At 40.7% G+C, this 57,671-nt stretch carries 56 protein-coding genes (1 of these 56 running past the window's edge); 33 read left to right on the top strand and 23 right to left on the bottom strand.

What is annotated here, in order from left to right; translation table 11 throughout:
- The 4 genes from trpS to HC725_RS07235 all read left to right on the top strand — a co-directional run.
- Positions 1-797: the 3' portion of a tryptophan--tRNA ligase gene (gene trpS, locus HC725_RS07250; protein WP_190331158.1), read on the top strand. 229 nt of this gene lie to the left of the window's left edge; 797 of the gene's 1,026 nt are visible here — the last part of the coding sequence; its start codon lies beyond the left edge, outside the window; the stop codon is at positions 795-797.
- A gap of 123 nt (positions 798-920) precedes the next feature.
- The gene (locus HC725_RS07245; RefSeq protein WP_190331157.1) at positions 921-1,499 is read left to right on the top strand and encodes an aminodeoxychorismate/anthranilate synthase component II; all 579 of its coding nucleotides are present in this window, start codon (positions 921-923) and stop codon (positions 1,497-1,499) included.
- Positions 1,500-1,704: 205 nt separating this feature from the next.
- On the top strand, positions 1,705-2,919 hold the full coding sequence (locus HC725_RS07240; protein WP_190331156.1) for an aspartate aminotransferase family protein: 1,215 nt from the start codon (positions 1,705-1,707) through the stop codon (positions 2,917-2,919).
- 264 nt (positions 2,920-3,183) lie between these two features.
- A complete protein-coding gene (locus HC725_RS07235; RefSeq protein WP_190331155.1) occupies positions 3,184-4,020 on the top strand; it encodes a DUF1338 domain-containing protein in 837 nt (278 codons plus the stop codon).
- Positions 4,021-4,136: 116 nt separating this feature from the next.
- On the opposite strand, the gene spoT is transcribed toward HC725_RS07235, so the two are convergent.
- The 4 genes from spoT to HC725_RS07215 all read right to left on the bottom strand — a co-directional run bounded on the left by spoT (position 4,137) and on the right by HC725_RS07215 (position 9,894).
- Positions 4,137-6,269: a bifunctional GTP diphosphokinase/guanosine-3',5'-bis pyrophosphate 3'-pyrophosphohydrolase gene (gene spoT / locus HC725_RS07230; RefSeq protein WP_190331154.1), complete on the bottom strand. Its 2,133-nt coding sequence runs from the start codon at positions 6,267-6,269 to the stop codon at positions 4,137-4,139.
- Positions 6,270-6,295: 26 nt separating this feature from the next.
- Entirely contained in the window at positions 6,296-6,568 is a 273-nt protein-coding gene (rpoZ, locus tag HC725_RS07225) for a DNA-directed RNA polymerase subunit omega (RefSeq protein ID WP_190331153.1), read from the bottom strand.
- A gap of 121 nt (positions 6,569-6,689) precedes the next feature.
- Positions 6,690-7,313: a guanylate kinase gene (gmk, locus tag HC725_RS07220; protein WP_190331254.1), complete on the bottom strand. Its 624-nt coding sequence runs from the start codon at positions 7,311-7,313 to the stop codon at positions 6,690-6,692.
- A 208-nt stretch (positions 7,314-7,521) separates the two neighbouring features.
- Positions 7,522-9,894 (bottom strand): glucose/quinate/shikimate family membrane-bound PQQ-dependent dehydrogenase, encoded by a 2,373-nt coding sequence (locus tag HC725_RS07215; RefSeq protein WP_190331152.1) that lies wholly within the window; start codon positions 9,892-9,894, stop codon positions 7,522-7,524.
- A gap of 320 nt (positions 9,895-10,214) precedes the next feature.
- Between HC725_RS07215 and slyA the strand changes: the two genes are divergently transcribed.
- The 4 genes from slyA to fdhD all read left to right on the top strand — a co-directional run bounded on the left by slyA (position 10,215) and on the right by fdhD (position 13,822).
- Positions 10,215-10,670 carry a transcriptional regulator SlyA gene (slyA, locus tag HC725_RS07210; protein WP_190331151.1) on the top strand — a complete coding sequence of 152 codons (456 nt, stop codon included), beginning with the start codon at positions 10,215-10,217 and terminating at the stop codon, positions 10,668-10,670.
- Positions 10,671-10,742: 72 nt separating this feature from the next.
- Entirely contained in the window at positions 10,743-11,801 is a 1,059-nt protein-coding gene (locus tag HC725_RS07205; RefSeq protein WP_190331150.1) for an HlyD family secretion protein, read from the top strand.
- Positions 11,802-11,818: 17 nt separating this feature from the next.
- The gene (locus HC725_RS07200) at positions 11,819-12,847 is read left to right on the top strand and encodes a DUF2955 domain-containing protein (protein ID WP_190331253.1); all 1,029 of its coding nucleotides are present in this window, start codon (positions 11,819-11,821) and stop codon (positions 12,845-12,847) included.
- A gap of 135 nt (positions 12,848-12,982) precedes the next feature.
- A complete protein-coding gene (gene fdhD, locus HC725_RS07195; protein WP_238928456.1) occupies positions 12,983-13,822 on the top strand; it encodes a formate dehydrogenase accessory sulfurtransferase FdhD in 840 nt (279 codons plus the stop codon).
- Positions 13,823-13,967: 145 nt separating this feature from the next.
- On the opposite strand, the gene HC725_RS07190 is transcribed toward fdhD, so the two are convergent.
- Positions 13,968-16,298, bottom strand: a complete 2,331-nt coding sequence (locus tag HC725_RS07190; RefSeq protein ID WP_190331149.1) for an FdhF/YdeP family oxidoreductase — start codon at positions 16,296-16,298, stop codon at positions 13,968-13,970.
- Positions 16,299-16,521: 223 nt separating this feature from the next.
- Between HC725_RS07190 and HC725_RS07185 the strand changes: the two genes are divergently transcribed.
- Together HC725_RS07185 and HC725_RS07180 are read left to right on the top strand one after the other, a co-directional pair.
- The gene (locus tag HC725_RS07185; protein ID WP_238928455.1) at positions 16,522-17,898 is read left to right on the top strand and encodes a DNA-3-methyladenine glycosylase 2 family protein; all 1,377 of its coding nucleotides are present in this window, start codon (positions 16,522-16,524) and stop codon (positions 17,896-17,898) included.
- Positions 17,899-17,940: 42 nt separating this feature from the next.
- Complete coding sequence (locus HC725_RS07180; RefSeq protein WP_342365932.1) at positions 17,941-18,459, top strand: methylated-DNA--[protein]-cysteine S-methyltransferase; 519 nt, start codon at positions 17,941-17,943, stop codon at positions 18,457-18,459.
- A gap of 101 nt (positions 18,460-18,560) precedes the next feature.
- Here the strand turns inward: HC725_RS07180 and HC725_RS07175 are convergent, their stop codons facing one another.
- The 3 genes from HC725_RS07175 to HC725_RS07165 form a co-directional block, all read right to left on the bottom strand.
- Positions 18,561-19,940: a Na+/H+ antiporter NhaC family protein gene (locus HC725_RS07175; protein ID WP_190331148.1), complete on the bottom strand. Its 1,380-nt coding sequence runs from the start codon at positions 19,938-19,940 to the stop codon at positions 18,561-18,563.
- Positions 19,941-20,198: 258 nt separating this feature from the next.
- Positions 20,199-20,639, bottom strand: a complete 441-nt coding sequence (locus HC725_RS07170) for a DoxX family protein (protein ID WP_190331147.1) — start codon at positions 20,637-20,639, stop codon at positions 20,199-20,201.
- A gap of 86 nt (positions 20,640-20,725) precedes the next feature.
- On the bottom strand, positions 20,726-21,541 hold the full coding sequence (locus tag HC725_RS07165) for a DODA-type extradiol aromatic ring-opening family dioxygenase (protein WP_190331146.1): 816 nt from the start codon (positions 21,539-21,541) through the stop codon (positions 20,726-20,728).
- A 249-nt stretch (positions 21,542-21,790) separates the two neighbouring features.
- Between HC725_RS07165 and HC725_RS07160 the strand changes: the two genes are divergently transcribed.
- Positions 21,791-22,696: a LysR substrate-binding domain-containing protein gene (locus HC725_RS07160; RefSeq protein WP_190331145.1), complete on the top strand. Its 906-nt coding sequence runs from the start codon at positions 21,791-21,793 to the stop codon at positions 22,694-22,696.
- Positions 22,697-22,756: 60 nt separating this feature from the next.
- Here HC725_RS07160 and HC725_RS07155 read toward each other — a convergent pair whose 3' ends face one another.
- The 4 genes from HC725_RS07155 to HC725_RS07140 form a co-directional block, all read right to left on the bottom strand.
- The gene (locus HC725_RS07155; protein WP_190331144.1) at positions 22,757-23,494 is read right to left on the bottom strand and encodes a DsbA family protein; all 738 of its coding nucleotides are present in this window, start codon (positions 23,492-23,494) and stop codon (positions 22,757-22,759) included.
- A 39-nt stretch (positions 23,495-23,533) separates the two neighbouring features.
- A complete protein-coding gene (locus tag HC725_RS07150) occupies positions 23,534-24,034 on the bottom strand; it encodes a protein disulfide oxidoreductase (RefSeq protein ID WP_190331143.1) in 501 nt (166 codons plus the stop codon).
- The gene (locus HC725_RS07145; RefSeq protein WP_190331142.1) at positions 24,031-26,151 is read right to left on the bottom strand and encodes a protein-disulfide reductase DsbD family protein; all 2,121 of its coding nucleotides are present in this window, start codon (positions 26,149-26,151) and stop codon (positions 24,031-24,033) included. The genes HC725_RS07150 and HC725_RS07145 overlap by 4 nt, the downstream gene beginning before the upstream one ends.
- A gap of 83 nt (positions 26,152-26,234) precedes the next feature.
- Positions 26,235-26,657: a hypothetical protein gene (locus HC725_RS07140; RefSeq protein WP_190331141.1), complete on the bottom strand. Its 423-nt coding sequence runs from the start codon at positions 26,655-26,657 to the stop codon at positions 26,235-26,237.
- 291 nt (positions 26,658-26,948) lie between these two features.
- Between HC725_RS07140 and abiEi the strand changes: the two genes are divergently transcribed.
- Positions 26,949-27,473: a type IV toxin-antitoxin system AbiEi family antitoxin gene (abiEi, locus tag HC725_RS07135; RefSeq protein ID WP_190331140.1), complete on the top strand. Its 525-nt coding sequence runs from the start codon at positions 26,949-26,951 to the stop codon at positions 27,471-27,473.
- Between the two features lie 29 nt (positions 27,474-27,502).
- A complete protein-coding gene (locus HC725_RS07130) occupies positions 27,503-28,390 on the top strand; it encodes a nucleotidyl transferase AbiEii/AbiGii toxin family protein (RefSeq protein ID WP_190331139.1) in 888 nt (295 codons plus the stop codon).
- A 110-nt stretch (positions 28,391-28,500) separates the two neighbouring features.
- Here the strand turns inward: HC725_RS07130 and HC725_RS07125 are convergent, their stop codons facing one another.
- The 3 genes from HC725_RS07125 to HC725_RS07115 all read right to left on the bottom strand — a co-directional run bounded on the left by HC725_RS07125 (position 28,501) and on the right by HC725_RS07115 (position 29,928).
- A complete protein-coding gene (locus HC725_RS07125; protein WP_190331138.1) occupies positions 28,501-28,671 on the bottom strand; it encodes a hypothetical protein in 171 nt (56 codons plus the stop codon).
- An 83-nt stretch (positions 28,672-28,754) separates the two neighbouring features.
- The gene (locus HC725_RS07120; RefSeq protein WP_190331137.1) at positions 28,755-29,243 is read right to left on the bottom strand and encodes a hypothetical protein; all 489 of its coding nucleotides are present in this window, start codon (positions 29,241-29,243) and stop codon (positions 28,755-28,757) included.
- Between the two features lie 139 nt (positions 29,244-29,382).
- Positions 29,383-29,928: a hemerythrin domain-containing protein gene (locus HC725_RS07115; RefSeq protein ID WP_190331136.1), complete on the bottom strand. Its 546-nt coding sequence runs from the start codon at positions 29,926-29,928 to the stop codon at positions 29,383-29,385.
- 459 nt (positions 29,929-30,387) lie between these two features.
- On the opposite strand from HC725_RS07115, the gene HC725_RS07110 reads away from it, so the two are divergent.
- The 4 genes from HC725_RS07110 (at position 30,388) to HC725_RS07095 (ending at position 37,007) form a co-directional block, all read left to right on the top strand.
- Complete coding sequence (locus HC725_RS07110) at positions 30,388-30,933, top strand: HNH endonuclease (protein WP_190331135.1); 546 nt, start codon at positions 30,388-30,390, stop codon at positions 30,931-30,933.
- 90 nt (positions 30,934-31,023) lie between these two features.
- Positions 31,024-32,199, top strand: a complete 1,176-nt coding sequence (locus HC725_RS07105; RefSeq protein WP_190331134.1) for a DNA cytosine methyltransferase — start codon at positions 31,024-31,026, stop codon at positions 32,197-32,199.
- 67 nt (positions 32,200-32,266) lie between these two features.
- Positions 32,267-35,239 (top strand): sensor histidine kinase, encoded by a 2,973-nt coding sequence (locus HC725_RS07100; protein ID WP_190331133.1) that lies wholly within the window; start codon positions 32,267-32,269, stop codon positions 35,237-35,239.
- Positions 35,232-37,007 carry a response regulator receiver domain gene (locus tag HC725_RS07095; RefSeq protein ID WP_190331132.1) on the top strand — a complete coding sequence of 592 codons (1,776 nt, stop codon included), beginning with the start codon at positions 35,232-35,234 and terminating at the stop codon, positions 37,005-37,007. Before HC725_RS07100 ends, HC725_RS07095 begins: the two co-directional genes overlap by 8 nt.
- 97 nt (positions 37,008-37,104) lie before the next feature.
- On the opposite strand, the gene HC725_RS07090 is transcribed toward HC725_RS07095, so the two are convergent.
- Entirely contained in the window at positions 37,105-37,971 is an 867-nt protein-coding gene (locus HC725_RS07090) for a YicC/YloC family endoribonuclease (RefSeq protein WP_190331131.1), read from the bottom strand.
- Between the two features lie 156 nt (positions 37,972-38,127).
- Between HC725_RS07090 and rph the strand changes: the two genes are divergently transcribed.
- The 3 genes from rph to HC725_RS07075 all read left to right on the top strand — a co-directional run bounded on the left by rph (position 38,128) and on the right by HC725_RS07075 (position 41,126).
- Entirely contained in the window at positions 38,128-38,856 is a 729-nt protein-coding gene (gene rph / locus HC725_RS07085; RefSeq protein ID WP_190331130.1) for a ribonuclease PH, read from the top strand.
- Positions 38,857-39,048: 192 nt separating this feature from the next.
- The gene (gene pyrE, locus HC725_RS07080; RefSeq protein WP_190331129.1) at positions 39,049-39,690 is read left to right on the top strand and encodes an orotate phosphoribosyltransferase; all 642 of its coding nucleotides are present in this window, start codon (positions 39,049-39,051) and stop codon (positions 39,688-39,690) included.
- Positions 39,691-39,920: 230 nt separating this feature from the next.
- Complete coding sequence (locus HC725_RS07075; RefSeq protein WP_190331128.1) at positions 39,921-41,126, top strand: aromatic amino acid transport family protein; 1,206 nt, start codon at positions 39,921-39,923, stop codon at positions 41,124-41,126.
- Between the two features lie 217 nt (positions 41,127-41,343).
- Here HC725_RS07075 and crp read toward each other — a convergent pair whose 3' ends face one another.
- The 6 genes from crp to HC725_RS07045 form a co-directional block, all read right to left on the bottom strand.
- On the bottom strand, positions 41,344-41,976 hold the full coding sequence (gene crp, locus HC725_RS07070; RefSeq protein ID WP_153447942.1) for a cAMP-activated global transcriptional regulator CRP: 633 nt from the start codon (positions 41,974-41,976) through the stop codon (positions 41,344-41,346).
- Positions 41,977-42,218: 242 nt separating this feature from the next.
- Entirely contained in the window at positions 42,219-43,088 is an 870-nt protein-coding gene (locus HC725_RS07065) for a phosphoribulokinase (protein ID WP_190331127.1), read from the bottom strand.
- Between the two features lie 142 nt (positions 43,089-43,230).
- Positions 43,231-43,446, bottom strand: a complete 216-nt coding sequence (locus tag HC725_RS07060; RefSeq protein ID WP_190331126.1) for a YheU family protein — start codon at positions 43,444-43,446, stop codon at positions 43,231-43,233.
- 47 nt (positions 43,447-43,493) lie between these two features.
- Complete coding sequence (locus HC725_RS07055; protein ID WP_190331125.1) at positions 43,494-44,483, bottom strand: DUF3187 family protein; 990 nt, start codon at positions 44,481-44,483, stop codon at positions 43,494-43,496.
- 12 nt (positions 44,484-44,495) lie between these two features.
- On the bottom strand, positions 44,496-44,957 hold the full coding sequence (locus tag HC725_RS07050) for a TIGR02444 family protein (RefSeq protein ID WP_190331124.1): 462 nt from the start codon (positions 44,955-44,957) through the stop codon (positions 44,496-44,498).
- The gene (locus tag HC725_RS07045) at positions 44,958-46,865 is read right to left on the bottom strand and encodes an ABC transporter ATP-binding protein (protein ID WP_190331123.1); all 1,908 of its coding nucleotides are present in this window, start codon (positions 46,863-46,865) and stop codon (positions 44,958-44,960) included.
- A gap of 279 nt (positions 46,866-47,144) precedes the next feature.
- Here HC725_RS07045 and kefG point away from each other — a divergent pair, with 279 nt between their 5' ends.
- From kefG to slyD, 4 genes are all read left to right on the top strand, one after another.
- A complete protein-coding gene (kefG, locus tag HC725_RS07040; RefSeq protein ID WP_190331122.1) occupies positions 47,145-47,753 on the top strand; it encodes a glutathione-regulated potassium-efflux system ancillary protein KefG in 609 nt (202 codons plus the stop codon).
- Between the two features lie 27 nt (positions 47,754-47,780).
- Positions 47,781-49,574, top strand: coding sequence for a glutathione-regulated potassium-efflux system protein KefB (kefB, locus tag HC725_RS07035; RefSeq protein ID WP_190331121.1), 1,794 nt, complete (start codon positions 47,781-47,783; stop codon positions 49,572-49,574).
- A 19-nt stretch (positions 49,575-49,593) separates the two neighbouring features.
- A complete protein-coding gene (locus HC725_RS07030) occupies positions 49,594-49,794 on the top strand; it encodes a YheV family putative zinc ribbon protein (RefSeq protein ID WP_190331120.1) in 201 nt (66 codons plus the stop codon).
- An 89-nt stretch (positions 49,795-49,883) separates the two neighbouring features.
- Positions 49,884-50,453, top strand: coding sequence for a peptidylprolyl isomerase (slyD, locus tag HC725_RS07025; protein ID WP_190331119.1), 570 nt, complete (start codon positions 49,884-49,886; stop codon positions 50,451-50,453).
- 56 nt (positions 50,454-50,509) lie between these two features.
- Here slyD and HC725_RS07020 read toward each other — a convergent pair whose 3' ends face one another.
- Positions 50,510-50,740, bottom strand: a complete 231-nt coding sequence (locus tag HC725_RS07020) for a SlyX family protein (protein ID WP_190331118.1) — start codon at positions 50,738-50,740, stop codon at positions 50,510-50,512.
- Positions 50,741-51,112: 372 nt separating this feature from the next.
- Here HC725_RS07020 and fkpA point away from each other — a divergent pair, with 372 nt between their 5' ends.
- From fkpA to HC725_RS16665, 9 genes are all read left to right on the top strand, one after another.
- Positions 51,113-51,919, top strand: a complete 807-nt coding sequence (fkpA, locus tag HC725_RS07015) for an FKBP-type peptidyl-prolyl cis-trans isomerase (RefSeq protein ID WP_190331117.1) — start codon at positions 51,113-51,115, stop codon at positions 51,917-51,919.
- Positions 51,920-52,138: 219 nt separating this feature from the next.
- Positions 52,139-52,861: a PAS domain-containing protein gene (locus HC725_RS07010; RefSeq protein ID WP_190331116.1), complete on the top strand. Its 723-nt coding sequence runs from the start codon at positions 52,139-52,141 to the stop codon at positions 52,859-52,861.
- Positions 52,858-53,259 carry a sulfurtransferase complex subunit TusD gene (gene tusD, locus HC725_RS07005; protein WP_190331115.1) on the top strand — a complete coding sequence of 134 codons (402 nt, stop codon included), beginning with the start codon at positions 52,858-52,860 and terminating at the stop codon, positions 53,257-53,259. Before HC725_RS07010 ends, tusD begins: the two co-directional genes overlap by 4 nt.
- Positions 53,259-53,612, top strand: coding sequence for a sulfurtransferase complex subunit TusC (gene tusC, locus HC725_RS07000; RefSeq protein ID WP_190331114.1), 354 nt, complete (start codon positions 53,259-53,261; stop codon positions 53,610-53,612). Before tusD ends, tusC begins: the two co-directional genes overlap by 1 nt.
- Positions 53,613-53,656: 44 nt before the next feature.
- Positions 53,657-53,926, top strand: a complete 270-nt coding sequence (gene tusB / locus HC725_RS06995) for a sulfurtransferase complex subunit TusB (protein WP_190331113.1) — start codon at positions 53,657-53,659, stop codon at positions 53,924-53,926.
- A gap of 186 nt (positions 53,927-54,112) precedes the next feature.
- Entirely contained in the window at positions 54,113-54,487 is a 375-nt protein-coding gene (gene rpsL / locus HC725_RS06990) for a 30S ribosomal protein S12 (protein ID WP_190331112.1), read from the top strand.
- 113 nt (positions 54,488-54,600) lie between these two features.
- Positions 54,601-55,071 (top strand): 30S ribosomal protein S7, encoded by a 471-nt coding sequence (gene rpsG / locus HC725_RS06985; RefSeq protein ID WP_190331111.1) that lies wholly within the window; start codon positions 54,601-54,603, stop codon positions 55,069-55,071.
- Positions 55,072-55,288: 217 nt separating this feature from the next.
- On the top strand, positions 55,289-57,385 hold the full coding sequence (gene fusA / locus HC725_RS06980) for an elongation factor G (protein WP_190331110.1): 2,097 nt from the start codon (positions 55,289-55,291) through the stop codon (positions 57,383-57,385).
- A gap of 182 nt (positions 57,386-57,567) precedes the next feature.
- On the top strand, positions 57,568-57,671 hold a 104-nt coding region (locus tag HC725_RS16665; RefSeq protein ID WP_238928544.1), incomplete at its 3' end, for a GTP-binding protein.

Below are 57,671 nucleotides of genomic sequence, written 5' to 3'. Positions count from 1 at the left end.
GCACGTTATTTGTTCAGTCACACGTACCGGAACATGCTCAACTAGGTTGGCTTTTAAACTGCTATACCCAGATGGGCGAACTGAATCGTATGACTCAGTTTAAGGATAAATCACAACGGTATGCCAATGATGTTAATGCTGGGTTATTTGCTTATCCAGTTTTGATGGCTGCAGATATTTTACTTTATGGTGCGAATCAAGTGCCAGTGGGTAACGACCAAAAACAGCATCTTGAATTGGCGCGTGATATAGCTAATCGCTTTAATAACGTTTATAGCCCTGAATCGCCAATCTTCCAAATCCCAGAACCGTACATTCCAACCGTGAATGCGCGAGTGATGAGCTTGCAAGATGCGACTAAAAAAATGTCGAAGTCGGATGATAATCGTAAAAATGTTATTACCTTGCTTGAAGATCCAAAATCGATTCTGAAAAAAATTAATAAAGCGCAAACGGATGCAGAAATGCCACCACGTATTGCTCACGATGTTGAGAATAAAGCCGGTATTTCCAATTTAATGGGTTTGTATTCAGCCGCGACAGGTAAAACTTACTCTGAAATTGAAGCACAATACGCAGGCGTGGAAATGTACGGTCCATTCAAGAAAGATGTCGGTGAAGCTCTGGTGACAATGCTTGAGCCTATTCAAGCTGAATATCATCGTATTCGTGCTGATCGCGCTTATATGGATGAAGTGATGAAAGTCGGTGCTGAAAAAGCCTCTGAACGAGCTTCAATCATGCTTAAACAAGCGTATAAAGCCGTTGGTTTTGTCCCTCGTGCTTCTTGGTTATAAAAGTTTCATACTGTAAATTACGGCTTTAAGTTCGCTTTTAATTGACTATCTATTTAAACCGCCAGACGTTAAAATCTGGCGGTTTTTCTTTTCTGTCTTAATCTATAACTGCTAGAGAGCGTTATGCTGCTGATCATCGACAATTACGATTCATTTACTTATAACCTTTACCAATACTTCTGCGAGTTAGGTTGCGAGGTAAAAGTGGTGCGTAATGACGAAATTGATATTGCAGGTATTGAAGAGTTAAATCCCACCCATTTGGTTATTTCTCCCGGTCCCTGTACGCCCAATGAAGCTGGGATCTCTTTAGAGGCCATCGCTCACTTCGCAGGTCAACTACCAATTTTAGGCGTTTGTCTTGGTCACCAAGCGATTGCACAAGCTTTTGGTGGGGAAGTCGTGCGAGCAAGGAAAATCATGCATGGAAAAACATCACCGATTATTCATACTGGAAAAAGTGTATTTAAAGGGTTAAATAATCCATTAACAGTGACGCGTTACCATTCTTTAGTGGTGAAAACCGATAGCTTGCCAGAGTGTTTCGAGCTAACTGCTTGGACAACATTAGCTAATGGCGAGCTAGATGAAATCATGGGCTATCAACATAAAACCCTAGCGATTGATGCAGTACAATTTCATCCAGAATCGATTAAAACCGAACAAGGCCATCATATCCTCGCCAATTTCCTTGCCCGATAACTGCTTTTATTTTTATCAATTCAGTACCAATATTTAAATCTATATTCCAATCTAATATTTAAGTACTCAATAGAATAATTAATCATATTTTTAACATAAATAATCATTGATTGTCGGTGGTGATTTGGTTAACTTATATCCTAAGTAATAATTTTAGCGCTTGGCAGAAATAAGCGAGTATGGCTACGTGATTAAGGAGATAGATATGTCGAGCAGTGAACAAGCACAACGCAATTGGTTTGAAGAGGTTATGGTACCTTGTTATAGCCCTATGGATATGATCCCTGTACGTGGTGAGGGCTCAAAACTTTGGGATCAAAATGATCAAGAGTATATCGACTTTGCGGGTGGTATTGCGGTGAGCTGTCTTGGGCATTGTCACCCTATTATGGTAGAGGCATTAACCGAACAAGCCAATAAACTTTGGCATTTAAGTAATGTGATGACCAATGAACCAGCACTACGCCTAGCGAAAAAATTGACCGAAGTAAGCTTTGCTGAAAAAGTCTTCTTTGCTAACTCTGGCGCTGAAGCGAATGAAGCGGCATTAAAATTGGCACGTCGTTGGGCTGTTGATGTTCATGGCGAAGATAAAAGTGAGATTATTGCCTTTAATCAAGGCTTTCATGGTCGTACCTTTTTTACGGTAACCGTTGGTGGGCAAGCGTCGTATTCCGATGGTTTTGGACCTAAGCCAGGAAATATTAAACATATCTCATATGATGATATTGAAGCGTTAAAAGCGGCGATTTCCGATAAAACGTGCGCGATCATGATCGAACCACTTCAAGGTGAAGGTGGAGTGATCTCTCCGGATCCTGATTTCCTTCAAGCGGTGCGCGATCTTTGCGATCAGCACCAAGCATTATTGATCTTTGATGAGGTGCAGACGGGTAATGGTCGTACTGGGGATTTTTATGCGTACCAAGGATTGGGTGTTACACCGGATATTTTAACCACCGCAAAATCGCTAGGTGGCGGTTTTCCGATTGGCGCTATGCTCACAACAGCAACCTTGGCTCAACATATGAAAGTCGGGGTTCATGGCTCAACTTATGGCGGCAACCCATTAGCGTGTGCGGTAGCAGAGGCGGTGGTGAGCTTTATACAACAAGATGAAGTGCTAACGGGTGTTAAACAAAGAGAGCAATGGCTTAAACAAGGTTTGTCTGCACTCAATGATAAGCATAATATTTTTAGTGATATTCGTGGTAAAGGTTTGCTGATTGGCGCTGAGTTGAATGAAAAGTGGCAAGGAAGATCGCGTGATATTCTGCTTGCTGCAGGTGAGCATGGTTTATTGTTATTGGTTGCGGGTGCAAATGTGGTGCGTTTTACACCATCACTTGTGATCTCTCAGCAAGAGATAGAACAAGGATTAGAAAAGCTCGATCAAGCGATTTATTCACTGATTAAATAAATGGAAGCTATCAAATGATTGACCGATTGATGCATCCTTTGTAAGGATACTATTTGGCCACTAGCAATAAATCCTCTTTATTAACATTAGGATAATAACTTTTTATCCTAATGTTTTTTCAATTTCTAGACTCAATACTCAAAGCATTTTTCTACTCTGAACTACACTTAAGATTATTAACGGATACTTCCAATATTTGAGATGATAAGTCTCAGATATTCACGGTATAAATTTAATGTTCTTACAGGAATAGTAGGAGTTTACATGTCTGCTGTAGAATCTTTATTTGAGCACTTTTGGCAAGATTACACCGAACGTTTGTGTCCTTCCGCTTTAAAGGTGAAAAGCCTATTGAGTGCAAAGAAAGTATTGAGTAAAGAGGCACCATTAATCAATGACCATATTGCATTACGTACTTTTTCTGGGGATAAACTAGGTTTAGATAAACTGGCTCAGCACTTTATTGCTTTGGGTTATGAACAGAAAGGAGAGTATCACTTTACCGATAAGAAGCTCTACGCGCACCATTATCAGCACTCCGATCCTAAGCTACCGAAAGTGTTTATTAGTGAGCTATTGCTTGATCAATGTTCGGATACGCTTAATCAGATAGTGTCAAATCTTATCCATGATTTACCAATGCAATATACTGACAAGGCTGAATTTTTATATCAAGGTAGACCTTGGCGGATCACGACTGAGCAATATCAAGAACTTGCTAAAGAAAGTGAGTATGCCGCTTGGGTGGCAGCTCATGGTTTTGGAGCCAATCATTTCACCGTGAGTGTTAATGATTTAGCGGGGTTTTCTGGCTTGGAGCCAATGAGTGACTTTTTAGTGTGGCATAGCTTTGTGATGAATGCTGCTGGCGGAGTGATTAAAGGTTCTCCAGAGGTAGGGTTAGAGCAATCTTCAACCATGGCTGATTTGGTTGAGGTTGAATTCATTGATGGTCGATTGACTATTCCGGCGGGTTTTTATGAATTCTCTCAACGCTATCCAGCTGATGGAATGAAGGAGGGTGAATTATATCAAGGGTTTGTCACCGCTTCTGCAGATAAGATCTTTGAGAGCACGAATACTGTGGCGCATGAATCGTGATTGGGTATAAATTCTAAATAGAAAGGTTTGGAATCAAAGTATCTAAGTACTCACTTTCTAATCAAGAATAGTGAGTACTTTATATTGAGATGAGAATATCTTAAACATATGTCGAACTAGTTACGAGAACGACGCACTTTCAGAGTATGCGGCATAACGCGGATACGTTTCATTATACTGGCTAAGTGCACACGATCTTTAGTGGTGAGCAACAAAGTCACGGTATAGAGACGACCATCTTTTTCTTCTGTTGTGATGCCATGGATATTTGATCCTGTCGATGACACTACGTTGGTCAGACTTGCTAAAGCCCCTTGGCTATTTTGCATATCAACACTGATTTCAGAGATAAATTCTTGATCAAAATCTTTTGACCATTCCACGCTCATATAACGATCGGGTTCTTTTTGATAACCACGAACGTTTGGACAGGTTTCACGGTGAACGACTAAACCCCGACCTGGTGAAACATGGGCAATAATATCGTCGCCGGGAATTGGGTGGCAGCATTTCGCGTAAGTGAGCAAAATACCTTCCGCGCCACGAATAGCCAATTTATTGTTGATGGTCGGATTACCGTTTTTGTCGAACGTTTTTACTTCGGTCAATTCGTCAGCATCGCCTAATAAACGACGGGCAATTACGACACTCATTAACTCGCCTAAACCAATGTCTGCCAATAAGTCAGTCACCGATTCTAATCGGAGATCCGATAACACATGAGTAATATTCTCTGGTGTTATATCAGCAATCGAGAACTCGCCTAAAGCGTGATTTAATAAACGACGACCTAGCGCAATTGACTCTTCACGACGCATGGTTTTTAGCACTTGGCGGATTTTAGTACGAGCACGTGAGGTGACGACATAATTGAGCCATGCAGCATTCGGACGAGCGCCGGGAGCACTAATGATTTCGATAGTCTGACCATTCTTGAGATCTTTACTTAATGGGTAAGGATTACGGTCAACACGAGCGCCAACACAAGTATTCCCAACATCAGTATGAACGGCGTAAGCAAAATCGACTGCGGTTGCACCAGCAGGTAATTCGACAATACGACCTTTTGGTGTAAAGACGAAAATTTCATCTGGGAACAAGTCAGATTTTACGTTTTCAATAAATTCGAATGAATTACCCGCACTTTGCTGTAATTCAAGTAGGCTTTGCATCCAACGTTGCGCTTTGATTTGCGCGGTGGTGCCAGAGCTTTCACCATTGGCTTTATAAGACCAGTGCGCTGCCACACCTTTGTCTGCCATTTGGTCCATATCTTCGGTACGAATTTGTACTTCAACCGGTACGCCATGTGGCCCAACCATTGAGGTATGTAAGGATTGATATCCATTCGCTTTCGGTACCGCGATATAATCTTTCATCTTACTCGGGCGAGGTTTGTACAGGTTGTGTACTTGACCTAAAACTCGATAGCAAGTGTCGGGTGTATCCACAATCACACGAAAAGCGTAGATGTCCATAATGGTATGGAATCGCTGTTCTTTAGTGCGCATTTTATTGTAGATAGAATAGAGGTTTTTTTCGCGACCCAATACTCGAAACTGTAAGCCAAAATCTTCAAGGCGGCCTTCAATTTCACTGTGGATTCGTTGGATCATTTCTTTACGGTTACCACGAGCCGCTTTCACAACTTCGCGCAGTACACGATAACGATTAGGGTATAAGGCTTCAAAACCGAGCTCTTCCAGTTCGATTTTAATGTTATGAATACCTAAACGGTGGGCAAGTGGAGAGAATATTTCTAACGTTTCACGAGCAATACGGCGACGCTTATCAGGACGAAGGGCCCCTAATGTGCGCATATTGTGAGTACGGTCGGCAAGCTTAATTAAGATCACGCGAATGTCTTGCACCATGGCTAAGATCATTTTACGAAAGTTTTCAGCTTGTGCTTCTTTTCGGTCGCGGAATTTTAGTTTATCGAGCTTGGAAACCCCATCAACTAATTCCGCTACCGTTTCACCAAACTGGGCGGCGAGATCTTCTTTTGAAATCTCAGTATCTTCAATTACATCATGCAGCAAGGCTGCCATTAGTGTTTCGTCATCAAGGTGCATTTCTGCCAAGATGCGAGCCACCGCAACAGGGTGAATTATATAAGGTTCACCACTGGAACGGAATTGGCCTTCGTGAGCATTTTTTGCCACGATATAAGCATCATACAAAGTCTCTAATTGAGGCTCTGTTAAATACTCTTGGGCTACGACTTTTAAACTTTCAAATAGATGCAATGTGATACGCCCAGACTGTCGAAATATTAACGGTTGTGAACGATGCTGCTTACTGCTGCAAGTTCAGCGGCATCTTGCTCTTGCTGCTCTTGACGTTCACGAGCGTCTAATACTTCTTTAGTGATTAAACCTTCTTCGATTTCGCGTAATGCGATCACGGTTGTTTTATCATTTTCTTCAGGAACCAATGCATCTTTGTTGCCAGTTTGCATTTGACGAGCGCGGCGAGCCGCAATAAGGACTAGGTCGAAACGGTTACCGACTTTTTCAACAGCGTCTTGGACAGTTACGCGTGCCATGATGACTCCAATTAGTGAATTTTATTTAGAATGACGGGAAATTATACAGTCTTACCGCGAGAGATTCTAGCAATAAGACTCGTCGTTATTGATTTGAATAAAACGAAGGCCTAAACCTTTATTATTCAGATAGTAAAGCGTTTAACATGCCATTAAATTTAGTGGCTTGTTTATCTTGTTTTAGACGCTCTGCGCGAATAATGGCTTTAAAGTCCATTAATGCAGCATCAAAGTCATCATTAATAATCAGATAGTCGTATTCGTTGTAGTGTGAAATTTCTGATTTTGCCTTGCTCATGCGTCCTGCAATTACTTCGTCACTATCTTGACCACGCGTATTTAAACGACGTTCTAGTTCGCCATTAGATGGAGGTAAAATGAAGATACCTTTTGCGTGCGGCATTTGTTTGCGAATTTGACGAGCGCCTTGCCAATCAATATCGAGAAACACATCAATGCCTTTTTTTAGATTATCTTCAATCCACACGCGAGACGTTCCATAGTAATTACCAAAAACTTCTGCGTGTTCAAGAAAAACCCCATTGTCCATTAATTCAACAAAGTGTTCTTTTTCAACAAAATGATAGTGGACGCCATCCACTTCACCAGGACGCTGATCGCGTGTGGTATGTGAAATAGACACTTTCATCGCGTAGTTAGGGTTTTTCTCTAACATGGTTGAAATTAAGCTCGATTTACCAGCACCACTTGGAGCGGAAACGATATAAAGCGTACCTTTGCCGATCATGAACGATTCACTTTTGTTGAGTTAAGTCTTATCAGTTTAGTCAAATAAGAAAAATACAAATTGATTAAAAAGTATAAGGATAAAAAGGGTGGCGAAGAATACCACATCTGATTTTTTATTTGAATCCTGTATTAATGCAAAAAGATGGCAGGAACGTATCCTTACCATCTTTAACTTCATCGTTTTACTTATTTATGATGAGCGCTTATTTTTCTAGTTTATAAGCCATCACAAAATCACCAGTTTTGGTGCCAATAGAACCATGTCCACCAGCAACGAGCACGACCATTTGTTCACCTTTACTGTTTAGGTAGGTCATTGGTGTTGCTTGGCCACCCGCAGGAAGGCGTGATTTCCATAACACATCACCGCTAGTTACATCATAAGCACGGATATAGTTATCAACAGATGCCGCTAGGAAGGCAACACCGCCACCCGTCATTATTGGACCACCGATCCCCGGAACACCCATTTTGAAAGGAAGTGGTAATGGTGTCATATCTTCCACCGTACCATTTTTATGTTGCCATGCGATTTTACCCGTTGCTAGGTTAGCACCTGCAACATAACCCCAAGGTGGTTGCTGACATGGAACACCGATTGGCGATAGGAACGGTTTAAGCTCCACCGCGTAAGGTGCGCCATTGTTGGCATTGACACCATGTTCGCCTTTATTGTATTCAGCATTTGGTTTGTCATTTGGTGATTTTGGCATCACAGTTGACACAAACGCTAAATTCAATGGCATACCAAACATGATTTGGCGTTTAGGATCCACCGCTACGCCACCCCAGTTAAAGACACCAAAGTTACCTGGGTAAACAATTGTTCCTTGTTCTGATGGTGGAGTGTAACGACCGTCATAACGCAGTTTTTTGAATTGGATACGACAGATCATTTGATCAATAAGCGTACCGCCCCACATATCCGTTTCTTTCAATTTTGGTGGGTTGAAGCTTAAAGCAGAAACTGGTTGAGTCTCAGCTGAGAAATCACCTTTCATTGCACCTTTGGGTGCTGGTTCTTCCGTAATAGGTAAAAGAGGTTCGCCAGTTGCACGATTTAATACGTAAACATCACCTTGTTTTGTTGGAACGACAAGGCCAGGTTGAACGCCATCTTTAGTCGTGATATCAACTAAACTTGGTTGCGCTGGAGTATCCATATCCCATAAGTCATGGTGCACAAATTGTTGTACCCATTTCGCTTGACCAGTTTTGACGTCAAGCGCGACCACTGAACTTGAATATTTTTCTTCGTTTTTATTACGGTACATACCCAATTGATCGGGAGTACGGTTACCCATAGGGAAGTAAATTAAACCTAACTTCGCATCCGCACTGGCCACAGACCAACTGTTTGGTGAGCTAACCGTATAGGTTTTGCCATCAGCAATTGGAGATGTGTCATCAGGATTAGCAGAGTCCCAGTTCCATTTTAATTCACCAGTTTTGGCATCATAAGCACGGATCACACCTGAAGGGGAGTTGATATCGTAGTTATCGTTAACTGCACCAGATACGACCACAACACCATTAGTCACAATTGGAGGTGAAGTTGAGTAGTAATAGCCCGCTTGTTTGTACGGCATATTTTGCATTAAATCTAATACGCCATCTTTAGCAAAGTTGCTGCATCGTGCACCGGTTTTAGGATCGAGTGCGATTAAGCGAGCATCCGAAGTTGGTAAAAACAACTGTGCATCACAAGTGGTGCTCGGCAAAGATTCTGTATGCGCATTTGCTTTTGCTGTGATTACTTCAGCCGCATCTTGCTTAGTTTGCTCAGCAGCAGTTTCACTTTGAGCTGGAAGGAAGGATACGCCACGACAAGTTTGGTGTTGGCGTTGGCTTTCTGGTGGCACTTTCGCATCAAATACCCAGCGTTTTTCACCCGTATCGGCATTAAGCGCGACTAACCAGTTATGTGGTGTACATAAATATAACGTGTTGCCAAGTTTGATTGGCGTGGCTTGATAGGTGGTTTCACCAATATCATTCGGGCCTTTTTGATCGCCTGTTTCAATCTGCCAAGCTTGTGTTAATTGTCCGACATTTTTTGGCGTGATTTGATCAAGAGGAGAGTAGCGCTGACCATAATTACTACGACCGTAACTCGTCCAAGCGTCATCTTTAATTCCACCCATATCTGGCGTAGCACTCACAACTTCTGTCGGTAAATTACCGGCAATATCGTGAGTTAAATTGAAGATTGACCCTAAAGTAGCGATGGCGCTGAGCCCCCAAACTACCAGAAGAGAAACGGTTGATACACGACTCGCTTGTTTATAAGTGACTAATAGTGGAATGGCGAGTAATAGCGGTAGGCCCATACGAGTTGATAGAGGCCACCAATCAAAACCTGTTTCTGAGAATGCCCAAGCCGTCGTTACCAGTAGAAAAACGGTATAAATATAATGGGATACTGTACGTTTGGTTTGCCAGATACAAAGGCCAGTTGCGAAAAAACCAATACCAGCAAATAGATAGTACCAGTTGCCACCGAGCGTCATTAGCCATGCACCGCCAGCGGCAAGCACTAGACCAAGCAGCATGAATATAACGGAGAAAAATTTCATGTGAACTCCCTTTGAGTAGATTTAATCCAATAAAAACAATAATAACCTTTATATACGTTGGGTTACTTTGTGATTTATGTCAATGAAATGATGTCTAATTGTGCATAAAAGTTAGTAAATGTTTCTTTTGGGTATTTATTTGTGAGTTAAAAGTGTAGGGCTATTTACTTAGCCTGCTAATTACTTATAATGGACGCTTGTTATGCTTAGCCTGCTAACTATTTGGTTGGTGATTGTTTAGTAAGTATGTACTGATGATTAATAAATGCTTATTCACCTTTATAATACATACAGGTGAGTGAAAATAGAGAGATAAATCAATGGAATGCCACACCACTAAGTTACAGCATTTACCGTTGGCAGAACGTTTAGGCCGCTTGACTCGTTTATGGAGAATGGTAGCAGATGCTGAATTGGCGCCTTTAGGTTTAACGCATCCTCGCTGGACCGCATTGTGGAAGTTAAGAAATCTTGGCGATAATGTGAGCCAAAAAGTCTTGGCGGATGGCCTTGAGATTGAATTGCCATCGTTAATGCGAACATTGAATCAATTGGAGCAACAGCAATTAGTGGTTCGTATTTCATGCCCTCATGATAAACGAGCTCGAATTGTCAGCCTGACTGATAATGGTAAGGATGTTTTATCCCAGATGGAAACCCGCATTTTTAACGTTAGAGACAAAGTGCTGTTAGGTATTAGCGAGCAACAGTTGCAAGAATTTGAACGCATGATCGATCTCATTTCTCACAATGCGTTTGAGCAGTTACACCCTTAAATCCTCAACTTTCCCTTTACGTATCGCACTCAATCACGACTGACGATACGCTTATTTTATTTAGAGAATATTATGACCCCAGATGAACAATTTTCTCGCCTAATCCGAATTGCGATGGCGGGATTTGCTTTAATGTTTTTATACTTTTTATTTGCTGATTTAAACTTACCGTTAACCACTGAATCAATGGCAACTCGTGCGATCACTAAGGTTGCGCCGCGTATTAGTGGCAAGGTTGAAAAAGTGAATGTTGATAACAATCAGATCGTAGCTAAAGGTGATGTTTTGTTTGAAATTGATCCCGCTCCTTTTCAATTGGCTGTCGATGAAGCTCAACTGGCTTTAGAGCAAGCACGTCAGAATAATGATGAACTTGATGCTTCCATTAAAGCCGCTCAAGCAGAAGTGAGAGCAAGCCAAAGCGTTTCTACCCAGAAGAATCGTGAAGCAAAACGAATGGATAACCTGTTTGCTAATCACGGTGTGTCTCGTCAAGAAAAAGACCAAGCCGATAGTAGTGCTATTTCAGCACGAGCGAATCTTCTTTCTGTACAGGCTCAATTGGAAAAATTGAAAGTGACCAGAGGATTAAGTGGAGAGTCCAATCTGCAAGTTCGACAAGCTCAAAACCACCTTCAACAAGCGCAGCTGAATCTTGTATACACTAAGGTGAGAGCCGAAAAAGATGGGTTAATTACAAACTTACACTTGGAAAAAGGCATCTTCAAATCCGCAGGTAGTCCAGCATTAGCGTTAGTTTCACAAGATGTGGACATCATCGCCGACTTTCGTGAGAAAAATATCATGGATACAGTTTCTGGAGATAAAGCTTACATCACTTTTGATGGTAAACCTGGGCAAGTATTTAAAGCCACTGTACAAAGTTTGGATGCAGGTGTTAGCGCTGGACAGTTTGATGCCAATGGTGAATTGGCCACGCCGCAGTCTTCAACTCGTTGGGTGCGAGACGCTCAAAGAATGCGTGTCCATTTCACTCTCGATAAAGCAGTTGATTTTGCACTACCAGCAGGCGCGAGAGCCAGTGCTCAATTGGTGCCAGATAACAGCATTTTAGCTGGATTGGCGTATCTACAAATCAAATTTATTAGTGCCTTGCATTACATTTATTAAGTGGGAGATGAATGATGATGTTATTACGTCACCACCCATTGAATCGTAATGATGTACGCCAGTGTTTGCGTATTGCAACGGGAGCTGCGCTAGGATTTACCATTTGTAAATTCTTCGACTGGCAAAATGGGGTGTTTTATACCGTAATGCCAGTACTGTTGTTGGGTATGATCCCAAAAATGAGTAAGGGTGTCGCTTTGCAAGTTATGGCTTCGGCTGTGATGTGCGGATTAGAAGTCGGATTGTTGTCAGGAACAATCGGTGACAAACCATTTTTGATGTTGCCTGTGGTGTACTTATTATTTTTATACCGCTTTGTGGCGATGACAAAAGGGCATTTGTTTTTATTTGGCTCATCGGGCGTATTAAACCTAAGTATCATGCTGCATTTCGCCAGTTTTCCAAGTACCGATTTGAGCATGCTGATTGGTGATAATTTCTATTCATCGGCATTGGCTATTTTGATCGCGTATTTGATGCACCTTATTTGGCCTGATGTGGATCCGCGTCAGCCACCTCCGAAAGTTGATAAAAATATCAATCGAATGAGGCATGAAGCGATATTAGGATCCACCATGGCGACCATTTCATATTTGGCATTTCAAGTGTTGGATTTACAAGATTCAATGTCAGCCCAAGCAACCAGTTTATTATTACTGTTTCCGATGCACTGGAATGGCATGTTGACCTATGCCCGCAAACGAGCGATTGGAACGATCTTGGGGGTCAGTTATGGAATTATTGTGCAATTCATTTTATACAATTGGTCGAATATGTTGATTTTGGTCGTGCCTTTGTTATGGATTGGTTTACTGCTGTTTAGCCAAGTGCATGTTAAAGAAGCGAGTGGTTCAGGGGCAGGATTTGGCTCGATGACAACCTTAGGCATTTTATTTGGTCAATACTTGAGTCCAAACAGTGACTTGCTCTTTAGTGCGTTATATAGAATGAGCAGCATTGCCGTTGCTATCGTTATTACTTTGTTTATCTGCCTGATTATTCATAAATTACTTAATCGATTTGAAGCGACTCGCTTTGGCCATTAATGTTTTGTTGTAGTGGGAACACTTGCTATATGGTGCACCGTGCGGTAGATGAATATTTACCTGAGTGAGCTATTTCAGCATCAATATGCGAGTTTCGTTATACTCATGAAGTGTATTACTAGGTTAGATGCTCGAATGTCCCAACAATCTAATAAATCTGTTTTCCCATCACCGCTAAAAAAGATCATTGTCACCGCTCCTGTTATGCGTTTTCGACACAATGCGGACGCTAACTTGGAGGATGAAAACTTTGCCACTGAAACCGCGGTAGTGCTCGTGTATAACGGTATTTCTCATACCGTATTAATGTGTACAGCTAGCCATTTGGAAGATTTAGCGGTGGGTTTTTCCTTATCTGAGGGCATCATTGACCATGGTCGAGATATTCATGACATTGTGCAGGTGGCCTCTGATAACGGTATTGAACTTCATATTGAGATTGCGAATCGTTGTATGGAGCGACTAAGAAAAGTACGCAGAAGTATGGCTGGTCGAACGGGCTGTGGTATTTGTGGATCTGAAAGTTTAGATCATGTAGTTCGTCCTTTGGCTTCTTTGTCTCAAACAACCTTTTTACCTTGGCAAAAAATTGATGGCATTTTGCAGCAGCTTGATACCCAACAAAATCTGAACCAAGTGACAGGAGCAACTCATGCTGCGGCCTATATATCAGCCGACGGTAATATGATTGCAATACGTGAAGACATTGGTCGCCATATCGCTTTGGATAAGTTGGTTGGATATATTATTCGAAATAAATTGAGCGGCGGCGCCATTTTAGTGACCAGCCGAGCGAGTTTTGAAATGGTACAAAAAGTGGTGAGTGCGGGTATTGAGATATTGTTGGCCATTTCGGCAGCCACCAGTATGGCAGTGGAGTTGGCGCAGAAATCCAATTTAACCTTGGTCGGTTTTTGTCGCCCCGGCCGAGCGGATGCTTATACTTATCCTGAACGTATTACAGTGATTAGGTAAGTAAGCTCGATAAAAAAGCGGGTTAAAACCGAGAACAAAAAAGCAGAACATGATTGCGAACTGACCCCCAATCGTTGGAGAACCAACATTGGGGGTTATTTATATCTAAAACTTAAGCTTTGTATTGCACAACGCTACGCCTATTTTAATAAGACACGACATTGATATCTTCGCTGGTTTTTGCACTGAGTTTCAGCGTGACCACTATTGCCTTAGAAACTGGAGTGTCACTGAGGTCACCACTGTCATGTAAAGCCACTAACGGGTTAGCTTCTGGGAAATAGGCAGCAATGTTACCTTCTGGAATTTCATACTCTACCAATTTAAAGCCATATATCTCACGTTGATATTCATCGGCGTATAACGATTGTATATCGACCCGATCGCCCGCTTTCATTCCTATTTCTTCAATGTCTTTCTTATTCATAAACAGCACTTTACGTTCGCCAAAAACGCCACGATAGCGATCATCAAACCCATAAACGGTGGTATTATATTGATCGTGAGAGCGCATGGTTTGCAGTACAAAGACGGCTTGATCACTCATTTTTCGTAATGCTGCGGGTTGTAAGTGAGTCGGCAGTGAATGGGCATTAAACTGGGCTTTGCCGCTTTTGGTTTGCCAGTTATTATCTCGTGCGGAGTTACCTAAGTAGAAACCGCCCGGTTGCTTGATCTTATCGTTGACGCCTTCAAATCCAGGGATCACCTTTTCAATTAATGATCGAATGCGATCGTAATCTTCAATTAGTGATAACCAATCAACCGGAGAAGATCCTAGCGTTGTTTGAGCCATGCCTGCGATGATGGCTGGTTCAGATCGCATTTCACCTTGATCATTACTTTGCTCATCATGCTTTACTGCACCGTAAGATGCATGCACCATGCTAAAAGAGTCTTCTACGGTGACGCATTGTTGCCCGCCTTTTTGCCAGTCAACATCGGTACGACCTAGACATGGCAGGATCAATGAATCTTTACCTGGTGACAAGTGGGTTCGATTTAATTTAGTGGCGATGTTAACGGTTAAATTACAGCTTTCTAATGCTTGCTGTGTGAGCCGGGTGTCTGGTGTGGCGGATACGAAGTTACCACCCAGTCCAATGAATACTTTACTTTCACCTGTCAGCATCGATTTTATCGACTCTACGACATTATGACCCGGCTTGGTTGGCGCTTTAAATCCGACAGCTTCTTCTAATTTTGCGATAAAAGACGCGGATGGTTTTTCGTTAATGCCAACGGTGCGATCGCCTTGTACATTACTGTGACCGCGAACAGGGCAGACACCAGCCCCTTCTTTACCAATTTGACCAAACAATAATTGCAGGTTAACCATTTCTTGAATGGTATTGACCGAGTGTTTGTGCTGCGTGATCCCCATTGCCCAAGTAATGATCACCCGCTCGGCTTTACGATAAGTGTCTGCTGCGGTTTCTAATTGTTGTTGAGTTAGGCCTGATTGTTCAATGATTTCAACCCAACTAGTGGCATCGACTTGATCCAAATAGGTGTGCATACCATTGGTGTGTTTTTCAATATAAGCGTGATCGAAAATAGATGCTCGACCTTGGGATAGTTCTTTTTTATCAAATTCATACAAAGCTTTTACCATTCCTCGCACTGCCGCCATATCCCCGCCTAATTTGGGGGTAAAGTAATGGCCGCTAATTGGCGTTGATCCATTGGTTATCATCTCAATTTTGTTTTGAGGATTGGTAAAGCGTTCTAATCCACGTTCTTTTAAATTGTTAAAAGACACAATGGAAGCGCCTCGACGTGATGCTTTGTATAAGGTATCCATCATTCTTGGGTGGTTGGTGGCAGGGTTTTGTCCAAATAAGAAAATAGCATCCGCTTTGGCAAAGTCATCCATGCGGGTGGTGCCTTTACCAATACCAATAGATTGGGATAAGGCCACACTGGTTGCTTCATGGCACATGTTTGAACAATCGGGGAAGTTATTGGTACCCACGGATCGTGCAAATAATTGATATAAAAAAGCGGCTTCATTACTGGCTCGGCCTGAGGTGTAAAATTCGGCTTGGTTTGGTGATTCTAATTGTTTTAAATGCTTTGCAATCAGGGCGAATGCATGATCCCAACTGATGGCTTCATAATGATCAGAGTCGGCATTATAGCTAACGGGTTGGTTTAGACGGCCTTGATATTCAAGGTAATAATCACTTTGCTTACGCAGCGAATTAACGGAATTCTCAGCGAAGAAAGCTCCACCAACTCGGCGGCTTGTTCCTTCCCAATTGACGGCTTTCGCTCCGTTCTCACAGAAATGAAAAAAGCCTTTTTCACCATCTTCACCCCAAGCACAACCTGGGCAGTCAAAACCTTTATCTTGATTGGTGCGCATCAGATTACGGATATTTTTGGCGACATTCTCACTTTTGAGAAGATGCTTTCCTGTGCTAACTAATGCACCCCAACCGCCGGCTGCATGAGTGTATTTTTTTATCGCCATAAATATTTTCCTTGGAATCACTGATACTGAATTATTCTTTATCGAAGTTAATCATATCTTATCTGGTTGCTATGAAGATCAAAAAAACTCGCAATATATAAACCAATCCTGCAAACACAGTTTTCAGGATTGGTTAAGTATAGAAGAGTGTTCAGTTCCGAAAATGGCTAGTGAAAATGGGTTTGGCTTATATACTGTGTGAATAGAAATGGATGAGAAAATCATGATGCCTAACAATTCAACCTTTGATTATTCGTCCTTGACGATAGAACAATGCCAACAAGCTCGGTTATCGCGTGATCAACGGTTTGATGGGCAATTTTTTATTGCGGTGAAAACGACGGGTATTTTTTGTCGACCAATTTGCCCAGCGGTGTTACCGAAAGAAGAAAATGTACAATATTTTGCAAATAAAGCCCAAGCACTGGAATCTGGGTTTCGCCCGTGTTTACGTTGCCGTCCAGACAGTGCACCAGAATCATGGGCGTGGAAAGGGGTAGAAACGACCTTTATTCGTGCTTTAAAACTGATTGATAATGGTGAATTACAACATTCATCGTTAACCTCTTTAGCGGAAAGAGTCGGCGTCAGTGATCGTTATCTTCGTCAATTGTTTCAGCGCTACCTTGGAATCTCACCAAAACGCTACGCTCAACTGCAGCAATTAATGTTTGCTAAACAATTATTGCACTCTAGTTCGATGAGCATGACCGATATTGCTTTCGCTTCTGGTTTTAATAGTGTGAGGCGCTTTAATGATGCCTTTCAACAATATCTCTCTTTATCGCCTTCAAAAATTCGTCGTCAGTCTCATCATTCAGGCGTAAAAAAGAGTATTGAACTTCCTTTTAAAGGACAGATTGATTGGCCATTTATGCTGGCGTTTTATGCACGTCGAGCGATTGCTGGCGTTGAAACTGTGACCAATATGCATTATGAACGACAGGTGAAAATTAATGATGCTTTTGCTTGGTTTCGCATAAGTAAAAAATCCGAGCATGCTTTGGTGATGGAATTTGAGTTAGAAGACATTTCTCAACTGCGTGCATTAGTCAATCAAGTGCGGCGCATGCTAGATTTGGACGCTGATACCGATGTGATTGAGCAGCATTTAGACAAGGTTGCGCCAGAGCTCGTTCATCAAAAAGGGGTTCGCATTCCTGGAACGTGGAATGCTTGGGAGGCAGGCGTTCGAGCTATTTTAGGTCAGCAAGTTTCTGTGACGGCAGCCATTGGTCAATTGAATCTTTTAGTCCACACCTTATGCGAGAAAGGTAGCTGCTATTTTCCTGAACCGCATCAAATAGCACAAGCGGATCTGAGTTTTCTGCGTATGCCACAAAGTCGCAAAGATACCCTGCATCGTTTTGCTGAATTTATGGTAGCTCAATCCCAAGTTGAACCTTCTGAATGGTTGTCGTTAAAAGGTATTGGACCATGGACAATCAGTTACGCTCAGCTTCGAGGTTTATCTCAACCGGATCGTTTATTGGATAAAGATTTGGTGGTAAAAAAGGCATTAGTAAATTTTCCGCAGTTAACCTCGGAAACAGCATCGCCTTGGGGAAGTTACGCCACTTTTCATCTTTGGAATTTATAGAATAGGATCATAGTGATGGCAAACATTCAGAAAAATACCGCAATAGAATCATGTTATACCACCATGCCAAGCCCATTTGGTGAGGTGACGATTCAAGCTTGTGAAAAAGGTTTACTAGGTGTGTGGTTTGCTACCTACACCACTAAGCCAACAGATTTAGGCGAATATATTGAAAGTGAGCGCTTGAGTGAACAAGTCAGTGAGCATGGTAAGTTAGTGCTTGCTCGTGCGTTATCTCAGTTAAAGAAATACTTTAATGGTGAGTTATCGAGTTTTGATTTGCCATTAGCGGCGGTGGGAACCGAGTTTCAACAAAAAGTGTGGCAAGCATTAACCACCATTCCTTATGGTGAAACGTGGAGTTATCAAGATCTTGCTAATGCGATTGATAATCCTAAAGCCGTGCGAGCGGTGGGGCTTGCGAATGGTAAAAATCCAATTTCGATTATCGTGCCATGCCACCGTGTGATTGGTAAGAACGGTAAATTAACCGGTTATGCTGGTGGCATTGAATGTAAAAAAGGCTTACTTGACGCGGAAGCTAAATACCAAAAGAAATAAAATTTATTCGGGCTGGAGTGCTTGTTCATCCGATGTGCAAGCACTCATTAATGCAGTTTAGTTAAAGTAATGTTTGTAGTTAAATTAGTATTTTAAATCAATTATAGCGCCGCTTGATTACGTTCTTGATGTTTACGCCCTTGATGCTTAATAAAAATAGACACTAACGCGGTGATGGCTAATAACATGCAATAGTAAGAGTTGGCGACAATTTGCAACGGTGATAAACCAAACACTGATCCGAGCAATAACACTTGTGCGCCATAAGGTAATAAGCCTTGCATGACGCAAGAAAAGATATCCAACAAACTTGCTGAACGTTTGGCGGAGACATTATTTTCTTCTGCAAGTTGGCGTGCGACGCTGCCCGATACAATGATCGCTACGGTGTTATTGGCAGTACAAATATTGGTTAATGACACTAAACCGGCAATGCCGACTTCACTGGCGCGTGAATTGGCTTGTGAGGAATGTTGACTGCCAAATCGGCTTATCACTTTGCTGACTAACTGAGTTAAAAACGTTAAACCACCTTGTTGGCGCATGAGTTCGCTTAACCCACCAATCAACATCGATAATAAAAAGATTTCCTGCATATTGCCAAAGCCTGCGTAAATATCTTTACTCAGGTGCGTGAGTGAATAGTCATTGAGTGAATATAAACTCACACTACCCGCCATGACAATACCCAGTCCAAGTACTACAAACACATTCACGCCAGAGACAGCTAATATCAAAATAGCCAAATAAGGCGCAATTTTCAGCCACTCTATAGAATCAGTAGTTGGGGTTTGTGTCGCGGTGCTGCTAAAGGCAAAAATGATCAAAGTGATGATGGCTGCTGGAAGAGCAATGCGAATATTTTCGCGGAATTTGTCTTTCATCTCACAACCTTGTGAGCGAGTTGCCGCGATGGTGGTATCTGAAATAATAGATAAATTATCACCAAACATAGCGCCACTTAATACGACACCGGCGGTTAATGGCACGCTCATTCCTGCCGATTGAGCGATCCCTAGCGCAACAGGTGCAACTGCTGCAATAGTTCCCATTGAGGTGCCCATCGCAGTGGCAATGAAGGCTGAGATTAAGAAAATACCAGGTAAGATCATACTAGTTGGCAGCAGTGATAAACCTAAATTTACCGTTGCATCCACGCCACCGGATGCTTTGGCGACGGCCGCAAACGCACCTGCAAGTAAATAAATCATGCACATGGCAATAATGTCAGGATGTCCCACGCCATGTAAAAATTGTTCAATGGCTTTATTCAGCTTTTCTTTACTCAATATTATTGCCACGACAATGGCTGGCAGAGTCGCGATCGGTGCTGGCAATTGATAAAAAGCGAAATCGACACCTTGGTAAGTAAGATAAGCTCCAACACCAATAAAGAGTGCTAGAAATATCACAAGAGGCAATAAAGCTAATCCATTGGATGGCTGAGATTGAAGAGATGGCGCCGTTGGACGAGTAGACATAAAGGTGGCCGAGTCATAAAAGGTCGGCAAGAGTAATGCTCTGACGTTGAAATGTCAAATTTAGCCATCTAAATGGCTAGGCTGTCATTGTTGAAAATTGGTATTGTGAAAGGTCGCCACTGTGAAAAAACTGCCACTGTGGGATATTGCATGCAGGCGAGCGATTCATGCTGAAGATGTAAAGGTTAGTTTGCCGCTTTGTGACTTAGCATCACAGAGCGGCAATGTATCTTGCTTACAATTAAGACAACTTTGCAATTAAGACAATTTTTTCAGAGCCAAGTTATCCAAGGCTACTTTACCGCCACCAGAGAACATCAGTGACGCCGCAATAGCGAATAATGCCAAACCATATTCATAGCCGCCATTGGATAAGAATAAACCGTGGCTGATATGCACTGAGAAAATAGCGACTAGCATAGTAAAGGCGACAACTGCTGCGGCTGGGCGAGTCAATAAACCAATCAGTAAGAATAAACCGCCAAAAAATTCACCGCTACCGGCTAAAAAGGCCATCAATTCACCCGGGTTTAAACCAAGAGAGGCCATAAATTGGCCTGTTCCTGCAAGGCCGCCACCGCCAAAGAAGCCAAATAGTTTTTGGCTACCGTGCGCCATTAAGATTAAACCCGTTGGAACACGTAAAATAAGAGGAGCGTAGCTTGAATGCGAGGTTAATACGCGTTGTAAAGTTGACATAAATATATCCTTATCAAGTAATTAGTTGTGAGTTGGAGCAACGACAGAAAGGTTTAGTTCCATCGCTATTATTAAAATAGTAAACGTTAATTTTGAGTGGTTTGCCATAAATACGATTCCATTGATAAGGCGCCGTAATACATTCCACCGTCTAAGACTTCAAGTTGATCATTGTCTTGGCTAGCACCGAGTGCAAACAGTAGCGGCAGAAAATGGTCTGAACTTGGGTGTGCTTCTTTAAAATGTGGCGCAAGTGATTCCGCTTGTATCAAAGCATCAACATTGCGCTCTTGAATACCTTTCCTGATCCATTGCTGAAACGTTAATGCATATTGAGCCACACGAGAATGATCGGCGTGCAAGTGACGTAAATTATGCGTTAGCGAACCGGAGCCAATCAATGCAATACCTTGCTGCCTCAAAAAAGACAATTGCTGACCTAATTGCCATAAGGCTTGTGGACTTGCCGTAAAATCGATCGACACCTGTACCACGGAAATATTGGCCTTTGGTACAAGATGTATCAGCGGGACCCACACGCCATGATCAAGCCCACGTTCAGCATTTAATTGTGTCGTGATCCCTGCTTGTGTTAATTGATTCACGATCATTGCCGCCAAGTTAGCATCGCCTAGCACCGGATAGCGTAATTGGTACAGTTCATCAGGAAAACCACCAAAATCATGAATAGTTTCGGGTTGCTTAGATGAGGTTACTTCCGTTACGCCTCGCGTTAGCCAATGGGCCGATACCACCACAATCGCTTTGACGTCATCAAAATGATGTCGATATTGCTGCAAGATGTGGCTTGCGGAAACTTGTCCGTTATCTAATGTTGTTTCGGTTTCTAGCGCAAACATAGGTGAACCATGACCGACAAATAAAGCAGGGGCTATTTTCATGATGTCTCCTTTTATGTACTTTTTATAAGTAATGCTGAATTGATGGATAAATATCCGAAACGAATAAATATCGTTACCATGAAAGAGAGTGTGCATGAGTTGTATTTATTAAACAATAAGGCTGTTAATAAACACATTGTTCAATATTATTTTACAATAATGGCGTTGTTAAGTAGATTACTCATGGGTCTAAGGGCTTTACGATTGGTGTTTTTAGATGAAAGCTGATGAAAGAAATAAGGCGGTAATGTGGATAAACTAAATTTAATGAACAGCTTCGTGCATGTCACTGAAAAGGGTTCTTATACCGCTGCGGCGCATCAATTGAGAAAAACCAAAGCTTTAATGAGTACGCATATCAATCAATTAGAATCGTTATTACAAGTAAGATTGATCCATCGTTCTACTCGAGGGCTACAACTGACCGATGCTGGCAAAGCCTATTACGAACATGCTAAGCGTATTTTAGATGATATTTCGACCGTAGAAGTCGGGCTAAAAAACGATCAACAATTGCTTGCAGGCCGATTGCGTATTAGTGCGCCCACCACGTTTGGTGAATGTGTATTGATGCCATTTATTGCCGAGTTTATTCAGCATTATCCTGACCTGAAAATTGATGTGGTGCTCAACGATCAATTTGTGGATTTAGTGTCGGAAGGTTTTGATCTTGCGATTCGAATTGGAACATTACCTGATTCAGATTTGATTGCCATGCCGGTGGGTAAGATGATCTTAAAAGCCTGTGCTGCGCCTGATTTTATTAAGCAATATGGCGATCCTGACCATCCCCACGCTTTGGCTCAATTACCCGCGATTTATGACAGTAATACTAAACGTACAGGATTAAGACGTTGCAGTAAGGAGGGGAAGGAGTTTTCATTTACCACTAAGCCTATTTTATCGGTCAACAATGCATTAGCGTCTGCACGCTTGGCTTCGCATGGTGTGGCCTTTACCATCAGCCCTGATTTCGCTGTTGATCCTTTTATTCAACGAGGCGAGCTGCAAACGATATTAACCGATTATGATTTTGGTGAGTATCCGATCCACGTGGTGTATAGCCATCGAAAATATTTGCAGCAGAAAATCAAAGTATTCAATCAAGCTTTAAAAGATAGCTTGGGGAAGGACAGTATTCTTGCACAGTCGTGATACGACCAAACTATTGAATGGATAAAGACAGTGACGCTCTGCCTTTATCCATGTATCAGCTTACTTTTCTAATTTGGCCTTAATGATAGGTTCTAACTTTTCAATCGGCAAATAACCGGGAATGATTTCACCATCGATTAATAAAGCCGGTGTGCCTTGTAAACCTAATTGAGCAAATAACTGATAGTTTTTATTCACTTGTTTCTGAATATCGTCTTGTTCGTCTAATAACGCGACGGTATCGGTTTTTTTCGCCACTTGGAGCAACGAACGAGCATCATGACTGCCTGGTTTTTTGATCAATAATTGACTCGTTTGAGTAAAAGCCTCGGGTTTATTTTGCCAAATATTGAGTGCAAAGGTGGCTGAGTTTACCTCGCTATTCATTTCTTTTAATGGGATTAAAATATCGACCACTTTGAGTTGAGGATATTTTTCCACAAGCTCATGTAATACAGGATCTAGCTTTTTACACCAAGGGCAGCTGTAATCGGTGAAGAACACGATAGTGAGAGCCGGATCTTTGTCACCATAGGAAGGATGGTTTGGATTATGGTAAAGATAGTTCTCATTTTGTTGTATCACTGTTTCAAATTGACTTGCCTGTTGAATGTAGAGTTGCAAGCTTTGATGTAAATTATCAATAACTTGTGGATGATCACGTAGCATTTGATCGATTTCATTAATTTTCTGCTCGGTTGCTTGCGGTAAAGTGGCAGCTTGTGCTGCATTTATCGATAAGCTCATCATTAGTAGGCTAATCCAAGCGAAAGTGCGTTGCTTTAATATTGTTTTCATCGTATGTCCTAAATAATTTGTTATGAAGATATATTGGCGTTAGCTCATCCATAGACGAACGAGTAAGCCGATTGGCGAAGTAAAGCCTGTGGTGATGTGCTTGATTTCACCTTTTCGGACAATAAAAATTGTTGGAGTAACATTCACTCCCCATTGCTGCCCAAGTTGACTGCGTGGATCGTTGATGTTGGCAAAGCCCAGTTGTTTATATTCAAAATAGCGTTGTAGTTTATGAGATTCACCTGAAGAGAGTGAAATTCCTACCGTTGGATAATAATCGCTCACCCAGTTAACACTCGGCGTAACAAACTGGCATACCGAGCACCAACTAGCCCAGAAATAAACCACGACAGGTTGCTCTTGGCTAAGCGCCTCAATATCTACCCATTGTTGATTGATATCTTCCGCTTTTAGGTTGAAGCTGGATTGAGTCGGAACCGATTGACTGCGCCACATGTCTATTGCCACTGAGATAACCACTAGCAGCGCAAGATACTTGAGAAGCCCAAACAGTTTTGACTTGAATGATTGGAGCGTCATAAGGATCTTCCAGATGCCTGTTCAATTGCTTGGATTACGTCATGACTTGAGTAAATCACCGGCAGAGGAATGCCTTGTGGAGCTTGAGGGCCGTAAACAATATTAAATGGCACGCCAAACCGGTTATAAGATTGCAAGAACTGGCTCACTTTTGAGTTCGGTACTGTCCAATCCCCTTTCATACGTACGATATTATCGGCTTGAAGTGCGCCATAAACCGGTTGTTGTAAAAGCACGCCGATTTTATTGGCCTTGCAGGTAATGCACCAATCGGCAGTGACATCGACGAATACGGTTTTACCAGCACTTACTTGCTGGGTGATTTCGGTCGTCGATAATTCTTCCCAACTCAGGTCAGGTGGTAGGGTTGTTTTCCAACTATCGGCAGTCAGACTACCCACCAACAATAAAGCCGATGATGCTAGCAAACCAATGCAAGCGATAATAGTGACGGATTTTGCGCCAAAGACTTGTAGGCTGCGCCAAATGAATCCGATTAGAGCAAGAATGCTGATTAACCATACAATCCAAGTTTCTAAGTGAGATGACAACAGCGTCATTAACCAGATTGTGGTGGCGAGCATCATTAATCCGAAAATGATTTTTAGCTTATTCATCCATTGACCAGGCTTTGGCAGTTTTAATGCTAAGGATGGACGTAAAGCAACTAAAATCCATGGTAGCGCCATACCCAGTCCTAATCCGGTAAAGATCAGAACCAAAGTGAGAAATGATGAACCTAAGGCGAATGCCACCGCTGTTCCCAGAAAAGGCGCAGAACATGGTGTGGCTAATAAGGTGGCAAACATGCCTTGAACAAAGTGGCCGGAATGATTGTTTTTGCCTTTACTGGCAAGCCATGTATTGATTGATGAAGGTAAACGAACTTCAAATAATCCCAACATATTGGCACCAAAAAGGGCAGTGATCATTACCATCAACCCAACAAATATTCCACTTTGAAACTGAATGCCCCAGCCAATAGATTGCCCAGACCATTTCAATATCAATAATGCGGCAGCAATAAGCCAAAATGAGGTAATGATCCCCGCAGCAGAGGCTAAAAATTGCATTCGTATCTGTGATTTAACCTTGTTCTCTGCTCCAAGAACAGAAGCCAACTTCATTCCAAGTACGGGGAGCACGCAAGGCATAATATTAAGAATAAGTCCGCCGAGTAAGGCAAAAGCAAACATGATCAATAAAGACGAAGAACTGGCCTCTAGTACCGGCGCATTTACCAAATCGACTTTTGTTTCCGCCAAGAACTGTTTATCGACAATGGTGACTTGTATTGATTGCTCATCAAGATCAGGGTTTCCTAACCAACTGGAAACATCAAACCAAGCCGTAAGTTGGTTACCTTTTATTGTGATGGTGGGATTGGAAAAGCTAGCGTCACTCACCGAGTCGGATTGACCATCAATAAAAATATCCGGTTGATCCCAGCTTTGAACGCTAGATAGTGATACTTCCAGTCGGTTGCGTGCTTTATCCCATTTCGCCTGTGCTTGTTTAACCATGGATGAACCTTGAGGCACCAAGCTGATGGCCTGAGCGTAGGTTCGCATTGCAGTTGAATCTGTTTGTAATTCAGATGGAGTAAACTCTAAATTTAATGGATAGTCGGTAATTACGCATACGGTTGAGCAAGAAGATAAACTTAAGTCTGCATCAAGATGAACGGGTTTGTTAATATCCTCAACTTGAATCGATAATGGGAAAACCACATCGTGTTTATAGCCTAATGTCTCAATTCCGAGTACTTTAAAACGATGAGGATGAGGCCATTTCCAATCGATGTTTTCGATATTAGAAGATCGCTGCCAATTAAGCTCTGGCGCAATGCCACCTTCACCGGGTGAGCGCCAATAGGTTTTCCAATCATCAGCCAGCTTGACTTCAATAAAGCCGATAACCGTATGGTTACTCGGATCAACTTGCCCAGTGAGAACAAATTTCACCTCAACAGGAGGGTGGTTAGGATCGCTTATCCAGCCAGTCGTTAGCGGAGCGGCCATTAAGTGAGTACTAAATAGTGCGCATAGCCCTAATAGCCAAACGCTAAAATTAGCAAGCTTGGGCTTAACATGTGTGAATACAGTAAAAAATTGCATTGATATTCCTAAAAATGAAAATAACAAAATACTATCGGCTTATTAGTGATAGATAAATTTATGCCTGACGAGTGCCAGTTGTTTCATTCTTGGAAAGTGCAAAACTCTAAATGACGTCGCCGTTTGGGGACGAGAGGTTTATGAAATATTCGATGAGAGGTAAGGCTAAACCAAAGAAAAACCGCAATTATTAAACTAGGGAGTAGGCTACTAATCACCACATTATCGAGTTGATGAAAATGAAATTGCAGTAGCTTTTCCGATAAATGGCATTCACTTTGGTTATAAATTTGAGATTTATTCTCAACGTTATTGCCGCTTAATGAAGTGAGGTCTTGAGTGGTATTACTTTGTAAAACACCGCTACTAGGCTGAGAAGCCGACACCGAGCAAGCCGCCGATAACACATTCATATTTTTCATCAGACACACCACAACCACCCACAGCACAAGAATTAGTGCCCAGCGAGTTGAGTTAGAAGTACGAAGATGATGCAGTGTTTTCAAACCTGACCTTTGGAGTAATGCTATTTATCAGACGACAGTAAAGACAGATGATGATGGCTTGAGTTCAAATCGGCATCTTTTTGATTGTAACTAGGTGTGAATAGGATGTTTGTTTATAGTGCTGAAAGAACGTCTCTATTTGATCCGTATGTTCACAGTAAAAAGGATGTATACCCGCCTTTAGGTCTACAGATTATTACCAATGAGGTAATAATCTGTAAACCAGTACCTTGCACAAGTCTAATGCCAGGTCTACACTAAGTGATTTAATTGGCAACTTAGTGTGGACCTATGGCAAAATCCGATGAACTACTAAACATATTCGCGAAAGCGGTTCGCGCAGGTGGAGGCATTCACAGTGCAACGGAACTTGCTTTTATGTTGGGTGTGCCCTGTGATCCTGCTTTTAGAAAACTCCTAGCAAATAGCGTAAAGAAGGGCTTGTTAAGACGGGTGGTGAAAGGGTTCTATGAAAGTATGATTACCCCCCCTGAGCCTGAGACGGCTATTTATAAAATCATCAAAAAGTTACGTAGTGGGGTATTGAATTACATCAGCTTAGAAAGCCAGCTCAGTCATACCGGTGATATTTCACAAATTCTGATGGGCAGGATCACTGTGGTGACTAAAGGTCGAAGTGGTTGTTTTGATACGCCTTATGGTGTGATCGAATTAACCCATACTAAAAGGTCAGTCGAACAAATCGCCCCTAATTTGTATTATGACCCCGACATCAAACTGTATCGCGCATTCAAAGAGCAAGCAATTGCAGATCTAAAGCACTGCCGCCGCAATCTACATATGCTAGAGAGCTAAGTATGAAGGGGGCGTAGAGGAGATAAAGTATGCTGAAGCAACAAATTCGCCAAATTGTACAGTCAAACCCTGACTATGCAGCAGTCACTCCCGTGATAGAAAAAGAGATCTTGCATCATGACATTATGGACGTGCTGATCAAGCAAGGCGTTATGCAGCGATTAACCTTTATTGGTGGAACATCATTACGCATGTGTTACAACAGCAGTAGGTTGTCAGAAGATCTTGATTTCAACGGTGGGCATGACTTCAAACCATCCGAGTTTGAGGGGTTGGAGTCCGAGATACAGACTTATATTCAAAATAAATATGAAACTGAAGTTTGGGTAAACAAGCCCTCTGGCGAGCAGCAAGGGGATACCGTTTCATGGAAGATTAGTATCGAAAAAGAACCTAATCGTCCTGATTTACCAAGACAAAAAATGCACATTGACGTCTGTGCTATCCCCTCATTCGATATCGAAAAGCGTCCCTTGATAAATCATTACGACATTGTTGTGCCGACTGAAGGCATCTTGGTTCCTGTTCAATCACTGCAAGAAACACTGGCCGATAAGCTTATTGCGTTAGCGTATCGATCAAGGCGTATCAAGCCTCGTGATATCTGGGATATTGTTTGGATTAAGCAGCGCGGGATTGATTTATCCAAGATATTGGTTGAGAAGAAACTCAACGCCCGACATAAGCAAATCGATGATTTTCAACAGGCGCTGTCTACTGCGTTAACCAAGTTAATGTCGGAAGAGGAAGTACGCAATGACTTTAATATGGAAATGAGTCGTTTTATCCCTAAGAAAATTAAAGAGAGAACCTTAGATAACCCAGAGTATTGGGCATACGTTCAGGGTGAGATAAAAGCCATCGCCTCTGAGCTACTTCATGACTCTACACCAAAAAATCCATTTGATATGGGGTAGTTCTTAATATTCGAACTTCATGAACTAGGACAGCTTGCTTGCGGGCCGATTGCGTATTAGTGCGCCCACCACGTTTGGTGAATGTGTATTGATGCCATTTATTGCCGAGTTTATTCATCAGCATTATCCTCAACCGGAGGGTGATTAGGATCGCTTATCCAGCCAGTCGTTAGCGGAGCGGCCATTAAGTGAGTACTGAATAATGCGCATAGCCCTAATAGCCAAACGCTAAAATTAGCAAGCTTGGGCTTAACATGTGTGAATACAGTAAAAAATTGCATTGGTATTCCTAAAAATGAAAATAACAAAATACTATCGGCTTATTAGCGATAGATAAGTTCATGCCTGACGAGTGCCAGTTGTTTCATTCTTGGAAAGTGCAAAACTCTAAATGACGTCGCCGTTTGGGGACGGGAGGTTTATGCAATATTCGATGACAGGTAAGGCTAAACCAAAGAAAAACCGCAATCATTAAGCTCGGCAGTAGGCTACTAATCACCACATTATCGAGTTGATGAGAATGAAATTGCAGCAGCTTTTCTGATAAGTGGCATTCACTTTGGTTATAAATTTGAGCTTTATTGTCAACGTTATTGTCGCTTAATGAAGTGAGGTCTTGAGTGGTATTACTTTGTAAAACACCGCTACTAGGCTGAGAAGCCGACACCGAGCAAGCCGCCGATAACACATTCATATTTTTCATCAGACACACCAAAACCACCCACAGCACAAGAATCAGTGCCCAGCGAGTTGAGTTAGCAGTACGAAGATGATGCAGTATTTTCAAACCATGCCTTTGTGAATGATGCGATCTAGCGACTAGGAAGACAGGTGATGCTGCTTTGAGTTTCAATCGGCATCTTTTTGATTGTAACTAGGTATGAATAGAAGGCGTTGTTGATATCTACCATCAAAAATTACAGTGTTTAATCCGGTATTTAAGGCGTGTGGGTAGCGACTTAAGCCCTCAAAGTAAGGGCTTAGGCTTTAATTTACTGGTCGGCTAATGCGATTGATTTAGGAAATAAAATGGTATCTTCAACATGAATATGATTGATTAAATCTTGGCAAAATTCAGACAGTAATTGATAGCAAGTTTGCCAGGTTTTACATGCCTCTTTTGGCGCTGTGAAATTATGAGTTACTTTTTGAATGGCTAAGACAATTTCATCGGCTTCATTGTGTTCGTGCAGCATCATGCGGATGGGATTACCAATGTGTCCAAAACAGCTTTGAGTCTGCTCTCCAGTGGCTAAACCGCAAATGGCAGGAAAAAGAATCTTCTCTTCCTTAAATAGGTGAGGTGTTAAGTCGTCAATAAGCGAATTAATTAAGGGTACTAAGGTTTGGATTGTTTCTGAATCGTCCCCGTGTGCTGCCAATAATTTTTCACCTAAACGCACTAATTCTGGGCCAGTTTCACGAATGTATTCATGATGCTCAGTAATGATTTTATCGGCTAGCACTTCCAATTTGAGAGTATCTAATTGTTCTAATGTTTCAGGGCTTAAATTGGTTACACCACAACGTAAAGACATAACAAACACCATATATAAAGAAAGGTAAGTTCCCATCATAAACTTTCAATATCACATCAACATGCCTATAAAGGAGTAAACAAGCCGTTAGTTCTCTTTTTAATGATACGAATCAATTTATGTGACAGATTAAATCCATTAAACCGGGTTAATATGCTTAGTGGGGGATTGACTAGTTGTGTTTTTTTATGAGTAATAAATTATCAAAGTTGAGCTTCCTCATTACTAAATAGGCTCTCCACTGATTCATCACTTATATGGGATTATAAAATTGATGTTTTTTATTTTCAGTATCAATAAAGTACGTCGCATTCTGTGTTATGGATATTTTGATAAACATAGCAGCAATGTTAAAGATAGCTATCCCGCCTCATACTTGTACCCTCTTTGATAAAATATTTTATACTATATATCTGTAAAGAAAGTGACATTTTATACCAAAGTGAAGGGGTGATAATAGTGGCGGTATACAACACAGCATCAGATTCAGCAAATACAGCTGTCCGAGCATTTTTAACTAAAGTCGGTGAATTTTATTTGGGACATTCGTTCAACACGGGGAGTGGAAAGGGCAAATCTGCTTGGATGGAAATTAAAGAAACATATTTTCAGTCATGTTGTGCATATTGTGGTGAAAGGAGTGAATCTTTACAGATTGAACATGTTTTGATGTTTAATAGAACTGAATATGGCTTACACCACCCAGGGAACGTTATTCCTTGTTGCAAGGGGTGCAATAAACGTTCTAGAAATGAAGATGCTACCTACAATAGTTGGGAAGACCATTTGGTGAGTATTTGCAATCAAAGAGGTGAAAATGTCCTGTTTGAAAGTCGAAAAAAGAAAATAATCGCTAACTTTGAAAGATATAATTATCCAAAGCTTAATGACAAGGAACGACATGCCATCCGAGTGATTGCAAATAGCCTTTACGACAATATAAAAATGGAGTCGGATAAATCATTAAACCTCTACAAGCAATTAGATGAAGCCTTCGTAAAATAAGAGGTGATTGTCAATATATGAGTCTTATGTTCGTAGCTATTTCACAATAAATCGGTAGAATATTGCGGCTGAGAATTTGAGGTTATATAAATGTCACATAAAGCTATTGATTTGTTTTCTGGTGCTGGCGGATTCAGCTTAGCTGCACATGGTTTAGGCTTGGATGTTATAGCAGCTATTGAGCTGGATAAGACCGCTGCTAAAACTTATCAATCCAATCTTATTGAAAGATTAGGGCAGAAAACCCGTCTGCTAAATGAAGATATTTTAACTATCAACCCGGAAGCTCTACGAATTAAACTTGGCGTTGAGGTGGGGGAGCTCGCTTTAATGCTTGGTGGGCCACCTTGCCAAGGTTTTTCCAGCCATAGAATTAAAAATTCAGGTGTTGATGACCCACGTAATAAGCTACTTCTCCGATACTTTGATTTTGTTCAGGAATTCTCACCAACAGCATTTTTAGTTGAGAATGTGGCCGGTTTGTTCTGGGAAAGACATAAATCCTATCTAGATAGATTTCAAGAATTAGCCGATGAAAATGGTTATGAAATAATTTTTTGCGATACATTAAATGCGAAAGATTATGGTGTCCCTCAAAATCGAAAACGAGCTTTCATTCTAGGAATAAAGCGAGATGTTGGTGTTAGTGAATCTTCCTTTCCGCCTGCCCCTACTCATTTTTCTCCTTCATCAAATGAAGTTAAAAATGGAAGGAATCGCTGGAGAACTGCCTCTTCTGTTTTTGAACCTTTGACTCCAGATCTAATAGAAAAATATATAGAACAGCATTTTCGCTTAGATCCTAAATTATCTGACGAGCAGGCTAGGGCGCTCCTTCAGAGTTTGGAATCGGGTAAACTAGTTGATGATGCAGATTTATGTAATATACATATGCAGCCTACCGAGAAAATGAAGCGACGCTTTCAGGCTACAAGGCTGAATGGTAGTCGTATGGATGCTGGACCAGAATTTGAGCTGAAGTGTCATTCTAATGGCTATGTTGGCCATAAAGATGTTTACGGTCGAATACAAATTCACTTACCGTCTAATACCATAACAACTGGCTGTAATAATCCATCTAAAGGTCGTTTTGTCCATCCATGGAAAAATCATGGAATTACGTTAAGACATGCAGCTCGGTTACAAACCTTTCCTGATGATTTTATATTTAAAGGTAGTACAACAGATCAAGCGAGGCAGATTGGTAATGCTGTTCCTCCATTACTTGGTAAACATCTAATAAATAATATAATAAATGGAACCTAATAAAAAAAGAGCCTATTATGTAGGCTATTTTTTTTGAATTTTTGCCACAAATATTTGAGAGTGACTCATGGTTTACAGCACGTCGTCTTTTAAAACTAGAGCTCGAACTATTGACCATTTAGGTCGGGAGCAAATAGCAGATTGTCCTACTGCAATATCTGAGTTATGGAAAAATGCTTATGATGCTTATGCTCGAAATGTTGAACTCCATTTATTTGATGGGGAAACTAACGTTGCGGCTATTCTTGATGATGGTCATGGTATGTCACGTCAAGAATTTGAAACTAAGTGGTTGACAGTTGGAACAGAGTCTAAAACTAATGGCTTTGAAATCCCTCTTGAAGATAGAAATGGTTTAGATCAACGGCCAAAGCAAGGGCAAAAAGGTATTGGTCGCTTATCTTCTGCGGCACTAGGGCCATTATTACTTTTGGTTTCAAAACGAAGAAAACAACAATTTGTTGCAGCTTTAATCGATTGGCGATTATTTGAAAATCCATTTCTTTATTTACATGATATCCGAATCCCTGTTACTGAGTTTTTAACATCTGTAGAATTAATAGAGCACTTACCTGGTTTATTTGACCAAATGATGGGAAACATATGGGGAGATAGTGATGATCTAGCTCGAAATCAACGTTTATCTGATGCCTGGAAAGAATTTTCAGCTCAAGAAGAGGCTGATGGTAAAGAATTTACTACTCAGAAAGAAATAGAAAAAACTCTGATAAAAGAGGTTTTTTCAGAAGAGCACTTTAATAAATGGTCTGTCTATAAAGGGGAGAGTGAACATGGTACAGCTATGTTTATTGCAGATATTATTTATGATCTTGAGGTTCAACTATCTAAAACTCCGCTAGGTGAAGCTGATGAATCAGAAAAAGCTACTCGAGATCGTTTTCACCATACCTTGTCTAATTTTACAGATCCATTTTCAAAAGGAAATGAGCCTTCAGTAAAAGGCTTCAACTGTCTTGTTAGGGGCTGGAAAGGCATAATACCTTTTGACCTTGTTAGTGAAGACCGTGAGTTTGATATAAAAAACCTTGAAGATTTAGAGCATGTTATAGAAGGGCATGTCGACCAAGAGGGGTATTTTAATGGTCGAGTCAAAGCTTTTGGAGTATGGAGTGATAAATTTACTGTAAAGCCCAAGTATCCCTATAAAACAAGAAAAGATACTGCTTTTGGAGCGTTTGATATTCGAGTTGGGACATTTGAGCTTAATATTGGTAGTACATCATTATCAGAACCACAACATGCTTTTTTTTCTCAGCAAGCTGAAAGGTATGGGGGATTTCGAGTTTATCGGGATGGTCTACGTGTTATGCCTTATGGTCGTGTAGATAGTGATTATTTCTCTATTGAGTATCGTCGCTCTAAAAATGCTGGCCGCTATTTTTGGGCAAACCGCCGTATGTTCGGTCGAGTGGCGATTTCACGACAAGCGAATCCAAACTTGAAAGATAAAGCAGGTCGAGAAGGAATCATCGAGAATAGAGCATCTAAATATTTTCGAGAAATTGTAGAAAATGTACTACTTCATTCTGCAGATAGGTTCTTTGGAAGGAAGTCTGATATTCGAGCACCAGCTTTGGCTGATATAAAAGAGCAAAAAACTTTAGAGAAGGCTGAGAACGATCGTAAAAAACTTCAATCTAAAGAGCGATCTAGAATTCGAAATTCAATTAAAAAAAATCTTCAACATTTAATATCTCACGTTGATAGATTATCTGAATTAAAAAATACCTTTAATAGTCGACTGTCGCTTAATTCTATTGATGAACTTCAGAAGTTGAAAGTGGAAATTGACACTTTTAATGAGGCCACACAAGGTTTTTCATTGAGCCCTATTCCATCAAATTTAGGGCGATTAGAGGATGATTATAAGGGGTATCGAAAATATGAGTTAACAGCTAAGGAATTGGTTAAAGAACTTACTTTCGTTGTCAATAAGGCTTTGAGTGAATCGACTCAGAAATCGGATTATGAAAAGGCTTCTGAAGTATATAGAAGTAAACTGGCTAGTATCAATAGCAGCATCACACGTTTTTCTGCTCAAGGAAAAGAGATGTTAGCCAAGCAAATACAACAGTTAGATGAGCTAACTAAATATTGTCGGGAACAATATAAGAGCATAGTTGAAGGAGATTTAGAGGATTTGAAGCTTGAAAAGCTTTCCTTATCGGTTGTGCTGGATAAATTAGATGAAGTACAAGCGAAAGTGGAAGTCGAAAATACTCAAAAGCTTTCACCTTATATTACTGCATTAGAGCGTATTAATGAGCAAATTGATTTAGAAGGCTTGGCTGTTTATAGTATGAATGAATCTCTTAAATATAGGGATGAGGTAGCAAGATTACACTCTCTAGCTCAATTAGGCATTACTGTTGAAATAATAGGTCATGAGTTAGAGGGACTAGATCAAATTATAGCGCACAGCTTAAAGAATTTACATTTAGATGGCTTAACTTCCACACAAGATAATTTGTTAGAAGCTGCTATTCATTCACATGAATCTCTTATGGATAAATTACGGTTTCTTTCCCCTCTTAAGTTATCAGGAAAGAAAGTTATTGAAAAAGTGACAGGTTTAAAGGTTGAAGATTATATACGATCTTATTTTGGAGAGCACTTTGAAAAAGCAAATATTAACTTTGAAGTGACAGATGATTTTAAGTCTATGGTTTTACAAGAAGTACCTTCTAGGATTTATCCTGTTTTTATAAATATAATTAATAATTCACTATATTGGTGTCAACGTAGTGAAATAGAAAATAGAAAAATCCTTTTAGATATAAAGGATGATGAAGTTTATATCTCAGACTCTGGTAGAGGTGTCGATGAAGATGATTATAATAATTTATTCACCTTATTCTTTACTAGAAAGCAAAAAGGTGGTCGAGGTGTTGGGCTTTATTTATGTAAGCAAAACCTTATGGCTGGTGGCCATAACATTCGCTACGAAACTCGGTCTGAGAAAAAGTTGCTGGCAGGGGCAAACTTTGTCATTGAGTTTAAAGGATTAACTAATGACTAATACAGTAGAAACTTATCAAGACTTAATTAAAGAAGCTTTTATTTCACCAATAAGAACAGTAACAGTCATTGATGATGAGTATCCAACACTACAAGAATTGTTGCAATCGTCAGGTGATAAAAAAGTTATAGCCAATACTAATAATATAGAAAGATTAATCAGAATTTCTAATATGTGCCATCATACACATGGTTGGAGTTTAGATGTTTTTGATGGTAAAGCCCCAAAAATTGGTGAGAATAATAATATCCCTGAACACTTAAATCATAGTGATCTTTTAATTTTGGACTACCATTTAGATGGTGAACCACCAAGTGATGATGGTAGTCGAGCAAGACGAATAATTAATGAACTAGACTCGAATAGTCATTTTAATATTATTCTTGTTCATACTAAAGGTGTTTCAGAAGATATCAGGGAAGTATATGAGGAAATACTTTTCGATCTTTATCCACTTAAAAAGCCAGATTATCTTGAGGTTCACGATACTATTACTGAAAAAATAGATGTATGGCTGGATAATAATAATGATGGTGAGGACTACTCTTGGTTGACTGATAGTTATAAAAAAACAGATATTCTTAAATTAATAGATAGAGTAGAACTGAATGATTTTAAAACTATAAGAAACCCTAAGCATTTATTTAATTCAAAAGCAGATGAAATAACTGATATATCTAAGGAAATGGATATCACCCAAGATGAGCTAGTTAAATGGAGGGTTCTTGAATTATGTGAAAAATCTGGGTTGGATTTTTCTGGTGAATCAAAGAATGACTTGAAATGGTTGTGGGAAGACAGTGGAAACAATTATATATCAACAGGAAAAGTATTTATTTCAGTTATACGTAAGGTTTCAAATGAGCCTGAGTCTGAGCTGTTCGAAGCATTAAGTAATTCACTTAATAGTTTAAATGCCTCTCCAATGCATTTATTAATGGCAAAGATCCGACATGAAATCGATGAGAGAGGGCTTGAGCAAGCTTTAAATATTATTTCAAATAGGCCAGCACAGGCTGGCTGGTTATATAATCTTCTTTCTCAATCGACAGATACTTTTGCACATGATAAAGCCATCGATCTACATTGGGAACAACTTGGTCGAGCATCTAAACAATCTTTGAGAGATTTTTCTCAAAGATTGGTGTCTTCTTTGAAAAATAATAATCAAGATAATAAAAAGGTCGTGAAGCAATTTTTTAACGATTGTATGGGGCAATTAGAGCAATCTTGTGGATATTTAAACGCTTTTACTTGCTCTATGCCTGTTGTTGGCAGCCATCTAAATACAGGAACAGTTCTTTTAATAGATGACGACTATTGGGTTTGTTTGACGCCAGCTTGTGATTTAGTTCCCAATCAGAAGCTATCTCATTGGGAAGATAGAATTGGTAAGGATCATTTAACATTTAAAGCAGTTAAACTGAATCCAGTGAAGTTAACTACAGCAAATGGAAAAGCCAATAATAATGAATTTTTATATTTAACTTCAGAATGCGGTTCAGAACTTAAAGTATTTGAATTCTCTAACGGAGAAAGCCCTATTTGGGATACATTTTATGCATCTAATCAGGGGCGTTTTAGTCCAGAGAAAAATATAGAGTTATCTTGTGTTCGCTTTTCTGAAGAGGGTTTAGATATTAGTGCTTCTGAAGCGAAAGTTGTATCAGAGTTACGTTATGAATATGCATTGAATTTACTTCAGAGATTGGGCTCAAACCAAACAAGGGTAGGTTTAGATTTCATTGAAAAAAGTAGGCTTTGGTAGGGCATATCAAGTATGTTAAATTTTAGATGCTCAGCGTCTTTTGTAAAAAAGCCCTCAACAAAGAGGGCTAGATTGGTATTTATTTAAGCGATATTGATTATTCAATATTCTGGATCTGCTCGCGCATCTGCTCAATTAAGACTTTCAATTCAACCCCAGATGCAGTCACATCGGTGCTGATTGATTTTGATGCTAGCGTGTTTGCTTCACGGTTGAATTCTTGCATCATGAAATCAAGTTTACGGCCACAAGCGCCGCCTTTTTTCATGATGTTGGTGGCTTCTTTTACGTGGGAATCGAGGCGATCGAGTTCTTCTGCAACGTCTGATTTTTGCGCCAGTACGATTAACTCTTGCTCTACGCGTGAACTGTCTAATTCAATTTTTGCTTCTTCAAACTTGTTTAATAGGCGATCGCGTTGCCATTGCATGATTTCAGGCATGCGAGCACGAACTTTAGAGGCTTGTTCGGTGATGGCAGTAAGGCGCTGCTCAATAAGGGCTTTCATGTTGTCGCCTTCACGGCCACGCGCGTCGATGAAATCATCCATGGCTTCTTCAAATGCGCTTAATAATTCTTTTTGAATATTGTCCATGTCTTGTTCTGGGGCTTCCATTACGCCCGGCCAGTTCATGATTTGAAAAGGATTAAGGCGAGAATTTTCACCAGTAAGAAACATCACTTGTTTGGCTGCTTGAATGACTTGCTTAGCCAGATCTTCATTAATATTGAGATCGCTCTGGGCTTTTGAATTCGCTTCAAAACGTAGGTGACATTCTACTTTTCCGCGAGCTAAACGTTTACGAAAGCGCTCACGTAAAATTGGCTCTAGTCCACGGAACTGTTCTGGTAGGCGAAAGTAAGTTTCAAGGTAACGTTGGTTTACACTGCGGATTTCCCACACGGCGTTGCCCCAATCTGATTTGATTTCTTTACGGGCATAAGCGGTCATGCTGTAGATCATTGGATTTTCCTGATGCAAGAATAAGGGTGATTTTCTGTCGAGCATGGTAGCACAAGTCGCTGTATAAATGAGTAGGTAAGCAACGGCAAGATCGCTTTTTGACGTTAAGATCTATATAATCCTCGCCCAATTATGTCCTCAATTAGGTATCTATTTATGACTTCTACAACTCGCCCGAATGACCGCGCTGCCGATCAAGTTCGTCCAATAAAGATGACACGTAACTATACGGCTTATGCTGAAGGGTCTGTATTGGTGGAATTTGGTAACACTAAAGTTCTGTGTAATGCCAGTGTAGAAGAGAAAGTACCCGGTTGGTTGAAAGGCAAAGGACAAGGTTGGGTAACTGCGGAATATGGCATGCTGCCACGTGCAACTCATACGCGTAATCGCCGTGAAGCATCGAGTGGTAAGCAAGGTGGTCGTACGATGGAAATTCAACGCCTTATTGCTCGTAGCTTACGCGCTGTTGTTGATTTAAAAGTATTAGGTGAAATCATGATCACGGTTGATTGTGATGTGATTCAAGCAGATGGCGGTACGCGTACGGCATCTATTTCTGGTGCGAGTGTGGCGCTAGCGGATGCGATTCAATCATTGATGGCATCTGGTAAATTAAAGAAAAACCCAATGAAAGGTCATGTGGCTGCGGTTTCTGTTGGCATTCTTGGTGAGCACGCGTTGTGTGACCTGGAATATGTGGAAGATTCAGCCGCTGATACTGATATGAATGTGGTGATGACCGAGGAAGGTAAGATGATTGAAGTTCAAGGTACCGCAGAGGGTGAAGCGTTCTCTCGTGCGGAGTTAAATCAATTGTTGGATTTAGCCGAGAAAGGCATCAAGGATATTATCGCAGTCCAAAAAGCCACTCTGGCAGAATAGTTTATTTATAGCTCCTGATTTAGGGGCTATTTTTTTATGCTCGTTATACTTGATGCTACAGTTTTGTTGGTTGCGTTCGTTCACCCTAATCACTTAGGCAAGCTAAGCTCATAGGGATTCACGAACTTACCGCCTAACTGTAGTACCAATTATTTAGAGTATAGTGACAGACAGAAAGAAAAGAGAGAGATCATGAAAGCATATCAACGTGAATTTATTGAGTTTGCCCTTGAGAAACAAGTTCTTAAGTTTGGTGAGTTTACTTTAAAATCTGGCCGTACTAGCCCTTACTTTTTTAATGCAGGTTTATTTAACACTGGCCGTGATTTAGCTCGTTTAGGCCGTTTTTATGCAGCAGCATTAGCGGAATCAGGTATTGAGTTTGATGTGTTGTTTGGCCCTGCTTACAAAGGCATTCCTATCGCGACAACCACAGCCGTTGCTTTAGCTGATCATCATGATATTGATACGCCTTATTGCTTTAACCGTAAAGAAGCTAAAGATCACGGTGAAGGTGGCAATTTAGTGGGAAATCCATTGGAAGGCCGCATTATGCTGGTGGACGATGTGATCACTGCTGGTACCGCGATTCGTGAATCGATGGAAATCATTAAAGCCAATGGCGCTGATTTGGCGGGTGTATTAGTGGCCATTGATCGCCAAGAAAAAGGCAAAGGTGAGTTATCTGCTATTCAAGAAGTGGAGCGTGATTTTGGTTGCTCGGTTATTTCTATTATCTGTTTAGGCGACCTTGTGACTTACCTTGAAGAACAAGGCAATAGCGCAGAGCAGTTGGAATCAGTCAAGGCTTACCGTGCACAATACGGTATCTAGTTAATTTAAATCCGATTCAAAATATTCAATATTAAACCCCGCCATTTCTGTTGGAATGGCGGGGTTTTCTTTTGGATTGCATCTATTTTTGTAAACTATTTTATACGCAGTAAATTATCTTGGGTTTTGAGTGATGTTTGACCTGTTATGGCTGATTTTTTGAATTTATAGGTCGATTTATCTAGTCCAAGTGGTAAATTGTCGTAAATTATTTTGGACGGTAAGTGTAAATGAGTAATTCAAAAGTTCTAGGCAGTACTTTGATTATCGCAGGCACCACGATCGGTGCAGGGATGTTGGCGTTACCTATCGCGTCTGCGGGATTAGGCTTTATGACTTCATTAGCGATTATGGTCGTGATGTGGGCATTAATGGCGTATACCGCTTTGTTGATGTTGGAATTGCATCAACATGCTGATCATGATGCAACCTTACATACATTAGCTAAGCAGTTTTTAGGTAATAAAGGAAAGTGGATCGCGACCTTTGCGATGTTATTTTTATTTTATGCACTGTGCGCGGCTTATATTGCCGGCGGCGGTGGGCAGTTTAACGATAAGCTGCATAACTGGTTTGAGCTCGATGTTTCCAATGGTGCCGGTACACTTATCTTTACCATTTTGATCGCGGCGATCGTTACTTTTGGTACTTCCTCAGTCGATAAAGTGAACCGTGTACTTTTCACGTGTAAATTAATCGCGATGGCTGTGATGTTGTTCTTTTTAACGCCAAATATTCAAGCGGTTCATCTGGTTAATATGCCATTAGAAAAAGGCTTAATTATCGCAGCGCTGCCTGTTATTTTTACCTCTTTTGGTTTTCACGGTAGTATTCCTGCTGTCGTTCGATATTTAGATTTAGATATGAAGGCGCTAAAAAAAGTGATGGTGGTTGGTTCACTGTTACCTTTGGTTATTTATATTTTATGGCAATTAGCCACTTTAGGTGTCGTCGATCAAGCGAGTCTTTCTCAAGCCGGAGATGTGAGCGCATTGGTCGGTACGTTGTCTCAAGTTATTCATAATTCTATGATCTCTCAAGTGGTATCGGTATTTGCTGACCTTGCTTTAATTACTTCTTTTTTGGGCGTGAGTTTAGGGTTGTTTGAATTTCTGGGTGATAGTTTAAATAAGAGTAAAAGCCAAGGTGGACGTGTTGGAATCGCTTTAGTGACGTTTGTCCCACCATTATGTTTTGCTTTATTTTATCCGCAAGGTTTTATCATGGCATTAGGCTATGCCGCGATTGCTTTAGCTATTCTGGCTATTTTACTGCCTGTTGCGATGGTGAAGCGTTCGCGTAAGATTCACCTTAATACCCAAGGTTTTACCGTTGTTGGCGGTAGTGCCGCTTTGATGTTGGTTTTAGCTGCAGGTGTGGTGATTATTGGGGTACAAGTATTGATTAGCATTGGTATGTTGCCAGCGATCGGATAAAAATATTCCTGTCTTACTTGACGTTTGATTTGCTGGCTACGTTCAGTATTCCAACTACTTAGGTCAACTAAGCTCATGTATCCTCGTTTACTTACCAATTGAGTGTAATCTCAATTACTTTGCGTAAAGAAAGGGACAAAAATAAAGCCACTGAATCAGCATTCAGTGGCTTTGTCATTTTAAGTTGTTTAACGCGCTAGTTATTAACTATTAACTATTAACGAGTACCGTAAACCACGATGGTTTTACCATGAGCAGAGATCAGATTTTGCTCTTCTAGCATCTTCAAGATACGGCCAACAGTTTCACGTGAGCAACCAACAATCTGACCGATCTCTTGACGAGTGATCTTGATTTGCATGCCATCTGGGTGAGTCATAGCATCAGGTTGTTTGGCTAGATTTAGTAGCGTTTGTGCGATACGACCTGTTACGTCTAGGAATGCTAAGTCACCTACTTTTTGGCTGGTGATTTGTAGGCGAGTAGCCATCTGAGCGGAGAGACGCATCAAAATATCTGGGTTAACTTGGATCAGTTGACGGAATTTCTTGAATGAAATCTCAGCCACTTCACAAGGAGATTTAGCACGAACCCAAGCGGTACGCTCTTGATCTTCTTCGAATAGACCTAATTCACCAATGAAATCACCTTGGTTCAAATAAGACAGGATCATTTCCTTGCCTTCTTCATCCTTGATTAATACGGCTACAGACCCTTTTACGATGTAGTATAAAGTTTCTGCTTTTTCGCCAGCATGGATCAAAGTACTTTTTGATGGGTACTTATGAATATGACAATGCGATAGAAACCACTCTAAAGTTGGGTCAGTTTGAGGTTTACCTAGAACCATAATTTGTTACTTCCTCTGCAAGGCTTGCTCAGTTTTGAGTCATTCATCCTGAGACCGGCTAAACTGGTCAAATAGAATAGGTGTTAATCATTTTTGCTGCAAGTGCTCTTGCAGTCTTGAGTGCAAATACTACCTCTTTCTGCCAGAGATTTCTTGATTTTGATCGGGCTAGAGGCCGAATTATGTGAGTAAAACGTGTCCAAAGTCACAGACTTAACAGTAAGGTGAAATGGATCACTTTTTTAGCCAATTTTACCCGTTTCTGTTAATTGTTGAAGAAGCGGTTGGATGATCAATTCCATCGCAAAACTCATTTTGCCACCAGGAACGACAAGCGTGTTATGGCGAGACATAAATGAGCCTTCTATCATGGCTAGTAGATAAGGGAAGTCGACATTTTTAATCCCTCTTAATCGGATCACCACAAAACTTTCATCTAAACTTGGAATGCCTTTGGCGTTGAGTGGATTGGAAGTGTCCACTGTTGGTACGCGCTGAAAATTGATATGAGTACGAGAAAACTGTGGCGTGATGTAATTGAGATAATCATCCATAGATCGAACAATTGAATCCATTACTGCCTCTCGAGAGTGACCACGATCACGAGTATCACGAACAAATTTTTGAATCCATTCTAAGTTGACGATTGGTACCATTCCAATTAAGAAATCAACATGCTGTGAGGCGTTGATGGCATCATCGACCACGCCGCCATGCAACCCTTCATAAAACAGTACATCGGTGTTATCTGCTAAATCTTGCCAAGGAGTAAAGGTTCCCGGCATTTGGTTGTAAGGAACAGCTTCATCAAAACTGTGCAGATAACGGCGAATTTTTCCAGTGCCATCTTTACCATATTGCTTGAAAAATTTGGCTAGAGCAGGAAAGTTATTTGCTTCTGGTCCGAAGTAACTGATGTGTTTACCTTGTTCGCGAGCTTTACGAATTGCCACATCCATTTCTGGGCGGGTATAGCGATGGAAGCTATCACCTTCAACCCAAGATGCTTTGACTCCCATCATGTTGAACATTTTTCGGAAGGTCTCAGAAGTGGTTGTTGTCCCTGCACCTGAAGAACCGGTTACAGCAATAATGGGATGTTTTGCCGACATGATAATCCTTTCTTTCGACGTAAATGTTGATGAATAGTGTAGAGGAATGATCTGCAAGAATAAATAGTGAGATACTCAAGTAACATCAATGTGCGAGTTCTGTATTCTGCACCATGGAGTTACTTGAGCATAATCTTAACCATTAATTCAGTTGATTGACCGGTTTGATATCCACGCTTTCATGTAATTCTGAAAAAACAATCGCGACGCTGCCGGATTTTAATTGTTCTTTAACTTGTTTTATCTTGGTTTCAAGTGAGGTTTCTTGTATTCCGTAATCGGTGCCTTCACGTAAGATAAACTCTTTGATTAAGTTATCCAGCGTGTCAGGACCAATGTCTTGCCATGGAATGATCATTTATGTGCTCCAGAGAACCACCGATTTTAAATAACGGTAGCGACAGGTTAAATACGTTGGCGATACCCAAGTGTCATGGTGAAGTCAGCCGCGTTATCACTATTAATTACATTTTCAGTCATAGAAAATTCAATCGCGCCAAACCCGAGGTTATAACGGTAACCGACAATCGGTTCATAGGTAATCATGTTGAGTTCACTTTCATCATTATGCGTCGCACCTTGCTGTATTCTGAATTCAGCGACGAGAGAATGACGTTCATTAAAGATATATTGGTAACTTAAACTACCATTAGTAGTGAACTCTCTTAGGCTCACGAAATCGACACTATCGGTATCATGATGAATAACGTTAACACTGGTATAAAAGCGGTTAGAATCCGTTAAATAAAAGGAATAATTAAGTTGAAGTGCTTGTTCGAAAGAGCTATTGGCGAATTCACCGTTGAATACTTTGTTGTAATACAAAGCGCCACCAAATGATAGAGCTTGACGCTTAGTTTCAAAGACCGTTTTTTCTACATAAAGGTTAAAGGCATTATTAAATGCATCCCCCTTAAAGTCTTCGACGACTTGGCCTGTTTTCTTATTTTTAATATAAAAGCGGTCATTATCGACTTCATCTCGACCATTGGCACTGACGCCGAATACTTTATGGAAGCCATTGACAACACTGTCGAGTTTGTTGTTGGCGGCGAAACGATAGAGGTAATTAAAATCAATTTTCCAGTCATCGGCAGGAGCGTAGATCAAGCCCACGTTGATATCATTTTGATAGTAATCGCCCATGTAATCACTATTATCAACCCAAACACTAGAGATGGTGCCTTGACCGTAGGCTTCTAATGTTCCTTTTTTCCAACCAAATGCATCGCGAGTTTTGAGTGATAGCCCCATCGCTTGGATTGGTGCTTGAGTTAAAGTCAATAGAGGACCAAAATCGGTATAGTCGACTAGGGGTGTTGTGTCGCTTTCTGCGTTTGCTTGTAGGGTGACAAAACTGGCCAGAATGAACAGGATATATTTTGTAGATATCATGAAGATAAGCCTTTAATGTTCAATCTTATAAAAAATTGCAGACAAATGTGGCGCGCCTAGTTTTTGACAATAAAGATGCGTCATTGGTTGGCCTATGCTTGGTGATAAATCAAGATGATTAATACAATGAACAAGATCTGATTGTTGCTGGCGTTCTAGTTGTAATTCAAATTGCAGCGATTCGCGATAAAGTGTATCTGGTAAGTGAGGTTTGGCCTTACGTCGATAATCTCGAAATTGTTGCAATAGGTTTTCAGTTCGCTCAATCGCGTTATCTAATTGTTCCCATTGCTGTTTAGAAAGGCTCAATTCATGTTCATCGAGCCATTTTAACAATAAAATTAAGTTAACCGTACCTTTATGCCTGTTCTGTAAAACTAAGCAAGCTTCTTTTATTTCACGCACGCCGTAATGCTGCAAACTAAATTGCCACAATCGTTCACGGGTGAGGGGAAACAAAGAGGGCGTAGACATCTAATCGGTTAACTCCTCAAGCTCTTCTTGTAGTGCCATCCATTCCATTTCAACATTTTCAAGCTGCGATTTACTGGTGGCTTGTTGGTTGAGTACTTGAGTAAGTTTAGCCTTATTTTCGTCTTGATAGAGGGAAACATCACCTAATTGTTCTTCTGCTTGAGCAAGATCTTGGCTCAACTTGTCCATTTGGCTTTCAAGTTGGGTGATTTTCTTGCGCAATGGCGCGGTTTGTTTACGGCGTTCTGCTTCTAGGCGTTTTTGTTCTTTTCGATTAGCGGCGCTATTGGTGCTAGGTGCATCATCACTTTCACCTTGTGCATCTTTTCTATCTTGTTTTTGTTGGTCGGTTAGCCATTTATAGTAATCACCAAGATCACCATCAAATGGCATTACTTGTTGGGCATCCACTAGATAAAGATCATCGGTGGTCGCGCGCAATAAATAACGGTCATGACTGACAATTACCATTGCTCCTTCAAAGGTTTGCAATGCCATGGTTAGCGCTTGACGCATATCTAAATCAAGGTGGTTGGTAGGCTCATCGAGTAATAATAGATTCGGTTTCTGCCACACTAACAAGGCTAATACTAAGCGCGCTTTTTCACCGCCAGAGAAGGGCGCGACTTTATCTAACGCTTTCTCCCCTTGGAAACCAAAGCTGCCAAGGTAATCTCTCAACTGTTGTTCTGTTTGATTGGTAGCAATTTGCATCAAGTGTTGCAGTGGGGTTTCTTCTGGATGCAGCGTTTCTAGTTGATGCTGAGCAAAATATCCAATCTTTACACCTTGAGAATAGGTGAGGTCGCCGCCTTGTGGATTGAGCTCACCTGAGAGTAATTTGATCAAAGTCGATTTACCAGCGCCATTGCGGCCAAGTAAACCAATACGACTGCCTGGAACTAAATTCAAACGGATTTTTTCTAAGATCAATTTATCGCCGTAACCTGCCGAAACATCATCCATCATCATAATAGGATTGGGTAGGGCAGCCGGTTCACGAAATTCAAAGTTAAATGGGTTATCAAACTGTGCAGGCAGGACTTTTTCCATTTTCTCTAATGCTTTAATACGACTTTGTGCCTGACGAGCTTTAGAGGCTTTATAGCGAAAACGGTCGATGTAGCTTTGCATGTGCGACATTTGCTTTTGCTGCTTGGAGTACATGGCTTGTTGCTGCATCAACTTTTGAGCACGCTGGGTTTCAAAGGAAGAATAGTTACCGGTGTATTCATTTAGAGCTTGATTTTCAACGTGAATGATTCGACCGACAATCGGATCTAAAAAGTCACGGTCATGGGAGATCAAAATCAAGGTGCCAGGATAGTTCTGTAGCCATTTTTCAAGCCATAAAACAGCATCTAAATCTAAGTGGTTGGTCGGTTCATCGAGTAGGAGTAAATCAGAGCGACACAGTAGAGCTTGAGCAAGGTTTAAACGCATGCGCCAACCACCGGAGAACTGGGTTAAACTCCATTGCATTTGCTCTTGGCTAAAGCCTAAACCGTTTAGTAGTTCAGCCGCTCGAGCATTAATGGTATAGCCGCCCACAATATCGATTTTGCTGTGTAATTCTGCAACTAATGTACCGTTGTCGGCTTGTTCAGCTTTAACTAGTTGTTGCTCTAAATTTCGAAACTCTCTATCGCCATCAATGACATAGTCGATTGCTGCTCGATCTAATGCTGGTGTTTCTTGTGCAACCCAAGCTAGCTCCCAATGGGAAGGCATCTGAAAATTACCAGCATCGATAGATAGTTCATCTTTAAGTAGAGCAAACAGTGTTGATTTACCACAGCCATTTTTGCCAACTAGACCGACTTTATCACCAGGATGAATAGTCGCAAAGGCTTGGTCTAATAATGGCTTTCCGCCGCGAAGTAATTGAATGTCTGAAAATATAATCATAGGGTTGTGATCTAACTTTTGCTCTAGATAATTGAATGCATGAACGAAATGAAACCGCAGAGAATAGTAGGCGTTTCATGATTAGATGTCGATAATTATACTATTTAACGTGAGCTCAGGATAATTTAAGAAAATATGATAAACACCAATGTAAACCGTTATACTTATTCTACTCATGCTTACTCTATCCATAAGTTAAGCCTGACATATTTTTAAAAATATATATTTTAAGAATACAAGCTTAAAGAATACCGATGAGCCTATCAAAAGGAGTGAGAGATGTCTGACAGGAAGGATCGTTTTCAAGCTACGCCGCTTCAATCTACCTCCACTGATTCTGATAAGTCTTCTGACCAACAGGATTTTCCTCGAGTTTTGGTTATTTTTGCTCATCCTGATCCCGATGATTCTGTTGCCAATCAAATATTACTTAAAGCGATTCAAGGGCTTTCTCACGTTCGAGTGCATGATTTGTATGCACGCTATCCTGATTTTTTTATTGATGTTGCCGCGGAGCATCGCTTGCTTCTTGAGCATGATGTGATCGTTTTTCAGCATCCTTTATTTATGTATTCTTGCCCAGCGTTAATGAAAGAATGGATGGACTCTGTGTTGGGTAAAGGGTTTGCTTTTGGTGAGGGGCGCGCGCTAGCTGGAAAGTCTTGGCGTAGTGTCATCACGACTGGGGGATCTAAACAAGCCTTCTCCGCGAAAGGTTATAACCAATATCCGCTGGAACAAATTTTACAGCCTTTTGAATTGACGGCGAAATTATGTCAAATGAATTGGCTTGAGCCTTTAGTGTTGTATTGGGCGAGAAATGTAGATCAGGCCACTCGCCTTCAACATGCGCAAATGTATCGTCAATGGCTTATCAATCCAATGTAATGAGCTGTCGATTAATAAGGAGTTTCAATGGCATCATCGACCTTTGAATTATTAGAAGGCAGCGTGGTTTTTTTATCGGCTGCGGTTATTGCTGTGCCTTTGGCTCAACGCTTTGGTTTAGGTTCAGTACTTGGCTATTTAATTGCGGGTATTGCGATTGGTCCTTGGGGGTTAGGACTAATTAGCGATGTTGATAGTGTGATGCATTTTGCTGAATTTGGCGTGGTGTTATTGCTATTTTTAATTGGTTTGGAGCTTAATCCCAAAAAATTATGGCAAATGCGCATCCCAATTTTAGGCTTGGGTGGCGCGCAAGTGTTGGTGACGACGTTGGTGCTATCTGTGATCGCCCATCAATTTGGTATCAGTTGGCAAAATAGCTTGGTTATTGGGATGGGGTTGGCGCTTTCTTCTACTGCGATTGCATTGCGAGTTATTGAAGAACAAGACTTAAGTGGAACCGAAACCGGGCAATCAGGGTTCGCGATTTTACTCTTTCAAGATATCGCTGTGATCCCTATGTTAGCTATGCTTCCTTTGCTGGCTGGCAATGTCGGTGGTGATTGGCTCGATGCAGTATGGATGATTGGCGGTGTGGTCGGCTTATTGGTCGGAGGGCATTATTTATTACGTCCTATATTTCGCTTTGTGGTGATGAGCCGAGTGAGAGAATTGTTCACGGTTGCTGCATTATTATTGGTGATCGGCATTTCCGTCATCATGCAAAAACTGGGTTTGTCGATGGCTCTTGGAACCTTTTTAGCGGGAGTTTTACTTGCAGAAAGTGAGTATCGTCATGAATTAGAAAGTGCCATTGAGCCATTTAAAGGATTATTGTTAGGCTTGTTTTTTATGTCGGTTGGTATGGCCGTCAATTTAGGTTTATTAGGGCTTTATCCTATAAAAATAGTGTTAGCCGTTGTGGCTTTGGTCAGTATCAAAGCATTATTGATTTATGGCTTGGCGCGTTTAATGGGGACTCGAGGCAAAGCGCGCAGTCGAATGGCTGCCATTCTTAGCCAAGGTGGTGAATTTGCTTTCGTTCTTTTTACTGCCGCGCAAGGTCAAGGCCTGTTAGGAAAAGAAATAACTTCATTTTTACTTGTGGTGGTGAGTTTATCTATGATGACCACACCGTTGATCTTATTGGCTCAACAAAAATGGTTTAGTCGCACCATTAATTTAAATGAAGATATGCCATCAGATGTGGTAAATGAAGAGCCGAGAGTGATAGTCGCGGGGTTTGGACGCTTTGGACAAGTGGTTGGACGTTTGTTGTACGCGAATAAAATTCGGTTAACAGTATTAGAGAACGATCCTAGTCAGATCCAAGTGTTACGTAAGTTTGGTTATAAAGTGTATTATGGCGATGCTACTCAACTGGACTTATTGCGCGCGGCTGGGGCAGAAGAAGCTGAAGCGATTGCGATTTGTACCGACTCACCCGACGAAGTGCTTAAAATTGCCGAATTGTGTAAGCAACACTTTCCTAATTTAAAAGTATTGGCACGAGCTCGCAGTAGGGTAGAAGCCTATCAATTACTTAATATTGGCGTGACTTTATTTTCTCGTGAAACTTTTCTTGGTGCACTGGATTTAGGGCGGCAAGTACTGACTGAACTTGGTATGCATCCTTATCAAGCGAAACGAGCAGAAGCACACTTTAAAAAATTGGATACCACAATGTTGAAAGAGTTATTACCTCAACATAGTGAAGATAAAGACACAGGTTTGCGGGCGAAAGAAGCACGTAAGGAACTGGAAGAAATCTTTGATCGAGAGATGGAAAGCGACCGTAAAACTCAAAATCATTGGGATTAAATTATATTTAGGAATAACAATGACAAGTAAAAAAAGGTTTATTGCTGGTGCGAAATGCCCAATATGTAAAGAATCCGATAGCTTACGGGTATGGGAAGAAAACAATATTGAAATGGTCGAATGTGTAGAATGTGACTATTTAGAGCAGCAAACATCCGAGGCGGTGGAGCAATCGGCTTACCCTTCGGAACAAATGATTGGAATTTTTAAGCCTGAATGATTGAAATTTGCCAGCATTATCCCCATTATTTGTCTCATAACGATTAGGTGCTCATTTATTTTTATACCTAATCCAAGCCTGGAGTGAATATGAATATTGAAAAAAACGTTGTTGTTAGCCTTGCTTATAAAGTTACAACGGAAGATGGTGTGGTTGTTGACCAGTCAACAGTTGAGGCGCCGTTAGATTATCTACATGGTAATAACAACCTGATTTCTGGCCTAGAAAATGCCTTAGATGGTAAAGTTCAAGGTGATAAATTTAATATTGTTATCGCTCCAGACGATGCTTACGGTGAACATAATGAAGGCTTAGTTCAACGTGTTCCTGCGAATGTTTTTCATGGTGTGGATGAAATTGAAGTTGGTATGCGCTTTTTAGCTGACACAGACCAAGGACAAATCCCTGTAGAAATTACCGAAGTAGATGGCGATGAAGTTGTCGTTGATGGAAACCATATGCTTGCAGGTCAAACATTAACGTTTGATGTTGAAGTTGTTGCGGTACGTGAAGCAACAGAAGAAGAAGTGGCTCACGGTCATGTACATCAAGCGGGTGGTCATCACCACGACCACGACGGTGACTGTTGTGATCATGATCATGGAGAAGAGAAAAAAGAAGGCTGTGATAGTAATGGCGGCTGCGGTTGTTCTCACTAATCTTCAATAGATGATAAAAAGCGCTAACCAACAGGTCTAGCGCTTTTTTGTAATGATTAATAATGAGGTGGTGGTGTTTCTTCTGATGGATCGGCAAGATCAGAGGTATCTAAGTTTTTTACCTTACCAACAACATATTTCATTTGATCTTGCATGCGACTGATCAACAGTTGTTGTTGGCTGAGAGCGTCATTGAGTTCGTTAATTGTTTGTTCTTGGAAGGCGAGTTGGCATTCTAAATCGTCAATGCGTTGCTTTAGTTGATGCTCAGTCGTATGTGAAGTCATGATATTCCTATAAACAGGTGAAGCAGACAGTAATTGGATTATACATACATTAACCAATAATCATGATCTTATTGTCGCGAGATTATCATCTTACCTCTTGTGAGTATGGTCTAAGAATGAGACGGCTTTAGTATAAATTTGTCAGGGCTATGTTGTAATAGCGTCCGTTTAAGGTATTGATTTAAAGGATTAAGACAAATTATAGTGAATTGATGAACTTTCATCAAAAAATATGGTCTGCTAACAAAGACTATTAAAAATAAGTAGAAATATAATCTGTGGTGCCACGTTCATCTCAGGCTATGTGGTTACAATTTATAATTAATTTTTAAATGATAATGATGATGGATTTCCATCACGCTGGAGAATTTAATGAAACCGATTTTTAAAGTATCACTGCTAGCAGCAACTGTATTACTCGCTGTAGGTTGTCAAAAAGACGATGCGAAAGATGCATCAGCCACTGCACCAAAAGTCGAACAGGCACAATCTGCGGCTTCTCCTGCTATGGCTCAATACAAAACAGATGACGAACAAGCCGCTTATGCAATCGGCACTTCTTTCGCTAACTACCTAAACACAAGTATTGAGAAACCAGCTGAAATTGGTATCAAGTTAGACAAAGATATTGTCCTGAAAGGTATCGAAGATTCATTTGCTAAAAAATCTGGTATGACAGAAGAAGAAACACGCACCGTTTTACAAAACTTAGACAAGCGCGTACAAGAAAAAATGCAAGCCAAAGCAAAAGAGAAGTCAGCTGCTGCTCAAAAAGAAGGCGCTGATTTTCGTGCTAAGTTCGCAAAAGAAGATGGAGTAAAATCAACAGAATCAGGCATTCTTTACAAAGTAGAGAAAGAAGGTACGGGTATCACTCCAAAGGCAACTGACACTGTTGTAGTCAATTACGAGGGTAAACTTATCGATGGTACTAAATTCGATAGTTCATACGATCGTAAAGAGCCTGCTACTTTCCCATTAAATCGTGTCATTCCTGGCTGGACTGAAGCGGTTCAGTTGATGAAAGTCGGTTCTAAATACCAAGTTGTTATCCCGCCAGAGCTAGCATACGGCGAGCAAGATACACCAACGATTCCAGCTAACTCTACTTTAGTATTTGAAATTGAATTAATGTCTGTGAAAGCTGATGCAGCGCCGCAAGCGTCAGCACATAAATAATTTGATTTAATACCTAACCCATTTTTGGGGAAGCGGTAAATATTATTGATAGTATAAAAAAGACCTATTGCGATAGGTCTTTTTTTATCTAATTTTTGTGATAAATAGTGAGTAAACTTGCTTTAAATCATCATATCGAACAGCGAATAATACCAAATTAAAATTTTCTGATAAACTTACGCCAATTTGTTTAATTTATAAAATTTGATTGAGGTGTGTGTGGAGAACTCTGAAGCTGTTCATTCTGAAGCGTTGTTAGAAATTGAATCGGTCCATGCTAAACCATTTTCGGAACACGATAAGATTATTTTAAGTTCTTACGAAGCGGTCGTTGATGGCCTTGCCAGTTTGATTGGTAGCTATTGCGAGATTGTGCTGCATTCGCTAGAAGATTTAAATACTTCCGCGATTAAAATAGCCAATGGTGAGAATACTGGCCGTAAAGTAGGTTCTCCTATTACGGTTCTTGCATTGAAAATGTTAAAAGATATTGAAGGCTCAGAGCGTAACTTTTCTCGTTCTTATTTTACTCGCGCTAAAGGTGGCGTGCTGATGAAATCTATTACCATTGCAATTCGAAATGGTGAACAGAGAGTGATTGGGCTTTTATGTATCAACATTAATTTAGATGCACCGTTTTCTGATGTGCTACATGCGTTTATGCCAACGGCTGAAGCTGAAGAGGCTGCGTCATCAGTCAATTTTGCCAGTGATGTTGAAGAACTGGTGGATCAAACGGTTGAACGCACTATTGAAGAAATTAATACAGATAAATCAGTTTCAAATAATACAAAAAATAGACAAATTGTAATGGATCTCTACGATAAAGGTATCTTTGATATTAAAGACGCAATTAACCGTGTTGCCGACCGATTGAATATCTCAAAACATACGGTTTATCTCTATATTCGCCAGCGTAAAATTGAGGATGGAGAGAAGTGAGTTTCCAGCCTTTAACTTATACTTTGCTCGTTAATGGTTCAGTTTATGGCAGCCAGTCAGCTCGTCATGCATATCGTTTTGCTTGTGCGTTAATTGAAAAGGGGCACACATTGGTGAGCGTGTTTTTCTATCAAGACGGTGTACATAATACGTCTAGCTTAACGTTGCCGGCTAATGATGAATTTGATTTGCACAAAGCTTGGAAAACTATAGCTGCTCAACATAAGGTACGTTTAGAATCCTGTGTAGCCGCATCTTTGCGCCGTGGTATCGTAGATAGCCATGAAGCTACGACTCACCAATTATTGGCTTCAAATACCGCTCAAGAATTTGAACTCGCGGGGTTAGGTAGCTTAGCTGAGGCGTTACTAATTCAAGATAGAGTGGTGCAATTCTAATGAAATTAGGTTTTGTATTTCGATCATTCCCCCATACCACCGCTAAAGGTCGTGAAGGGCTAGATGCGTTACTAGCAACATCTGTATATAGTGAAAATATTGATGTATTCTTTATCGGAGCCGGTGTCACTCAACTACTATTGAACCAAGATCCAGAGCAAGTATTATCTAGGGATTATACCGCCGCTTTTAAATTGTTAGAATTGTATGATATTGAAAATATTTATGTGTGTGAGTTGTCATTAAAGCATTATGAAATAACGCCTTCAGCATTAATGATTCCAGTTATTCCGCTAAGCTCGCGGGATTTAAATAATAAGCTTCATCAATGTAATAAACTTCTTAGTTTTTGATCTTAAAAATCATTAAATCGGTAGGTAAAAAGATGCTTCATATCGTGAAAAATAAACCCGCCTTAGAGCAAGCTCGCCTGTTTTACTCATCTGGCGATGTCATTTTGCTGATTGAAGATGCGGTTTATACCGGAATTGAACAGATAAACATCCAAGAAGAGAAAAATGATCCAAAAGATCATTGTTTCTACCTTAAGGAAGATATTGAGGCGAGAGGCTTATCTGGTTTAGTGGTTTTTTCGGGCCAATTGGTTGATTATAATGATTTTGTTTCATTAACAGAAAAGCATGAACAATCGTTAACTTGGGAATAAAAAAGCCGAAGTATAGTTTGATACCCTCTGGATAAAAAAAATACTCCTCACAAAATTGTATATTTCTTGACACACACACCTTTGATGCATAAAATTTTGCGTCCCTATTTCTTACTATAAGATTTATAGTCAGAAGTTAGGGATAGATTTTTCACAAGCTTATTTTCGTAAATCAGGAGCTATTTAATGGCAACTATTAACCAGTTGGTACGCAAGCCACGTGTAAAGCAAGTTGTTAAAAGCAACGTGCCTGCGCTAGAAGCGTGTCCACAAAAACGTGGTGTATGTACTCGCGTATATACTACTACTCCAAAAAAACCGAACTCAGCATTACGTAAAGTATGTCGTGTTCGTCTAACTAACGGCTTTGAAGTTACTTCATACATCGGCGGTGAAGGTCACAACCTTCAAGAACACAGTGTTGTTCTTATCCGTGGTGGTCGTGTTAAAGATTTACCAGGTGTGCGTTATCACACCGTCCGCGGCGCGCTTGACTGTGCTGGCGTAAACGGCCGTAAACAAAGCCGTTCTAAGTATGGTGTTAAACGTCCTAAGTCTTAATCTTTCTTTATAAACGAGAAAGCGTTAAGTAAGGCCAAACACTAAAATAATATATTTTGTTGAAAAAACTGAAAAGTTTTGGATAACCTGAAGAAGACAACGGAGAAACATCCATGCCACGTCGTCGCGTAATAGGCCAGCGTAAGATCCTTCCAGATCCTAAGTTCAAATCTGAATTGCTGGCAAAATTTGTAAACATCCTTATGGTTGATGGTAAAAAATCAACTGCAGAGAAAATCGTTTACACTGCATTAGATACAATGGCTGAGAAATCTGGTAAAGGTCACTTAGCTGTATTCGAAGAAGCTCTTGAAAATATTCGTCCAACGGTAGAAGTTAAATCTCGCCGTGTGGGTGGTTCAACTTACCAAGTGCCTGTAGAAGTTCGTCCGGTTCGCCGTAACGCTCTTGCTATGCGCTGGATGGTTGAAGCTGCGCGCAAGCGTGGTGAAAAATCTATGGCAATGCGCCTAGCTGCTGAAATGCTAGATGCGTCAGAAAACAAAGGTACTGCTGTTAAGAAACGTGAAGACGTTCACCGTATGGCAGATGCGAACAAAGCGTTCGCACACTACCGTTGGTAATAAACTCTTTGCTTGCAAAGAGGCCGCGTTAGTTCGACCTTCTGTGCTGCGAGTTTTCTCGCAGCACTTTTTTACTATTTTAAGTGATCAAAAAATTGCTTGAAATCGAATTATGCTTGCAAGAGCATGACCCCTGAAATTCTAATTTCTATAAAATATTATTGGTTTATTAAATAAGTGATTTATAGAAATTGGTATTAGCTAAGAGGATACAACTGTGGCTCGTAAAACTCCTATAGAGCGTTACCGTAATATCGGTATTTGTGCGCACGTAGATGCAGGAAAAACAACCACAACTGAACGTATTCTATTCTACACTGGGCTTTCTCATAAGATTGGCGAAGTTCACGATGGTGCTGCAACCATGGATTGGATGGAACAAGAGCAAGAGCGTGGTATTACTATCACATCTGCTGCAACCACCACCTTCTGGCGTGGTATGGATGCTCAATTTGATGATCATCGTATTAATATTATCGATACTCCTGGACACGTAGATTTCACTATTGAAGTTGAGCGCTCTTTAAGAGTTCTCGATGGTGCTGTTGTTGTTTTTTGTGGCTCATCAGGTGTTGAACCTCAATCGGAAACAGTGTGGCGTCAAGCAGATAAATATCATGTACCTCGCATTGTATTCGTGAATAAAATGGATCGAACTGGCGCTGATTTTTTACGTGTTATTAAGCAGATTGAAAATCGTCTAGGAGCGACTCCCGTTCCTATTCAATTAAATATTGGCGCAGAAGAAGAGTTTCGAGGCATTGTCGATCTTATTAAAATGAAGGCAATTAATTGGAATGATGCAGATCAAGGCATGACTTTTAGTTATGAAGAGATCCCTGCTGACATGCAAGAATTAGCTGAAGAGTGGCGTAATAACTTAATTGAAGCTGCAGCGGAAGCATCAGAAGAGTTAATGGATAAATATCTTGAAGGTGAAGAGTTAACTGAAGCTGAAATTAAACAAGGTCTTCGAACTCGAACATTGAATAATGAGATTGTCCTTGCAACTTGTGGCTCAGCTTTCAAAAATAAAGGTGTACAAGCGGTTTTAGATGCCGTACTTGACTACTTACCATCCCCAATTGATGTTCCTGCAATTAAAGGTATTGATGAGAATGAGAATGAAGTTGAGCGTCATGCTGATGACAAAGAACCTTTCGCTGCGTTAGCATTTAAAATTGCTACAGATCCATTTGTAGGAACTCTCACTTTTATGCGAGTGTACTCTGGTGTGGTGAACACGGGTGATACTGTTTATAACTCTGTGAAGCAGAAACGTGAGCGTTTAGGACGCATTGTTCAAATGCACTCAAATAAGCGCGAAGAAGTTAAGCAAGTTTTAGCTGGTGATATAGCAGCAGCTATCGGCCTTAAAGATGTTACGACTGGTGATACTCTTTGTGATCAAAATCATAAAGTTATATTAGAACGTATGGAATTCCCTGAACCAGTTATTCAGATCGTTGTTGAACCTCGTTCGCAAGCTGATCAAGATAAAATGGCCATTGCTCTGGGTAAATTAGCGGCAGAAGACCCATCATTCCGTGTTGAAACTGACCATGAAACAGGCCAAACCCTGATTTCTGGTATGGGTGAACTACACTTAGATATTATTGTTGACCGCATGAAACGCGAATTCAGTGTTGATTGTAATGTGGGTAAACCTCAAGTGGCTTATCGCGAAACTATCCGCGGTAAAACAGAAATTGAAGGTAAATTCATCCGTCAGTCCGGTGGTCGCGGCCAATATGGACATGTTTGGTTAAAGCTAGAACCATCTGAACCGGGTGAAGGATTTGTTTTTGTAGACGAAGTCGTGGGTGGTGTTGTTCCTCGTGAATACATCAGTTCAGTAGCGAAAGGTATTGAAGAGCAAATGAATAATGGTGTGCTTGCTGGTTATCCTGTCATGGATGTCAAGGCTACATTATTCGACGGTTCATATCATGATGTAGACTCAAATGAAATGGCGTTTAAAATTGCCGGCTCAATGGCTTTCAAGAACGGTGCTCTGCAAGCGCAACCAGTGCTTTTAGAACCAATGATGAAAGTTGAAGTAACTACCCCAGAAGATTGGATGGGGGATGTGGTTGGTGATATTAATCGTCGCCGCGGCATTATTGAAGGAATGGATGAAGGTAATGCGGGTTTGAAGGTTATTCGAGCTCAGGTTCCTCTGTCTGTTATGTTTGGTTACGCAACCGACTTACGTTCCGCAACTCAAGGTCGAGCTTCGTATTCAATGGAATTTTCTGAATATGCAGAAGTACCTAAAAATGTAGCTGATGCAATTATTGCGGAACGTGGTTAATAACTTTATTAAGCTATAGCTTGATGATACCAATTGTTTATTGACCATTTTGGTAAAGAAGCAATTGACTGATTAAGTAATGAATTTATTGCGTTGACGAAAGTTGGCGCATAAAATGACAAATTCTGGCGCGTTTTGGTCTTTTTAATCAAAGCGAATCATAACTAGGAAGGAACACGATTGTGTCTAAAGAAAAATTTGAACGTACGAAACCGCACGTAAACGTTGGTACTATCGGCCACGTTGACCACGGTAAAACAACTCTTACTGCTGCTATCTGTACTAC

The sequence above is a fragment of the Vibrio sp. S17_S38 genome (genome assembly GCF_014694375.1).
In the GTDB taxonomy this organism is placed as follows: domain Bacteria; phylum Pseudomonadota; class Gammaproteobacteria; order Enterobacterales; family Vibrionaceae; genus Vibrio.
Note: the sequence above shows the minus strand (reverse complement) of the source record. Positions and strands in the feature narration are given on the sequence as shown.

Bases quoted from the DNA above. Each gene is read 5' to 3' on its own strand.
- rpsG (WP_190331111.1), top strand. From the start codon at position 54,601: ATGCCACGTCGTCGCGTAATAGGCCAGCGTAAGATCCTTCCAGATCCT.
- HC725_RS07150 (WP_190331143.1), bottom strand. From the start codon at position 24,034: ATGACGCTCCAATCATTCAAGTCAAAACTGTTTGGGCTTCTCAAGTAT.
- HC725_RS07215 (WP_190331152.1), bottom strand. From the start codon at position 9,894: ATGAAATTTTTCTCCGTTATATTCATGCTGCTTGGTCTAGTGCTTGCC.
- HC725_RS07165 (WP_190331146.1), bottom strand. From the start codon at position 21,541: ATGAAAATAGCCCCTGCTTTATTTGTCGGTCATGGTTCACCTATGTTT.
- kefB (WP_190331121.1), top strand. From the start codon at position 47,781: ATGGCATCATCGACCTTTGAATTATTAGAAGGCAGCGTGGTTTTTTTA.
- HC725_RS07075 (WP_190331128.1), top strand. From the start codon at position 39,921: ATGAGTAATTCAAAAGTTCTAGGCAGTACTTTGATTATCGCAGGCACC.
- HC725_RS07170 (WP_190331147.1), bottom strand. From the start codon at position 20,639: ATGTCAACTTTACAACGCGTATTAACCTCGCATTCAAGCTACGCTCCT.
- HC725_RS07095 (WP_190331132.1), top strand. From the start codon at position 35,232: ATGACTAATACAGTAGAAACTTATCAAGACTTAATTAAAGAAGCTTTT.
- HC725_RS07050 (WP_190331124.1), bottom strand. From the start codon at position 44,957: ATGTCTACGCCCTCTTTGTTTCCCCTCACCCGTGAACGATTGTGGCAA.
- HC725_RS07065 (WP_190331127.1), bottom strand. From the start codon at position 43,088: ATGTCGGCAAAACATCCCATTATTGCTGTAACCGGTTCTTCAGGTGCA.
- HC725_RS07045 (WP_190331123.1), bottom strand. From the start codon at position 46,865: ATGATTATATTTTCAGACATTCAATTACTTCGCGGCGGAAAGCCATTA.
- fdhD (WP_238928456.1), top strand. From the start codon at position 12,983: ATGTCCCAACAATCTAATAAATCTGTTTTCCCATCACCGCTAAAAAAG.
- HC725_RS07105 (WP_190331134.1), top strand. From the start codon at position 31,024: ATGTCACATAAAGCTATTGATTTGTTTTCTGGTGCTGGCGGATTCAGC.
- HC725_RS07240 (WP_190331156.1), top strand. From the start codon at position 1,705: ATGTCGAGCAGTGAACAAGCACAACGCAATTGGTTTGAAGAGGTTATG.
- HC725_RS07145 (WP_190331142.1), bottom strand. From the start codon at position 26,151: ATGCAATTTTTTACTGTATTCACACATGTTAAGCCCAAGCTTGCTAAT.
- HC725_RS07245 (WP_190331157.1), top strand. From the start codon at position 921: ATGCTGCTGATCATCGACAATTACGATTCATTTACTTATAACCTTTAC.
- HC725_RS07020 (WP_190331118.1), bottom strand. From the start codon at position 50,740: ATGACTTCACATACGACTGAGCATCAACTAAAGCAACGCATTGACGAT.
- HC725_RS07155 (WP_190331144.1), bottom strand. From the start codon at position 23,494: ATGAAAACAATATTAAAGCAACGCACTTTCGCTTGGATTAGCCTACTA.
- pyrE (WP_190331129.1), top strand. From the start codon at position 39,049: ATGAAAGCATATCAACGTGAATTTATTGAGTTTGCCCTTGAGAAACAA.
- HC725_RS07090 (WP_190331131.1), bottom strand. From the start codon at position 37,971: ATGATCTACAGCATGACCGCTTATGCCCGTAAAGAAATCAAATCAGAT.
- crp (WP_153447942.1), bottom strand. From the start codon at position 41,976: ATGGTTCTAGGTAAACCTCAAACTGACCCAACTTTAGAGTGGTTTCTA.
- slyD (WP_190331119.1), top strand. From the start codon at position 49,884: ATGAATATTGAAAAAAACGTTGTTGTTAGCCTTGCTTATAAAGTTACA.
- HC725_RS07060 (WP_190331126.1), bottom strand. From the start codon at position 43,446: ATGATCATTCCATGGCAAGACATTGGTCCTGACACGCTGGATAACTTA.
- HC725_RS07115 (WP_190331136.1), bottom strand. From the start codon at position 29,928: ATGTCTTTACGTTGTGGTGTAACCAATTTAAGCCCTGAAACATTAGAA.
- abiEi (WP_190331140.1), top strand. From the start codon at position 26,949: ATGGCAAAATCCGATGAACTACTAAACATATTCGCGAAAGCGGTTCGC.
- rpsL (WP_190331112.1), top strand. From the start codon at position 54,113: ATGGCAACTATTAACCAGTTGGTACGCAAGCCACGTGTAAAGCAAGTT.
- HC725_RS07235 (WP_190331155.1), top strand. From the start codon at position 3,184: ATGTCTGCTGTAGAATCTTTATTTGAGCACTTTTGGCAAGATTACACC.
- rpoZ (WP_190331153.1), bottom strand. From the start codon at position 6,568: ATGGCACGCGTAACTGTCCAAGACGCTGTTGAAAAAGTCGGTAACCGT.
- kefG (WP_190331122.1), top strand. From the start codon at position 47,145: ATGTCTGACAGGAAGGATCGTTTTCAAGCTACGCCGCTTCAATCTACC.
- HC725_RS07185 (WP_238928455.1), top strand. From the start codon at position 16,522: ATGATGCCTAACAATTCAACCTTTGATTATTCGTCCTTGACGATAGAA.
- HC725_RS07125 (WP_190331138.1), bottom strand. From the start codon at position 28,671: ATGCAATTTTTTACTGTATTCACACATGTTAAGCCCAAGCTTGCTAAT.
- rph (WP_190331130.1), top strand. From the start codon at position 38,128: ATGACTTCTACAACTCGCCCGAATGACCGCGCTGCCGATCAAGTTCGT.
- slyA (WP_190331151.1), top strand. From the start codon at position 10,215: ATGGAATGCCACACCACTAAGTTACAGCATTTACCGTTGGCAGAACGT.
- HC725_RS07100 (WP_190331133.1), top strand. From the start codon at position 32,267: ATGGTTTACAGCACGTCGTCTTTTAAAACTAGAGCTCGAACTATTGAC.
- HC725_RS07190 (WP_190331149.1), bottom strand. From the start codon at position 16,298: ATGGCGATAAAAAAATACACTCATGCAGCCGGCGGTTGGGGTGCATTA.
- HC725_RS07205 (WP_190331150.1), top strand. From the start codon at position 10,743: ATGACCCCAGATGAACAATTTTCTCGCCTAATCCGAATTGCGATGGCG.
- HC725_RS07030 (WP_190331120.1), top strand. From the start codon at position 49,594: ATGACAAGTAAAAAAAGGTTTATTGCTGGTGCGAAATGCCCAATATGT.
- fkpA (WP_190331117.1), top strand. From the start codon at position 51,113: ATGAAACCGATTTTTAAAGTATCACTGCTAGCAGCAACTGTATTACTC.
- HC725_RS07055 (WP_190331125.1), bottom strand. From the start codon at position 44,483: ATGATATCTACAAAATATATCCTGTTCATTCTGGCCAGTTTTGTCACC.
- tusC (WP_190331114.1), top strand. From the start codon at position 53,259: ATGAAATTAGGTTTTGTATTTCGATCATTCCCCCATACCACCGCTAAA.
- HC725_RS07130 (WP_190331139.1), top strand. From the start codon at position 27,503: ATGCTGAAGCAACAAATTCGCCAAATTGTACAGTCAAACCCTGACTAT.
- HC725_RS07200 (WP_190331253.1), top strand. From the start codon at position 11,819: ATGTTATTACGTCACCACCCATTGAATCGTAATGATGTACGCCAGTGT.
- HC725_RS07175 (WP_190331148.1), bottom strand. From the start codon at position 19,940: ATGTCTACTCGTCCAACGGCGCCATCTCTTCAATCTCAGCCATCCAAT.